Annotated in this window: 51 protein-coding genes, 1 tRNA gene and 1 pseudogene (1 of these 53 running past the window's edge); 35 read left to right on the forward strand and 18 right to left on the reverse strand. The window is 62.9% G+C overall.

Going from position 1 to position 56,240, the window contains the following annotated elements; translation table 11 throughout:
* A tRNA-Val gene (locus MSG32_RS01930) sits at nt 1–76 on the forward strand.
* Nucleotides 77–160: 84 nt separating this feature from the next.
* On the opposite strand, the gene MSG32_RS01935 is transcribed toward MSG32_RS01930, so the two are convergent.
* From MSG32_RS01935 to MSG32_RS01955, 5 genes are all read right to left on the reverse strand, one after another.
* On the reverse strand, nt 161–1,210 hold the full coding sequence (locus MSG32_RS01935) for an alpha/beta hydrolase (protein ID WP_282460118.1): 1,050 nt from the start codon (nt 1,208–1,210) through the stop codon (nt 161–163).
* Nucleotides 1,211–1,374: 164 nt separating this feature from the next.
* On the reverse strand, nt 1,375–1,863 hold the full coding sequence (locus MSG32_RS01940; protein WP_248377230.1) for a GAF domain-containing protein: 489 nt from the start codon (nt 1,861–1,863) through the stop codon (nt 1,375–1,377).
* A 218-nt stretch (nt 1,864–2,081) separates the two neighbouring features.
* Entirely contained in the window at nt 2,082–2,900 is an 819-nt protein-coding gene (locus tag MSG32_RS01945) for a MetQ/NlpA family ABC transporter substrate-binding protein (RefSeq protein ID WP_043335679.1), read from the reverse strand.
* Nucleotides 2,901–3,060: 160 nt separating this feature from the next.
* Complete coding sequence (locus MSG32_RS01950) at nt 3,061–3,714, reverse strand: methionine ABC transporter permease (RefSeq protein ID WP_107336314.1); 654 nt, start codon at nt 3,712–3,714, stop codon at nt 3,061–3,063.
* Nucleotides 3,695–4,738, reverse strand: a complete 1,044-nt coding sequence (locus tag MSG32_RS01955) for a methionine ABC transporter ATP-binding protein (RefSeq protein ID WP_192837611.1) — start codon at nt 4,736–4,738, stop codon at nt 3,695–3,697. Before MSG32_RS01955 ends, MSG32_RS01950 begins: the two co-directional genes overlap by 20 nt.
* A gap of 712 nt (nt 4,739–5,450) precedes the next feature.
* Between MSG32_RS01955 and MSG32_RS01960 the strand changes: the two genes are divergently transcribed.
* The 10 genes from MSG32_RS01960 (at nt 5,451) to MSG32_RS02005 (ending at nt 15,271) form a co-directional block, all read left to right on the forward strand.
* Nucleotides 5,451–6,062 (forward strand): riboflavin synthase, encoded by a 612-nt coding sequence (locus MSG32_RS01960; protein ID WP_054557313.1) that lies wholly within the window; start codon nt 5,451–5,453, stop codon nt 6,060–6,062.
* Nucleotides 6,063–6,362: 300 nt separating this feature from the next.
* On the forward strand, nt 6,363–7,664 hold the full coding sequence (locus tag MSG32_RS01965; protein ID WP_248377231.1) for an NCS2 family permease: 1,302 nt from the start codon (nt 6,363–6,365) through the stop codon (nt 7,662–7,664).
* Nucleotides 7,664–8,209, forward strand: a complete 546-nt coding sequence (locus MSG32_RS01970) for an adenine phosphoribosyltransferase (RefSeq protein WP_043335609.1) — start codon at nt 7,664–7,666, stop codon at nt 8,207–8,209. The genes MSG32_RS01965 and MSG32_RS01970 overlap by 1 nt, the downstream gene beginning before the upstream one ends.
* Before the next feature lie 171 nt (nt 8,210–8,380).
* Nucleotides 8,381–8,878: a xanthine phosphoribosyltransferase gene (gpt, locus tag MSG32_RS01975; protein ID WP_043335607.1), complete on the forward strand. Its 498-nt coding sequence runs from the start codon at nt 8,381–8,383 to the stop codon at nt 8,876–8,878.
* Between the two features lies 1 nt (nt 8,879).
* On the forward strand, nt 8,880–9,599 hold the full coding sequence (gene ung, locus MSG32_RS01980; protein ID WP_248377232.1) for a uracil-DNA glycosylase: 720 nt from the start codon (nt 8,880–8,882) through the stop codon (nt 9,597–9,599).
* Nucleotides 9,600–9,614: 15 nt separating this feature from the next.
* Nucleotides 9,615–10,817, forward strand: a complete 1,203-nt coding sequence (locus MSG32_RS01985) for a glycosyltransferase family 4 protein (protein WP_248377233.1) — start codon at nt 9,615–9,617, stop codon at nt 10,815–10,817.
* 194 nt (nt 10,818–11,011) lie between these two features.
* Complete coding sequence (locus tag MSG32_RS01990) at nt 11,012–11,623, forward strand: sulfotransferase family 2 domain-containing protein (RefSeq protein WP_248377235.1); 612 nt, start codon at nt 11,012–11,014, stop codon at nt 11,621–11,623.
* 196 nt (nt 11,624–11,819) lie between these two features.
* Nucleotides 11,820–12,449: a uracil phosphoribosyltransferase gene (upp, locus tag MSG32_RS01995; RefSeq protein ID WP_043335602.1), complete on the forward strand. Its 630-nt coding sequence runs from the start codon at nt 11,820–11,822 to the stop codon at nt 12,447–12,449.
* 121 nt (nt 12,450–12,570) lie between these two features.
* A complete protein-coding gene (locus MSG32_RS02000) occupies nt 12,571–13,857 on the forward strand; it encodes a uracil-xanthine permease family protein (RefSeq protein WP_282460135.1) in 1,287 nt (428 codons plus the stop codon).
* Between the two features lie 190 nt (nt 13,858–14,047).
* Nucleotides 14,048–15,271 carry a glycosyltransferase gene (locus MSG32_RS02005; RefSeq protein WP_248377237.1) on the forward strand — a complete coding sequence of 408 codons (1,224 nt, stop codon included), beginning with the start codon at nt 14,048–14,050 and terminating at the stop codon, nt 15,269–15,271.
* 79 nt (nt 15,272–15,350) lie between these two features.
* On the opposite strand, the gene MSG32_RS02010 is transcribed toward MSG32_RS02005, so the two are convergent.
* From MSG32_RS02010 to MSG32_RS02020, 3 genes are all read right to left on the reverse strand, one after another.
* Complete coding sequence (locus MSG32_RS02010; RefSeq protein ID WP_248378399.1) at nt 15,351–16,004, reverse strand: helix-turn-helix domain-containing protein; 654 nt, start codon at nt 16,002–16,004, stop codon at nt 15,351–15,353.
* Between the two features lie 198 nt (nt 16,005–16,202).
* Nucleotides 16,203–18,473, reverse strand: a complete 2,271-nt coding sequence (locus MSG32_RS02015; protein ID WP_248377239.1) for a cache domain-containing protein — start codon at nt 18,471–18,473, stop codon at nt 16,203–16,205.
* Nucleotides 18,470–20,047 (reverse strand): sigma-54 dependent transcriptional regulator, encoded by a 1,578-nt coding sequence (locus tag MSG32_RS02020; RefSeq protein ID WP_248377241.1) that lies wholly within the window; start codon nt 20,045–20,047, stop codon nt 18,470–18,472. Before MSG32_RS02020 ends, MSG32_RS02015 begins: the two co-directional genes overlap by 4 nt.
* A gap of 652 nt (nt 20,048–20,699) precedes the next feature.
* Between MSG32_RS02020 and MSG32_RS02025 the strand changes: the two genes are divergently transcribed.
* From MSG32_RS02025 to MSG32_RS02070, 10 genes and pseudogenes are all read left to right on the forward strand, one after another.
* Nucleotides 20,700–21,623, forward strand: a complete 924-nt coding sequence (locus tag MSG32_RS02025; protein ID WP_215823197.1) for a substrate-binding domain-containing protein — start codon at nt 20,700–20,702, stop codon at nt 21,621–21,623.
* Between the two features lie 26 nt (nt 21,624–21,649).
* Nucleotides 21,650–22,324 (forward strand): ABC transporter permease, encoded by a 675-nt coding sequence (locus tag MSG32_RS02030; protein WP_199852303.1) that lies wholly within the window; start codon nt 21,650–21,652, stop codon nt 22,322–22,324.
* 118 nt (nt 22,325–22,442) lie between these two features.
* The gene (locus tag MSG32_RS02035; RefSeq protein ID WP_248377243.1) at nt 22,443–23,255 is read left to right on the forward strand and encodes an ATP-binding cassette domain-containing protein; all 813 of its coding nucleotides are present in this window, start codon (nt 22,443–22,445) and stop codon (nt 23,253–23,255) included.
* Between the two features lie 153 nt (nt 23,256–23,408).
* Nucleotides 23,409–24,125: a molybdenum cofactor guanylyltransferase gene (mobA, locus tag MSG32_RS02040; RefSeq protein ID WP_248377245.1), complete on the forward strand. Its 717-nt coding sequence runs from the start codon at nt 23,409–23,411 to the stop codon at nt 24,123–24,125.
* A gap of 514 nt (nt 24,126–24,639) precedes the next feature.
* Nucleotides 24,640–25,239 carry a molybdopterin-guanine dinucleotide biosynthesis protein B gene (mobB, locus tag MSG32_RS02045; RefSeq protein ID WP_248378401.1) on the forward strand — a complete coding sequence of 200 codons (600 nt, stop codon included), beginning with the start codon at nt 24,640–24,642 and terminating at the stop codon, nt 25,237–25,239.
* Nucleotides 25,236–26,675 carry a gephyrin-like molybdotransferase Glp gene (gene glp, locus MSG32_RS02050; RefSeq protein WP_248377247.1) on the forward strand — a complete coding sequence of 480 codons (1,440 nt, stop codon included), beginning with the start codon at nt 25,236–25,238 and terminating at the stop codon, nt 26,673–26,675. The genes mobB and glp overlap by 4 nt, the downstream gene beginning before the upstream one ends.
* Nucleotides 26,676–26,838: 163 nt before the next feature.
* On the forward strand, nt 26,839–27,672 hold the full coding sequence (gene moaC, locus MSG32_RS02055) for a cyclic pyranopterin monophosphate synthase MoaC (RefSeq protein ID WP_248377249.1): 834 nt from the start codon (nt 26,839–26,841) through the stop codon (nt 27,670–27,672).
* 1 nt (nt 27,673) lies between these two features.
* A pseudogene (locus tag MSG32_RS02060) lies at nt 27,674–28,135 on the forward strand (molybdenum cofactor biosynthesis protein MoaE); the annotation flags it as partial.
* 158 nt (nt 28,136–28,293) lie between these two features.
* Nucleotides 28,294–29,280 (forward strand): GTP 3',8-cyclase MoaA, encoded by a 987-nt coding sequence (moaA, locus tag MSG32_RS02065; RefSeq protein ID WP_248377251.1) that lies wholly within the window; start codon nt 28,294–28,296, stop codon nt 29,278–29,280.
* Nucleotides 29,281–29,520: 240 nt separating this feature from the next.
* Nucleotides 29,521–29,805: a hypothetical protein gene (locus MSG32_RS02070; protein ID WP_043336782.1), complete on the forward strand. Its 285-nt coding sequence runs from the start codon at nt 29,521–29,523 to the stop codon at nt 29,803–29,805.
* Nucleotides 29,806–30,014: 209 nt separating this feature from the next.
* Here MSG32_RS02070 and MSG32_RS02075 read toward each other — a convergent pair whose 3' ends face one another.
* Nucleotides 30,015–31,595, reverse strand: a complete 1,581-nt coding sequence (locus MSG32_RS02075; protein WP_043336797.1) for a ribonuclease J — start codon at nt 31,593–31,595, stop codon at nt 30,015–30,017.
* Nucleotides 31,596–32,009: 414 nt separating this feature from the next.
* Between MSG32_RS02075 and purU the strand changes: the two genes are divergently transcribed.
* Entirely contained in the window at nt 32,010–32,864 is an 855-nt protein-coding gene (purU, locus tag MSG32_RS02080) for a formyltetrahydrofolate deformylase (RefSeq protein ID WP_054556293.1), read from the forward strand.
* 118 nt (nt 32,865–32,982) lie between these two features.
* Here purU and dinB read toward each other — a convergent pair whose 3' ends face one another.
* Both dinB and MSG32_RS02090 read right to left on the reverse strand, forming a co-directional pair.
* Nucleotides 32,983–34,041 (reverse strand): DNA polymerase IV, encoded by a 1,059-nt coding sequence (gene dinB, locus MSG32_RS02085; RefSeq protein WP_054556292.1) that lies wholly within the window; start codon nt 34,039–34,041, stop codon nt 32,983–32,985.
* A 164-nt stretch (nt 34,042–34,205) separates the two neighbouring features.
* Nucleotides 34,206–35,552, reverse strand: coding sequence for a Na+/H+ antiporter family protein (locus tag MSG32_RS02090; protein WP_043336774.1), 1,347 nt, complete (start codon nt 35,550–35,552; stop codon nt 34,206–34,208).
* A 330-nt stretch (nt 35,553–35,882) separates the two neighbouring features.
* Here MSG32_RS02090 and MSG32_RS02095 point away from each other — a divergent pair, with 330 nt between their 5' ends.
* The gene (locus MSG32_RS02095; protein ID WP_248377253.1) at nt 35,883–36,500 is read left to right on the forward strand and encodes a YrbL family protein; all 618 of its coding nucleotides are present in this window, start codon (nt 35,883–35,885) and stop codon (nt 36,498–36,500) included.
* Between the two features lie 138 nt (nt 36,501–36,638).
* On the opposite strand, the gene bioA is transcribed toward MSG32_RS02095, so the two are convergent.
* Entirely contained in the window at nt 36,639–37,949 is a 1,311-nt protein-coding gene (gene bioA, locus MSG32_RS02100; RefSeq protein ID WP_248377255.1) for an adenosylmethionine--8-amino-7-oxononanoate transaminase, read from the reverse strand.
* Nucleotides 37,950–38,024: 75 nt separating this feature from the next.
* A complete protein-coding gene (locus MSG32_RS02105; protein ID WP_152965394.1) occupies nt 38,025–38,222 on the reverse strand; it encodes a hypothetical protein in 198 nt (65 codons plus the stop codon).
* A gap of 444 nt (nt 38,223–38,666) precedes the next feature.
* Here MSG32_RS02105 and MSG32_RS02110 point away from each other — a divergent pair, with 444 nt between their 5' ends.
* Nucleotides 38,667–39,050 carry a histone-like nucleoid-structuring protein, MvaT/MvaU family gene (locus MSG32_RS02110; RefSeq protein WP_043336770.1) on the forward strand — a complete coding sequence of 128 codons (384 nt, stop codon included), beginning with the start codon at nt 38,667–38,669 and terminating at the stop codon, nt 39,048–39,050.
* Nucleotides 39,051–39,301: 251 nt separating this feature from the next.
* On the opposite strand, the gene MSG32_RS02115 is transcribed toward MSG32_RS02110, so the two are convergent.
* Both MSG32_RS02115 and MSG32_RS02120 read right to left on the reverse strand, forming a co-directional pair.
* Nucleotides 39,302–40,126, reverse strand: coding sequence for an anti-sigma factor (locus tag MSG32_RS02115; RefSeq protein ID WP_248377257.1), 825 nt, complete (start codon nt 40,124–40,126; stop codon nt 39,302–39,304).
* Entirely contained in the window at nt 40,123–40,701 is a 579-nt protein-coding gene (locus MSG32_RS02120) for a sigma-70 family RNA polymerase sigma factor (RefSeq protein WP_043334088.1), read from the reverse strand. Before MSG32_RS02120 ends, MSG32_RS02115 begins: the two co-directional genes overlap by 4 nt.
* A 323-nt stretch (nt 40,702–41,024) precedes the next feature.
* Here MSG32_RS02120 and MSG32_RS02125 point away from each other — a divergent pair, with 323 nt between their 5' ends.
* From MSG32_RS02125 to MSG32_RS02145, 5 genes are all read left to right on the forward strand, one after another.
* Complete coding sequence (locus MSG32_RS02125) at nt 41,025–41,909, forward strand: NAD(+) kinase (protein WP_043334090.1); 885 nt, start codon at nt 41,025–41,027, stop codon at nt 41,907–41,909.
* A gap of 16 nt (nt 41,910–41,925) precedes the next feature.
* Nucleotides 41,926–43,002: a metallophosphoesterase gene (locus MSG32_RS02130; protein ID WP_052384625.1), complete on the forward strand. Its 1,077-nt coding sequence runs from the start codon at nt 41,926–41,928 to the stop codon at nt 43,000–43,002.
* 340 nt (nt 43,003–43,342) lie between these two features.
* Nucleotides 43,343–44,248 (forward strand): rhomboid family intramembrane serine protease, encoded by a 906-nt coding sequence (locus MSG32_RS02135; protein WP_248377259.1) that lies wholly within the window; start codon nt 43,343–43,345, stop codon nt 44,246–44,248.
* A 138-nt stretch (nt 44,249–44,386) separates the two neighbouring features.
* Nucleotides 44,387–44,662 (forward strand): DUF1315 family protein, encoded by a 276-nt coding sequence (locus MSG32_RS02140; RefSeq protein WP_131432440.1) that lies wholly within the window; start codon nt 44,387–44,389, stop codon nt 44,660–44,662.
* A complete protein-coding gene (locus MSG32_RS02145; protein WP_248377261.1) occupies nt 44,650–45,606 on the forward strand; it encodes a DUF2797 domain-containing protein in 957 nt (318 codons plus the stop codon). The genes MSG32_RS02140 and MSG32_RS02145 overlap by 13 nt, the downstream gene beginning before the upstream one ends.
* A gap of 158 nt (nt 45,607–45,764) precedes the next feature.
* Here MSG32_RS02145 and MSG32_RS02150 read toward each other — a convergent pair whose 3' ends face one another.
* On the reverse strand, nt 45,765–47,360 hold the full coding sequence (locus tag MSG32_RS02150; protein ID WP_348983949.1) for a RimK family protein: 1,596 nt from the start codon (nt 47,358–47,360) through the stop codon (nt 45,765–45,767).
* 168 nt (nt 47,361–47,528) lie between these two features.
* On the opposite strand from MSG32_RS02150, the gene MSG32_RS02155 reads away from it, so the two are divergent.
* The 6 genes from MSG32_RS02155 (at nt 47,529) to pepN (ending at nt 54,727) form a co-directional block, all read left to right on the forward strand.
* Nucleotides 47,529–48,170 carry an N-acetyltransferase gene (locus tag MSG32_RS02155; protein ID WP_248377263.1) on the forward strand — a complete coding sequence of 214 codons (642 nt, stop codon included), beginning with the start codon at nt 47,529–47,531 and terminating at the stop codon, nt 48,168–48,170.
* A gap of 78 nt (nt 48,171–48,248) precedes the next feature.
* On the forward strand, nt 48,249–48,737 hold the full coding sequence (locus MSG32_RS02160) for a YajQ family cyclic di-GMP-binding protein (RefSeq protein WP_054556286.1): 489 nt from the start codon (nt 48,249–48,251) through the stop codon (nt 48,735–48,737).
* Between the two features lie 301 nt (nt 48,738–49,038).
* The gene (locus tag MSG32_RS02165) at nt 49,039–49,881 is read left to right on the forward strand and encodes a S1-like domain-containing RNA-binding protein (protein ID WP_175089419.1); all 843 of its coding nucleotides are present in this window, start codon (nt 49,039–49,041) and stop codon (nt 49,879–49,881) included.
* A gap of 163 nt (nt 49,882–50,044) precedes the next feature.
* Nucleotides 50,045–51,256, forward strand: a complete 1,212-nt coding sequence (locus MSG32_RS02170) for a glycerate kinase (RefSeq protein WP_248377265.1) — start codon at nt 50,045–50,047, stop codon at nt 51,254–51,256.
* Nucleotides 51,257–51,550: 294 nt separating this feature from the next.
* Nucleotides 51,551–51,976: a YbaN family protein gene (locus tag MSG32_RS02175; RefSeq protein WP_225996323.1), complete on the forward strand. Its 426-nt coding sequence runs from the start codon at nt 51,551–51,553 to the stop codon at nt 51,974–51,976.
* A gap of 99 nt (nt 51,977–52,075) precedes the next feature.
* Nucleotides 52,076–54,727, forward strand: coding sequence for an aminopeptidase N (gene pepN / locus MSG32_RS02180; RefSeq protein WP_248377267.1), 2,652 nt, complete (start codon nt 52,076–52,078; stop codon nt 54,725–54,727).
* Nucleotides 54,728–54,897: 170 nt separating this feature from the next.
* On the opposite strand, the gene MSG32_RS02185 is transcribed toward pepN, so the two are convergent.
* Together MSG32_RS02185 and MSG32_RS02190 are read right to left on the reverse strand one after the other, a co-directional pair.
* Nucleotides 54,898–55,185 carry a hypothetical protein gene (locus tag MSG32_RS02185; protein ID WP_248377269.1) on the reverse strand — a complete coding sequence of 96 codons (288 nt, stop codon included), beginning with the start codon at nt 55,183–55,185 and terminating at the stop codon, nt 54,898–54,900.
* A gap of 61 nt (nt 55,186–55,246) precedes the next feature.
* Nucleotides 55,247–56,240, reverse strand: the 3' end of a protein-coding gene (locus MSG32_RS02190; protein WP_248377271.1) for an EAL domain-containing protein. It continues 1,214 nt past the right edge of the window; the window shows 994 of its 2,208 coding nt (coding positions 1,215–2,208); its start codon lies beyond the right edge, outside the window — the gene reads right to left on this strand; it ends in the stop codon at nt 55,247–55,249.

The following is a 56,240-nucleotide window of genomic DNA, read 5'->3' on the forward strand; positions in this document are numbered from 1 at the left end:
GGACCATAGCTCAGTTGGTTAGAGCGCCACGTTGACATCGTGGAGGTCGGCGGTTCAAATCCGCCTGGTCCTACCAGATTCCAGAAAACGCCCGGCTCATCGAGTCGGGCGTTTTCGTGTGCGTGTCATGAAAATCTGCCGCGGGATTGGTGCGCGCCGCTCAGGCAAGCGTCTCGTCGAGGAATTCGCGTGCTTCCTTGAGGGCGGCATTGGCAGCGCTCAGCAGCGGGGCGAAGCCGACGAACACATGTGGCATGTCCGGCCACAGGCTCAATGTGACGGGCGAGCCGCAGTCCTGCGCCTGAGTGGCGTAGCGACGGCTGTCATCGAGCAGGATCTCCGCCTCGCCGCACTGGATCAGCGTCGGAGGCAGGTCAAACAGATTTCCCTCCAGCGGCGAGATGCGCGGATCGCTCATGTCGGTGCCGTCCTGCACATAGGCCATGCTCACGAAGGGCAGCAGATTGGGATCGAGGATCGGGTCCACCTCGGCCTTGCGCGACAGTGAGGCGCTGCCCCAGCTGAGGTCCGTGGCGGGCGAGAAGGCGATCACTGCATCCGGCAGCCGCTCGCCTGCGCTCTTGAGCGCATTCACGGCCGCCAGCGTGAGGTTGCCGCCCGCGCTGTCACCGGCCAGCAGCAGGTGGTCCTGCGGGTATTCGTCACACAGCCAGCGCCACGCGGCCAGCACGTCCTGCAGGCCGGCCGGGAAGGCGGCCTCTGGCGCGAGGCGGTAATCCAGCGTGTAGGTCTCGGCGCGTGCCGCTCGGCCCAGACGGCTTGCCAGCGGACGATGGCCGGCAGGTGAGCCTGCGATCCAGCTGCCGCCATGCACATACAGCAGGCGACGCGGGCGCGCTGGTGCATCATCGGGTGCCGGCAATACCTCACAGACACGCTCTCCCTCGCCACCCGGCACCATCGCGAGACGCGGTGTCACGCCGGTGTCGAGAATGCTGGCGTCGGCGGCGAAGTAAGCCTCAAGCAGGGTGCGCTTGGCGCCGAGGTCATTGCCGGTGCGCGCCGTGAAGGCCTTGATGCGCTCAAGATGCTTGATGACTCGCTCAAGGCCGGCATGCGCTTCGTCGTGATTGTGCAGCGAGGCCTCCGCATGTGGGGGCGGCGAATCTTGGGAGGAGGGCGAAGTAGAGGATGATGTGGAGGGCGAAGTAGAGGGCGACGAGGGATGAGATGGCGACCGGGATGACATGTTTGGCTCCTGTCGGGGGCGAGAGCTCTTAACCTGTCATCTCGCACGGGGCTGTGCAAGGCCTGACAGGCCACAACGCAAACCGCCCGCCGTGCGAGTGGCGCGGCGGGCGGCAGAGCGTGATGCTGACGTTCAGGCTGCCTGTCAGGCGGGCGCTCAGTTTGTCAGACAGGAACGCTGTCGAAGTCGCTGGAGGCGATGAAGATCTCGACCAGGCGCTCGATGCCGGCCTGATCCTCTTCGTCGAAGCGCTCGGGGCTCGGGCTGTCCAGGTCCAGCACACCCCACAGCACTTGCTGGCCGTCCTGCTCGATGAGCACCGGGATGACCAGCTCGCTGCGCGAGGCGGCGTCACAGGCGATATGGCCCGGGAAGGCGTGTACATCCGCGACACGCTGGGTGGTGCGCTCGGTGGCGGCGGCGCCACACACGCCCTTGGTGAAGGGGATCGGGTGGCAGGCCGGCTGACCCTGGAACGGCCCCAGGTGCAGGATTTGCGGCTGACGTTGCACATAGAAGCCTGCCCAGTTGAGGTTCTCCACCGTCATGTTGACGAAGGCAGCCGTCTGGGAGGCATTGGTCAGCCAGTCGCGGGTATCGAGGATGGCATCCAGCTGGCGGGCCAGCAGTGAATAGTCGGGGCGAGTGGCCATGAGGGCTCCTGAGGGATAGGTAAGGTGGCGAGATGGCGCAAGAATGCGGTCGCGGGTCGCCTGTTTCAAGCGTGTCCTGCGCGTGTGTCTTCTCGCGCTGCGTCGGCATCTGGGTGCGATGAGATGCGTGATGAGATGCGTCATCCACCGGATGCAAAAGCGCCGACCAGTGGTCGGCGCTTTGCGTTCAGGCGTCTGTCAGTGACATGGGGTGAGGCTTACTTCCAGCCCGGCACCGCCGCGCCCTTGAACAGTTCTTCTGCCTTGGCTTCGACTTCCGGCGTCTGGTAGGCCTTGACCAGCTTCTGCACCTTCTCGCTGTCTTCATCGCCCTGACGCACGACGATCAGGTTGACGTACGGAGACTCGGCGCCTTCACGGATCAGCGCGTCTTCCGGCTTCAAGCCAGCCGGCTGGGCGAAGGTGTTGTTGATGAAGGCCAGGTCGACGTCCGGCAGGATACGCGGCAGCTGGGCAGCCTCGATTTCCTTGAACTGGTAGTCATGCGGGTTCTTGGCGACATCGATCGGCGTCGCTTCGAGGTTGCCCTTGTCGGTCAGCTCGATCATGCCCAGGTCGTGCATCAGGATCAGGGAGCGGCCTTCGTTGGACGGATCGTTCGGCAGGGCGATGGTCGCGCCGTCCGGCAGTTCGCTGATATCTGCGTACTTCTCGGAGTAGGCACCGATCGGGTACACGAAGGTCTTGCCGGCGCTGGCGAACTTGTAGCCGCGCTCACGCACCATGGATTCCATGTACGGCTGGTGCTGGTAGGCGTTGGCATCCAGAGAGCCATCGGCCAGAGCGGCGTTGGGAGACACGTAGTCGGTGAACTCGGTGATCTCGACGTTCAGGTCGTACTTTTCCTTGGCGATCTCGGCCGCGACCTTCATCACTTCGGTTTCCGGACCTGCGACGGTACCCATCTTGAGGGTGTTCTCGTCGGACGCGTCGTTGCCGCAGCCTGCCAGCAGGGTGGCGCCGAGCAGGGTGGCAGCGCCGGCAAGGCGCAGCGGGGAAGAAAGCGTGGTCAGCATGTTGCGCATCGATGTTCTCCTTGTGATCCGACGTGACCGGCGGGGTCCGCGGGATGTTATGAGTGACGGCTCATTGTGATGAGCCGTCACGATACCGAAAGCCGTGTGATTTGTAGATCGAACGCCACTTCTATATCAGCCACCGCTCATGGAGCGACGCTTACTTGTGGTTCGACTTGCGCACCAGATGGTCGCCCAGGCTCTGGAAGCCCTGCACCATGACGACGAGGATGACCACGGTCACCAGCATCACCATCGGGTCGAAGCGGTTGTAGCCGTAGCGAATGCCGAGATCCCCCAGGCCGCCGCCACCGACGGTGCCGGCCATGGCGGAATAGCTGATCAGCGTCACCACGGTGATGGTCAGGCCATTGATGATGCCGCCGCGTGCTTCCGGCAGCAGTACCTTGGTGATGATCTGCATCGGCGTGGCGCCCATGGCCTGTGCGGCCTCGACCAGGCCCGGGCCGACTTCATTCAGCGCGCCTTCGATCAGACGGGCGACGAAGGGAATCGAGGCGATGGTCAGCGGTACGATGGCGGCGTTGGTACCGATGGAGCTGCCCGCGATCAGGCGCGTCAGCGGGATGATCGCCACCATCAGGATGATGAACGGCACCGAGCGACCGATGTTGGTAATGATGCTCAGCACGCTGTTGAGTGCCGGGCGCGCGAGAATCTGGCCGGGGCGCGAGGTATAGAGAGCCACGCCCAGTGGAATGCCGAGTGCCGCGGAGATCAGGCCTGCCACCGCGACCATGTACAGGGTCTCGAGGGTGGAGGACAGGACGAGTTCAAGCAGTGCGGGTGACATGACCGAGCACCTCCACTTTCAGGTCGTGGGATTCGAGATAATCGAGCGCTTGCTGGGTCTGGCGGCTATCGCCCATCAGTTCGGCGATCATCAGGCCCAGGGTGCGGTCCTGAATGGATTCCACCTTGGCCTGCAGGATGCTGACATCCACCTGGCATTCACGCGCCAGGCGCGAGATCAGCGGAGTGGAGACGGCGTCGCCGCTGAAGGCCAGGCGCACCACCGGGTGGGTGTGCGGGCCGGCGGTGGCTTCGAGGCGCTCGACCAGCGCGCGTGGCGGCTCAAGTTCCAGGAAGTCATTGAGGAACTCGCGACCCAGGCGGGTCTGCGGTGCGGTGAAGAAATCGCCTACCGAGGCCACTTCCACCAGTTCACCGCCGCTGATCAGGGCGACCTGATCACAGATGCTCTTGACCACTTCCATCTCGTGGGTGATCAGCAGGATCGTCAGGCCCAGCTTGGTGTTGATGTCCTTGAGCAGCTCAAGGATGGAGGCGGTGGTCTGCGGGTCGAGCGCCGAGGTGGCCTCGTCACACAGCAGCACCTTGGGGCGGCTGGCCAGCGCGCGGGCGATGGCCACACGCTGTTTCTGACCCCCGGACAGCTGGGCAGGATACTGGCCGGCCTTGTCGCTCAGGCCGGTCAGCTCCAGCAATGGCTCGACGCGCTTTTTGATCTCGTCTTTCGAGATGCCAGCCAGCTCCAGCGGCAATGCCACATTGGCGAAGACCGTGCGTGAGGAGAGCAGATTGAAGTGCTGGAAGATCATGCCGATCTGGTGACGAGCGCTGCGCAGGGCGGACTCGTCGAGCTCGGTCAGTTCCTGGCCATCGACGACGACGCTACCGGCGGTGGGGCGTTCGAGCAGATTGACGCAGCGAATGAGGGTCGACTTGCCGGCACCGGACAGGCCGATGACACCGGTAATGGCGCCCTGAGGAACCGTGAGGCTGGCATCCTTGAGCGCGACCACGGCCTTGTCACCACTGCCGTAAGTCTTGGAGACGTTCTTGAGTGTGATCATGGGGGTCCGAGTGGTTAAGGCACCAACCGGATTGCGGGCGAAGGTCTGTAGAGGACAGAACGTTCTGCCGGCGTCTGCGCACATGGCAGACAGCGAAGAGGGGAGCGATCCAGTGGGGAGAAAAAAGACCACCCAAGACGGGTGGCCATCAACGCTGGACACACCCTTTTAGCAGAACTTGCACCCCGTGAGACCAGCTCTCGTGGTGGGCGCCCGCAATCCGGGTACAAATCGGCGCCAAACAGATTTGAGGCGCATTCTATCAGTCACCTTGGGGGTGTCAACGACTTTGGTCTTGCGCTGGACGTTTATTCGAACTGTCGTTCGATATGGCAATTTGGCGATACGCTCTGTAAGCCATTTCTTACAAGGCTCTTGTCGTGACGCGGGTTTCAACAGGCATCGACGGCTTTCCTGTCTTGACGGTCAGTCGGGGATGAGTTGCGGCCCGCTCCGCGCTCGCCGTGACAGCCGTGCTCGCCTGTTACGGGAGTCGGGAGTCGGGAGTCGGGAGACGGGAGACGGGAGACGGGAAGCGGGTGGCGAGGGCGGCAACGCCGCGCACCCCCGCGGCAGACAACGCCAGCATGTCGACGGCTAGTCCACCATGCTAGGATTTCGGCTGGGCATGCCGGCCATCTCGCTGCTGCATGCCGTCCCTTATTCACGGCTTCTCGACAGCAAGAAGCAGCAGTGCAAGGAAAGATCACGCATGTTCACGGGTATCGTACAAGGCATGGCGGAAGTGGTGGCCATTGAAGAACGCACTGACTTTCGCACGCATCAGGTCCGGTTGCCGGCGGGACTGGAGGCGGGGCTGGAGCTGGGGGCCTCGGTGGCCCATAACGGTTGCTGTCTGACCGTGACGGCGCTTGAGGGTCAACTGGCCAGCTTTGACCTGATGCGCGAGACGCTGCGTCTGACCAATCTGGGCGAGCTCGAGGTGGGCAGCGTCGTGAACGTGGAGCGAGCAGCACGCTTCGGCGACGAGATCGGCGGGCACTCGATGTCCGGGCACGTGATGGCGATGGTGACCATCGATGCCATCGAGGCCACCGCCGACAATCGTCGTATCTGGTTCCAGGCGCCGGCCGAGCTGATGCGTTTTCTGTTCGACAAGGGCTATGTGGGACTTGACGGTGTCAGCCTGACGATCGGCGAGGTGCAGGGCACACGCTTCTGCGTCAATCTGATTCCCGAGACACTCGAGCGCACCCTGATGGGCGTGCGCGCCGTCGGTGATCAGGTAAACCTTGAAGTCGACCCGCAGACCCAGGCGATTGTCGAGACCGTCGAGCGGGTCATGGCCTCCCGTCTGGCATGAGGCTTGCAGGTCTGCAGCGGATCAACTCACTGGCAGGACGCCAGAACTCGTCTGACTGGTCAGGAAATATGCCGGGAATGCTCGATTCGCTGCAGACCTTTGGGTACCATGTTGCGCCTTTCGATGCCCTGCCGCTGGCGGGGCATCGTGGTTCAGGCAGGCTGAACAGGGGAAAAGCTTCATCCGACGCCCTGTGCGGCACACCTGTCCGAGCGAGTTCGTCTTGATCTGCTGATTCTGACAATCATCGACCACTGCGCCTTGCCGGACAGGCACTGCTCAAGGATAGGGGCTACCTCAATGCTGGAACGTCTTTTCAAGCTCTCCGAGCACGGTACCAATGTGCGTACCGAAGTCATCGCAGGATTTACCTCCTTCCTCGCGATGGCCTATATCATCTTCGTGGCTCCCTCGATGCTGGCCTCCACCGGCATGGATCACGGCGCCGTGTTCGTCGCGACCTGTCTGGCGGCAGCCATCGGCTGTCTGGTCATGGGCCTTTACGCCAACTACCCGATCGCGCTGGCGCCGGGCATGGGGCTGACGGCCTTCTTCACCTACACGGTCGCCGGTCAGATGGGCGTGCCCTGGCAGGTCGCGCTGGGCGCGGTCTTCCTGTCCGGGGTGAGCTTCTTCCTGCTCTCCGCCTTCAAGATTCGCGAGTGGATCATCAATGCCATTCCCGCCTCGCTGAAGACCGGCATCGCCGCGGGCATCGGCCTGTTCATGGCGATCATCGCCCTGCAGGGCAGCGGCATCGTCGTCGACGCCCCCGGCACGCTGGTCACGCTGGGCGATCTATCCTCGCCGGCGGCCATGTATGCACTGCTCTCGTTCTTTTTGATCGTCGCGCTGTCGTATCGGAAGGTGATCGGTGCGGTGATGATCGGCATACTGCTCGTGACTCTGCTGGCGACCCTGACCGGCAACAACGATTTCCACGGCTTTGCCTCGATGCCGCCGAGCATGCTGCCGACATTGGCAGAGCTCGATATCGCCGGCGCCTTCAATCTGGGCATGGTGTCGATCATCTTCGCCTTCCTGTTCGTCGATCTGTTCGACACCTCGGGCACGCTGATCGCTGTCTCCCAGCAGGCTGGCCTGACCAATGAGCGTGGCCACCTGCCGCGCCTGGGACGGGCCTTGATGGCAGACTCCAGCGCCACCATGGCCGGCTCTGTCATGGGCACCTCGAACGTGACCAGCTACATCGAATCCGCCACCGGCGTGGCCGCCGGCGGACGTACCGGCCTGACGGCCGTGGTCGTTGCCGGCCTGTTCCTCGTCAGCCTGTTCCTGTCGCCGCTGGCGACCTCGATTCCGGCCTTCGCCACTGCCGGTGCGCTGCTGTATGTCGCCTGCCTGATGACGGGCGGCCTGGCACGCATCGACTGGAACGACATTACTGAAGCGGCACCGGTGGTGATTGCCACCCTGGTGATGCCGCTGACCTACTCGATTGCCAACGGGATCGCGCTGGGCTTCATCAGCTACGCCGTGATCAAGCTGTTCTCCGGCCGTTATCGTGATCTGAGCCCGGGGCTGGTGATTCTCGCCATCCTGTTCGCCTGCAAATACCTGTTCCTCGACGGAGCCCTCTAATGAGCATCTACAGCGACTACATCAAGTCTGTCATCCGCACCGTGCCGGACTGGCCCCAGGAAGGCGTCAACTTCCGTGACATCACGCCGGTGCTGCAGAACTCCGCCGCGTTCCGCAAGCTGATCGACTCCTTCGTGCACCGCTATCAGGAGATGGAAATCGACGCCATCGCCGCCATCGATGCGCGTGGCTTCATCATCGGTGCTCCGCTGGCCTACGAGCTGGGCTGCAGCTTCGTGCCGGTGCGCAAGAAGGGCAAGCTGCCGTTCAAGACCATCAGCGAGACCTACTCGCTGGAATACGGTGAGTCCACCGTCGAGCTGCACTCCGATGCCTTCCGTGAAGGCGATCGCATCCTGGTGATGGATGACCTGATCGCTACTGGCGGCACCATGCTGGCGGCCTGCAAGCTGATCGAGCGCACCGGTGGTGTGGTCGTCGAGACGGCAGCCATCATCGATCTGCCGGAAATCGGCGGCTCCGCGCGCATTCGTGAAGAAGGCCACAGTGTCTTCGCGGCGTGCAGCTTCACCGAATCCGAGTAATGCCGGCGTGACGCGATGGCCCTGTCTTCTGGCAGGGCCATCGTCGTTGCAGCGGGCAGTGAATCTGAGGCCCTTGTCCGCGCTCTGGCGTGGCTGAGTGGATCTTCCCCTTGTGCGGTGGCGCGCCAGCCACCATGCTTTCCTTCTGTTTCGTCATTGCGAGTGACCCACATGTCTTCCGAACGCTACCACGACCACTTCATCGTCTCCTGGGACCAGCTCCACCGTGATGTGCGCGCGCTGTGTCACGACCTCAGCGGTCGCGATTTCAAGGGCATCATCGCCATCACCCGCGGTGGCCTGATTCCGGCCGGCCTGATCGCCCGCGAGCTGGGTATCCGCCACATCGATACCGTGTGCATCAAGAGCTATCACGACCACATGGAGCAGGGTGGTCTGGAAGTGGTCAAGGGCGTCGACCACGACGGTGACGGCTGGCTGCTGGTCGATGACCTGGTCGACACCGGCAACACCGCACGTGCGGTGCGTGACATGCTGCCCAAGGCGCACTTCGTGACCGTCTATGCCAAGCCGGAAGGTCGCCCGCTGGTCGATGGTTTCATCACCGAAGTGCCGCAGAACTGCTGGATCCAGTTCCCGTGGGATATGGGCATCGCCTACGTCGAGCCGATCGCCGAGCAGCTCAAGAAGCAAGAGAGCGATAGCTGACATGCCGTTGGAGACTGCCGCGACTGGCCGCTCCGAGGTGTTGCCTGCCGATTGGCAGGCGCATCTCGGCCAAGAGTTTCAGGCTGACTACATGCAGCGTCTGCGCGACTTTCTGCGCGCCGAGAAAGATGCCGGCAAGGTCATCTATCCGCATTCCGATGACTGGTTCCGTGCCTTCTGGCTGACGCCGCTCTCCAACGTCAAGGTCGTGATCCTCGGGCAGGACCCCTATCACGGCCCGGGCCAGGCGCATGGACTGTGCTTCTCGGTACGCCCCGGCGTACGCCCGCCGCCTTCGCTGAAGAACATCTACAAGGAACTGGCCGCCGATGTCGGCGTCGAACCCGTCGATCACGGCTTCCTTGAAAGCTGGGCGAAGCAGGGCGTCTTGCTGCTCAACAGCGTGCTGACCGTCGAGCAGGGCAAGGCCGCCTCGCATCAGAAGCAGGGGTGGGAGCAATTCACCGACCGCGCCATCGACGTGATCAATCAGCACTGTCAGGGTGTCGTCTTCCTGCTCTGGGGCAGTCATGCCCAGAAGAAGGCCCGCGCTGTGGACACCCAGAAGCACCTGGTGCTCCACGCGCCGCACCCATCCCCCCTCGCAGCGCACCGCGGTTTCTTCGGCTCTCGCCACTTCTCGCAAGCTAACGCCTGGCTGGAAGCGCGTGGGAAAAAGCCGATCGACTGGCAGTTGCCGCTGCTTAATGACCGAGTGTGAAGACGAGAAAGCACATTGATACATCCGACATTGCAAGGGCCTCGTGCGGGGCATCTCATCAGCCTCAAGAATCTGGGCGGGGCTGAGCGGACCTTTACCAACTTCTTTCGTATGGCCGCACGCGAGCGAGACCATCATGTGCTGCTGCAGACGCCTGAAATTCATCCGATGCTGCAGCCTGAATATGCGGACTTTACAGGTCGGGTGCACGACATAAAGCGTTACTGCGGCATCAAGCTCCCTCGGCAGCTGCCCTGGCTCCGCGATACCTGCCAGGCGCGCATGCTCGATGACGAAGAGGTGCAGGCAATCGTGGTGTGGAACAAGTTGCGTAACCATCCGCTGCATTTCCCCGATCACATCAGCCTCATTCACTACGAGCATGGCTCTGCCTGGTTCGTGGAGCCCACCTCTGATATCACGGACTATCTCTCGCGCCTCGATGGCATCATCTGCAACTCCTTTGCGGCCAGTCGCATGTTGCAGTTGTCGCTTGGCATCAGTGAGTCCTTGCCATGTCGGGTGGTGCGCAATTCCATCGTACTGCCGCAGGTGACCTCCGATCATCCGGACGAGCGGTTCAGGGTCGGGTTCGCAGGTCGTTTGACCGGGCTCAAGGCACCGGTGATCGCCATCGAGGCATTGCGAGAGCTCAAGGCGAGTGTCCCCCATGCGGAGCTTTGGATCGCTGGCGAGGGGATATTGGAAGATGCCTTGAAGTCACTGGTCGTGAAATGGGGGCTCGAGGAGAGTGTTCACTTCTGTGGTCTGTTGAGTGACATGAGCGACTTCTATTCCTCCCTTGATGCCTTCGTGTGCCCTTCCTGGCGTGAACCCTTCGGTAATGTGGTGCAGGAAGCGCTGGCGCATGGTGTGCCCGCCATCGTCGGTAATGTGGATGGATTGCCGGAGCAGATCTCCCCGGGAGTCAATGGTGAAATTCTGTCGCCAAGCAGGCCCCGCGAATCGCTGGCTGTCTATGGCGAGGATTTCATTACCGGTCCGGACAGAGTCTATAGCCCGGAGCAAGACGCCATCGTGGTCGCACAGGTGCTCGAACCGAGTGAAATCGCTCAGGTGCTGAAGCAATGGGCAGCAAGTCCGCAGCAGCGCAGAGAGATGGGCGCAGCTGCGCGCGCGATCATTGCGCAAGATTTCTGCCAGCAGAAATACTGTCAGGGTATAGGCGACTTCATTGCTGAAGTGGTGGCTGGGTAACCATTGCTGGCGATATTGGTCACAGGTCAGCCACCTTCATGGTCGGCCTGTCTTGCCTCGCCATTGCCCTTTGACGAGCGTACTGAAGTTTCCTTGCACTTTATTCCGGTAAGCTGGAGCCACAATGGATTTTTCGTACATTGGGGGGCTGTCATCAGTGGCAGGTGACGAACCACAAGAACAGGGTTGATATCATGTGGCGAAGCAATGACTTTCCTTATCGCAAACACTTTACACGTAACAAGTGCATCTTCATTCATATTCCCAAGGCTGCCGGAACATCGGTCCTCGCCGCCTTGGGGAAGACGAAGGAAAAAGGGCGAGATCATGTCTCCTGGCAGGTTTACAAGAAAGCCAGTTCCAGAAAATTCGCCCGTTATTACAAATTCACCTTTGTCAGAAATCCCTACGATCGTGCCCTGTCAGCGTATCGCTATATATTAAGTGGTGGCAATCAAGGCAAGCAGGATCTCGCCATTGCCAAGGAGATGGCAGAGTATTCAGATTTTGATGATTTTGTCGCACGTGGTTTGTGGCGAGGCGCTTTTCGTAGTCACCTCCTGTTTCTCTCGCAGTCCTCTTTTGTCATGGATGGTAACGAGACCTTGATGGTGGATTTTCTGGGGCATTTCGAAACCCTGGACAAGGATTTCCAGCAGGTTGCCAACAAGCTGGGTATCAGCAGTGAGATTGCACATCGCAACAAGGGAAGTGTCGAGGCGGGGGCCGGCATGACAGCGGCCACCCGCGAGAAGCTGGCCATTCTCTATGCACAGGATTTCGTCAACTTCGGTTACACGCCTTGAGCGAGTGGCAGACGGGAGGTCGCCAGTCCATTTGCGGCGCTTCCTCTGCTGTAACCTGAAGGCGAGAGCCTTAACTTGTAAGCCTGCTTCCGCTAGAATGCGCTCAATTTACCAGCCTCCCCGCTGCTATCGTCCGAGCCGGCGGGGGTAGTGCTACGTATCGTTTGCACCATCTTCTGTCCCAAGAGGTATTTCCATGAGCGTCCATGCCATCAATCATCCACTGGTCCAGCACAAGCTTGGCCTGATGCGTGCAGCAGGCATCAGCACCAAGAGCTTCCGTGAGCTGGCCAGTGAGGTCGCCAAGCTGTTGACCTATGAGGCAACCCAGGACCTGGAGCTGGAAACTACCACCATTGATGCCTGGAGCGGCAACGAGCTGGATGTCCAGACCATCAAGGGCAAGAAAGTGACCATCGTCCCGATCCTGCGCGCCGGCCTGGGCATGCTGGATGGCGTGACGGACCTGATTCCCCCGGCACGCATCAGCGTCGTGGGCCTGTACCGTGATGAAGAGACGCTGGAGCCGGTACCGTATTTCGAGAAGTTCGTGTCAGATCTCGACGAGCGTCTGGCCATCGTGATCGACCCGATGCTGGCGACCGGCGGCTCCATGATCGCCACACTGGACATGCTCAAGGCCAAGGGCTGCCAGCAGATCAAGGTCATCGTGCTGGTCGCGGCGCCTGAGGGGATCGCCAAGGTGCAGGAATCCTACCCGGACATCGAGATCTACACCGCCTCCGTCGATGACCGCCTCGACGAGAACGGTTATATCGTGCCGGGTCTCGGCGATGCCGGCGACAAGATCTTCGGCACGCGCTAAGCGCCCGCCAGAGATGACAACGCCCTGCGCATCTGCGCGGGGCGTTTTTGTATCTGTCTGACCTGTCTGAGCAGTCAGGATCAGGCGGTTGACTCCTCCGCCCGTGAAAAGAAGTGCTGCCATGTCGTCTTCATCACCGTCCTCTGATACCTCCTCTCCCCATGCGTCGTCTGCCCATGTGCCCTTGCCGGAACAGGAAGGGTTCTCACTGACGACTCTCGTCACCGGCGCGCAGATGCTGTTCGTCGCCTTTGGTGCGCTGGTGCTGGTCCCGCTGCTGACCGGGCTTGATCCCAACGTCGCCCTGTTTACGGCCGGTGTCGGCACCCTGGTCTTCCAGTGCGTGACCAAGGCCAGCGTGCCGGTCTTCCTCGCCTCATCGTTTGCCTTCATTGCGCCCATCCAGAGCTCGGTCGCGAACTTCGGCATCCCTGCCACCATGGGCGGCTTGTTCGTCGCGGGCCTGGTCTATGTGCTGCTGGCGCAATGCATTCGCCTCAAGGGTGTCGGCATCGTGCATCGCCTGCTGCCGGCCGTCGTGGTCGGTCCGGTGATCATGGTCATCGGCCTGGCACTGGCACCGACGGCGGTGCAGATGGCCACCGGCGAATTCAGCGACAACATCTCGCATGCTCAGGCGCTGACGTTGTCATTGGCCAGTCTTGGCGTGACGCTGGTGCTGTCGATCTTCGGACGCGGCATGTTGCGTCTGGTGCCCATCCTCGGCGGTATCCTGACGGGATATGTGCTGGGGTTGCTGATGGGAGTGATCGACCTCTCGCCGGTGCATGCCGCTGAGTGGCTGGCATTGCCAAGCTTCACTGCGCCGACCTTCGAATTTTCCGCCATTCTGTTCATGATTCCCGTCGCCATCGCGCCTGCCGTCGAGCACATCGGCGACATGGTGGCGATCGGCTCGGTGACACGGCGCGACTACCTGAAGAGGCCGGGGCTGCATCGCACGCTGCTCGGTGACGGCCTGGCGACGTCGGCGGCGTCAATGTTCGGTGGTCCGCCCAATACCACCTATTCCGAAGTGACCGGTGCGGTGATGCTGACCCGCAATTTCAATCCGCGCGTAATGACGGTCGCGGCCTGTGTCGCGATTTCGCTGGCCTTCATCGGCAAGGTTGGCGCCGTGCTGCAGACGATTCCCACGCCGGTGATGGGCGGCATCATGTGCCTGCTGTTCGGCTCGATCGCCGTAGTCGGCATGAACACGCTGGTGCGCGCGGGGGATTCACTGACCGCACCGCGCAATCTGGTAATCGCCTCCTTGATCCTGGTGTTCGGGATCGGTGGCATGCAGGTCGGTGGTGGTCAGTTCACGCTGCAGGGCGTGAGCCTGGCCGCCATTCTGGGCATCGTGCTCAACCTGATTCTGCCGCCGGCGAAAGAGGGAGAATGATTACCATTTGATGAGTGGTCGCAGGGAACATTTCCGCGAATGACGGTTCAGATAAATGCAACTCCCGTGTGCTGAGCGACTGGCACATGGGAGTTGCATTTTTCGTTTTCCCACCAGACGCCAGTTATCGTTTTCGCATGCCTTGCACGCGACACAAAGCGGTACTGGCGGACATTCGAAGGAGTGATGCTTGCGTACCCTGGTCGTAGTGAGAAGCCTGAAAATGGGCGGCATGGAGCGAGTGGCGGTCAATCTTGCCGACAGTCTGGCCGCGAATGACCACGAGACGCATATGGTCATCTGGCGCGGTCGTGATCAGGTGCTTGAACCGCAGGATGCCAGCGTCCAGCAGCACATCGTGCCGATTCAGCAGCGCGTCCAGCGTTCCGTCGGCGGCGCCCTGACGACACTGGCGTCACGTCTGGTGCTCAATCCCGTCATCCGCCGCTCCAATTTCGTGTGGGTCGGCAAGGCCGGTGGCGAGGAATTCGCCGCTTGGCTCAAGGAATTCGAGCAGAAACACGGCAAGGTTGACCGCATCATCTTCCGTGGCCTGGGAACCTTCGAGCAGGTGTGGGGCTTCAAGGATTCCCGTGCACGTTACGTGCTGGAAAATCGCGTCAACTTTAGCGGCCCGCAGTGGAAGCAGCGCATGTTTGCCCGTTGCCTGCTGGAAGACAAGCATCTGGTGGCGGTGTCCGAGGATGTGGCGCAAGGGGCTCGTGACATTGCTCGCCAGCATGGGGTGACGCCGGCGCATATCGAGACGATCGTCAATGCCTGTCCGATCACCCGGATCCGCGAGCAGGCCGCCATGGATGAGCCGGATATCCCCGCTGAGCCCTTCATTCTCAATGTGGCGCGTCTGGTGCCGCAGAAAGATCACGCCCTGTTGCTCGAGGCTTATGCCCTGGCCAATCCGAAGGAGCCGCTGGTGATCGTGGGGGCGGGCAATTGCCGGGAAGCCCTGGAAGCCCAGGCTGAGAGGCTTGGCATCGCCGAGCGGGTGATCTTCGCCGGTCAGCGTGACAACCCCTATGCCTGGATGCGTGCCGCTAAGCTGTTCGTGCTCAGCTCGCGTGTCGAGGGCATGGGGATCGTGCTGATGGAGGCGCTGGCCTGCGGCACACCGGTAGTCTCGGTGGATTGCCGTGGTGGAATACGCGAGATCCTCAAGGGCGAGCTGGAACACGCCATCGCGCCGCATTCCGCCGAAGGCCTTGCGCGACGCATGAACGAGTTGTTGGCAGAGGAGGGCTATCCGATTCGCGAGGAATGGTTGGCAGATTTCTGCCCGCACACCATGGTGGAGCGTTTCCTGGCCGAGCCGGCCACCAATGACCCCTGGGATGAGGTGCGCGAGCAGTCGCCTGATGCTGCAGGCCAGCCTCCCTCCCGCGCTGCAAGAGGCTAGCGACGTGCTTCACGCCAACTTGACCGAGCTTGCCAGGGTTGAGCTGGCAGGGCCGAGCAGCTCTCGAGCGAATGCCTGCCTAGCGACTCTGTGCGATGCATAGCCACTGGCAATCTGGGGCCTCGGCAGCGTCGGAGGTCTCGTGGTGGGTAACTTCACGGTTGGCGACTTCAGGAATGTCGAGCTCACCGCTGGCGGCTTGCGACGCCGCCGGCTTGCGCCAGTGCAGTTGATAGCGCTCCCCGGCATGCAGTCGCGCAGCATCACCACATTCGAGAAGTGCCTCCTGGCAGGCCGCCGTCGCGGCGAACTCGATACACAGTGCGCCATGCGTGACCAGCACCAGGCTGTCATGCGCGGCCTGCAGGTAGGCGCTGCACCCCGGTGCGAGACTGCCCAGCTCGATCTGGGGCTGTGGCGATGTCTGCCGGGATTGATCAATGCGTCGCAGCGTGAGTCCCGGTCCACAGCCCGCGATCGGCTCATGCTCGCTGTCACGCAGGATGCGTGGGGGTGCGGCGGGCACCTCATCGCTGAAGAAGTCGCTCAGCGAGATCGGAAATACCTCGAGAATCTTGTTCAGCGAGCTGACGGAAGGGCTGACCGCGTCCTGCTCGACCTGCGAGATGGTCGAATTGGTCACCTGGGCGCGCTTGGCCAGTTCACGCTGAGAGAGGCCATGACGCGTGCGCAGTTCGCGCAGCCGCTTGCCCAGCGTGCGAGACGCTGCCATTTCCTCGTCTGCCATTTTCTCGTCGTCAGTGGGCTGCGCTGCCTTGCCGGCAGTGAGAGGTTCGGGGGCAGTAGGGGAGCTATCGTGCGACATCAGTGGTGCCTGATTGAGTGAGCATGCGCGCAGGCTAGCACGCGGGTGGGAGTGCGTGGCAGTGCGCCTCGCCACGGCCAGGTGAGTTCATTTGTTGCTTGTGGCTCAAGGCGAGCGACTGCTGCCCCCGGCGCTGAGCGTCTCGAGCAGATGGCGCCCTTGATCATCCTCATGATGCCGGCGTGCGATGCACGGCAGCCACAGGCAGAAGGTGGCGCCGCCACCCGGCGTATCTTCCAGCCATAGCCTGCCTCCCAGCTGGGTGATCAACCCGGATGAGACCGACAGACCGATGCCCGAGCCATTGGCGCGGGTGGTGAAGAAGGGCGTGAAGATGCGCGACTTCAGGTGCTCGGGCACGCCAGCACCGTGATCGATGACGCGTATCTCGACTCCCGCCACGGGGGCGAGCTCCGCTGTTGGCGCTGGCACTGCTGCTGGCACTGAGGTTGATGTATCCGGACGGCTGTTTGGCTCACCATTCATTACGGCCAGCGCCGCATCACGATCACGGCTGGTGATGCACAGCGTATCCGGCGCAGGCGCCATCTCGATGGCGTTGATCAGCAGATTGACCAGCACCTGGGTCAGTTGCGCGCGATCGGCTTCGATCAAGCGGGTCGCCGCCAGCTCATGCTGCAATTGATGGCCGTGATGATCCAGCGCGTGCCTGACCAGCACCTCGACACTGTGGATCGCCTCGTCGGGATGAATCTGGCTGAGGTGAGGCGCGCCGAGTGACGGCGTCAGTGAGTTGCCGTCGCCAATGTCGTTGGAGGCAAGCGGATCGCGTGCGTACTGACGCAGGTTGTCGACCAGCGCGCGAATGCGTTCGACCTGATGGATGATGGTGGCGATTTCCTCGCGCACCGGCTCGGCCTGTTCACCGAGTATCACCTCGATCAACTCGACATGACCCAGAATCACCGCGGCGGGGTTGTTGATCTCGTGGCCGATACCCGCCGTCAGTTCGCCCAACGCCGCCAGTTTCTCGCGGGTCAGCAGTCGCGCACGCGCTTCGCGCAGCAGGCGGACGTGCTCCTCCAGCGCCTGACTGCGTTCGCGTAGCGTGGCGGTCTGGGCGCTCAGATCGCGGGTGCGATCCTCCACCTGGGCTTCCAGCGTCTGGGCCGCGAGCTGTATCTCGTGGCGGTGCGCTTCCAGTCGCGCCAGCATGGCGTCGAATTCCTCGGCCAGTTCATCCAGCTCATCACCGTGCCGCTGCGCCGGCCCCAGAGAGGACAGCGGGCCTATGCGCAAGCCCTCCTGGGACGGGGTATCACGCACCGCATGCACCACACGGCGAATCTGTCGGATCGGCTGCATCAGACGCTCGATGCTGCTCCACACCAGCAGTACCCCCAACAGACTGACCGCGATCAGTACCAGGCTGATATGCGTCAGCGTCTCGCGATAGAGTCGCGCGTAGGGCGCCTGCGGATAGCCCGCGTAGATCATGCCGATCCGCTGGCCATCCAGGGAATCCAGCGGGGCATAGGCGGCCACGAACCAGTCACGAACCACGAAGGCACGATTGATATAGCGCTCGCCATTGCCGATCACCTGACGCTTCACCTCCAGCGAGGCGCGCGTGCCCAGCGCGCGCTCGCCGCTGGCGTCGGTGACATTGGTGGCGATGCGGACATCGTCGAGAAACAGGGTGATGGTGCCGGTGCCATCTTCCGGCAGGGTGCCGGGGCCATAGAGCAGATCGCGGATCTCATCGACCAGACGCGGATCACGGTTGAGCAGGCGGCCCGCATCCAGCGCGCCCAGCAGCTTGCCCTCGCCATCGAGGATGGGCACCAGCGCCCGCAGCAGCATGCCGCGGTTTTCCTCACGGCGGGCGCTGGGTTGTGCGTAGGGCGTCTGGCGCAGCGCAAGGCGCGCGCGCTCGGCAAGGGCAGGGTCCAGCGTCGCCAGTGAGTCGCTGGACAGCATGTCGAGGCCATCCAGGCTTTCGCCGCGCGCCAGTTGCGGAATCAGCGCGGCGACGCCTGGCGTCTGGCGCAGCTGCTCGGTGGGCAGCCAGCGCAGCCAGTCGGCATTGAGGGTGTCCCGCATGGTATCCAGGCGCGGCACCAGGCGTGGCAACAGCTGCGCGGTCTGCTCATCGGGCGCCACCAGCTGGCGCAGGTTACGACGCATCGCCTCCAGGCCATCACGCAGGCGCTGATGCTGGCTCTGCAGCGTGCGGCTGGCGACATCAAGATCGCTGCGCACGTTCATGTACAGCTGGCGGTCGGTATAGGCCGTGGTCCAGTAGGCGGTCAGGCCGACCAGCGCCAGCATCAGCGCCAGCAGCGGCGCCAGTGTCAGCAGCAGCAGCCTGCGCCGCAGCGAACCGGCGAAGTAATGGCGCAGGCGCTTGATCATGCGCTGCCGTCGGCTCCGTAGGGAGCGGCAGACGCAGTGGAAGAGGCGGGTTGATCGCTCTCGGCGCCGCTCTCATTACCAACTTCAGTGCCATTCTCAGCGCCGCCGTCTCCGCCGATTTGCTGCTCGGCGCGCCAGGTGGTCAGTTTGCGATCCAGCGTCTTGCGCGAGATGCCCAGCTGTCGGGCGGCGGCTGACTTGTTGTTGGCATGTCGCTCCAGTACCGCGCACAGATGGGCCTTTTCCACCGCATCCAATGACCACTCGAGCGGATAGCCGCTGCTGGTGGCCTCTTCCGCGATGGAGGTGGTCGCGTCTCCGCTGTCATCCCATGCCGGGTGGCCTGGTGCCTGTTCGGCCTGACTGTCGACCGGCAGGGTATCGCCGGGCAGGCGGCCGAGCAGCAAGGCGCGCTCGATGACGTTCTTGAGTTCCCGCACATTGCCGGGCCAGGAATAGTGGCACAGGCGAGTGAGATCAGAGTGCTGCCAGGGCACGGCGGGGAGGTTGAGCTCACGCGACAGCTGCCGCGAGAAATGCTGCGCCAGCGCCGGGATGTCTTCCGGGCGCTCGCGCAGGGCCGGCAGTGTCAGGCTCAGCACGTTGAGGCGATAGTAGAGGTCTTCGCGGAAGCGTCCCGCGGCCACCTCCGTCTCCAGTGTGCGGTGAGTGGCGGCCACGATACGCACGTCCACCGCCTGTTCCTGCTCGCCGCCGACGGGGCGCACGCGGCGCGTCTCCAGCACTCGCAACAGCTTGGCCTGCATCGCCAGGGGCATCTCGCCGATTTCATCCAGGAATAGCGTGCCGCCATCGGCGAAGCTGAACAGGCCATCACGGCCACGGTGCGCGCCGGTGAAGGCCCCCTTGAGGTGGCCGAACAGCTCGCTCTCCAACAGCTCCGGGCTGATGGCACCGCAGTTGACCGGCACGAAGGCGCCGCGCCGACCGGACAGGCGATGCAGATCACGCGCCGCCAGCTCCTTGCCGGTGCCGGATTCCCCCAGAATCAGCACCGGCGAGGGCGCGGGAGCAACGCGCGCGATGATATGCGCCAGCTCCTGCATGGCAGGGCTCTCGCCCTTGAGGCTGGCCTCTTCCTGTTGATGGCGGGCATTGTCGCGCCGGAGCAGGAAGTTTTCCCGCGTCAGCTGGCGGCGCTCAAGGCAGCGGTCCAGCGCGGCCTGCAACTGTTCGAGACGAAACGGCTTGATGATGAAATCACAGGCTCCGGCCCGCAGCGCTCGCACAGCGGTCTCGAGATCGGCGTAGGCGGTCATGAAGATGACATCGCTGACCGAAGAGGGCGCAAGCGCTTCATCCCAGTCCAGGCCATCGCGCCCCGGCAGGCGAATGTCGAGCAGGATGAGGTCGAAGTGCAGGCGCGAGCGCAGGGCTTCGGCCTGCTCGACACTCTCGGCGCATTCGATCAGCGCGAAGCGCGAGGACAGTGCCTTCTCCAGATAGCGGCGCATGCCGGGCTCGTCATCGACGATCAGTACCGAGGCGGTGGGGAGGGGGTCGCTGCCGCTACGCCGGGTCTCACGGGGTGTGGAGGGGGCGTGGGCAGTCATGGCGTTCCTCGGGTCAACAGGGCAGTAATGGTCGCAGGGGATATCATCTCTATCATGCGGGCATTGTGGCGTGCTGCTCACTGGTAATCTAGCGCTGGATGCCACATTGCTGCCTCTTTCTGCTTGTGCTGGCCACAGGCAGGGCCTTGCAGCCTTGTCAGCACGCGGCGCTGGCGCGCAGGGTTGGCAGGCTGTCCCGTTGCGCTACGCAAGGCCCGGCGATGAATCGTCAATCGGGTCGTCATGGGTCAGTGGTGGTCATGCCTGGACTTGTTGTCAGTATTTTCTCGGCCATTCCGGCAGTGCCATTTCAGCAGCGTCATTCGCCCCACTAGGGATAGCGACGTCAGCAGGGCGAGAGGGCGAGAGGGGCGAGAGGGGCGAGAGGGGCGAGAGGGGCGTCAGGGACGACAGGGACGACAGCAGGCGGGAGCCGGCAAGTCTGCCTGCTGGAGAAGATTCCGGTATCATCGCCGGCTGTCTTGCGTGCCAGTCCATGTATCAGCGCTGTCTGGCAAAGCCTTGAAAGCCTTTATTGGGTCGTCCGTTTCGTCACCACAGCGCTTTCGGCATGTCGTTTGCAGAGTCAGCATTCACGTTAATGATGTCATCAAGACCGTCACGCCAGAAAAAATATTCAGGGAGCACCCCCATGCCGCAACGCCATACCTTGTCTTCTCGTCGCCTGCTGGCCACTCTCGCAGGCCTGTCATTCGGTGCGCTGAGCATTCTGCCGGCCCAGGCAGCCGACGACATCATCCGTCTGGCCACCACGACCAGCACCTACAATTCAGGCCTGCTCGATCACCTGCTGCCGGAGTATGAAGAAGCCCACGATGTCACCATTCAGGTCATCGCGGTCGGTACCGGCAAGGCGTTGCGCATGGGACAGGATGGCGATGTGGATCTGGTGATGACCCACGCCCCGGGCGCCGAGCGCAAGTTCGTCGATGCCGGCTACGGTGTCGAACCGCATGGCGTGATGTACAACGACTTCGTGCTGCTCGGCCCCGAGGCGGACCCGGCGGCCATCGATGGCATGCAGGATGTGGACGCGGCACTGGGCAAGATCGCCGGTGCCAATGCCGGCTTCATCTCGCGCGGCGATGATTCCGGCACCCACAAGAAGGAATTGGCCCTGTGGCAGAGTGCCGATGTCACCCCTGACTTCTCCGGCTACAAGGCCGTCGGCCAGGGCATGGGTAAGGTGCTGAGCATGGCCAGTGAGCTGCAGGATTACACCTTGAGCGATCGTGGCACCTGGCTTGCGATGGAAGACAAGCTCGAGCTTGAGATTCTGGTCGAGGGCGATGCGCGCCTCTTCAACCCCTATCAGGTGATTCTGGTCAATCCTGCCAATCATGACGGGCTCAATACCCGTGGTGCGCGTGAGCTGGCCCAATGGCTGATCTCCAGCGAAGGGCAGCAGGCAATCGATGATTACCGTCTAAAGGGCAAGGCGCTGTTCCATGCCAGCCACGGCGAGACCGGCTTCGATGCTCGCCAGACAGCCGACCGCGCCTCTGAGCGCACGCCGGTGAAGGCGCAGGGCGCACAGGCCGAGCCGCGTTCGTGAGCTTGTGGCAAACCACGCAGGAGGCCATGAGCCTCCTGCTGAGCATGGATGGCGCGCTGTGGGAGATCATCGGCGTGTCGTTTCGTGTCTCGTTGATGGCGATGTTGATCGCGGTGCCACCGGCACTGTTGATCGCCTTCGTACTGGTTCGCTGTGCCTTCCCGGGGCGCTGGCTGCTGATCTCGCTGATCAATACCCTGATGGCCGTCCCCACCGTGGTGGTGGGTCTGCTGCTGTTCATCCTGCTGTCGCGCGCTGGCCCGCTGGGCGACTGGCATCTGCTGTTCACCCAGCCGGCGATGGTGATCGGGCAGATTCTGCTCGCCCTGCCGATTCTGGTGGTGATGCTGCATGCCGCGCTGGCGGGCGTCGACAAGCGTGCTTGGGAGACGGCCTTGCAGCTGGGGGCGTCGCGCCGGGCGGCGCTGTGGCGGCTGGTGATGGAAGCCCGGTTCGGCGTGATGGCGGCGTTGGTGGCCGCGTTTGGTAGAATCATCGCTGAAGTGGGTTGCGCCATGATGGTGGGTGGTAACATTGCCGGTTTCACGCGCAATATCACCACGGCCATCGCGCTGGAAACCCTCAAGGGCGAGTATGCCCAGGGGGTTGCCCTGGGCATGGTATTGCTGGTGTTGGCACTGGCGCTCAATCTGATGCTGGGGCTGTTGCGCGGTCGCGGTCAACTGGTGGTACAGGCGTGACCCGCGGCCTCGCCGCCAGTCACGTTCTGCCCCCACAGTCTGCAAGCCGCCTGCCAGCCCGTTGAGACAAGCACACCAGCACTGATCGCGTCAGGCTGAATCGTCGTATGGAGTCATGATGTTCCCCCCTAGTTCTTCGTCCTCGTCTGTTCCCCCGGGCGACCCCTCCTGCCCGGTGACGGGGACAGGCTTCGCTCAAGCCTCGCCGTCTGCTGCCCAGGTACTCGCTGCCGACGCAAGCGTTGCCCCTCTGTTGCGTGTGCGCGGCCTTGAATATCGCTTGCCGCCTGCGGCGCAGGCATCCGGCGAGTGCGTTGAGGCGCAAGGGCGCCTGTTGTGGCATGTGGCGGCGCTGGATTGGGCGCCGACCCCGGCGTCCGGCTGGGTGCACCTCAAGGGTGACAACGGCAGCGGCAAGACCACGCTGCTGCGCGTGCTGGCCGGCATGCAGCCAGCGACAGGCGGCAAGCTTGAATGGCAGACCCGTGACGCTCATCCGGTGCGCTACCTGCACCAGCAGCCGTATCTGTTCGACACCAGCGTGGCCGGCAATCTGGTGCTGGCGGCTCGCTGGCAACCCGACAGCGGCTCTGCCGGCCAGCAGCGCGATCAGGTCGAGGAGATGCTGCGCTGGAGCGGACTGAGCGATCAGGCCCGACAGCCCGCCCGCTCATTGTCGGGTGGCGAGCGGGCGCGACTGGCATTGGCGCGCGCCTGGTTGTCGCGTCCGCCGGTGCTGTTGCTGGATGAGCCTGCCGCCAATCTGGATCAGGCCGCCGTCGAGCAGTTGGCGCTGCGACTGGAGCAGATGTGCCAGCAGGGGTGTGCGGTGATCCTGTCCTCGCATCAGGACAATGCCTTGAGTCAGGGCTCGAGTGCGCGCTGGACGCTGAGCGCTGCCAGCCTGCACACTGAGCCCACAGCGGGCTGAGTCGTCTTCATGGGCTGAGCCTTCAGTGCAAGCACCTCAAGCTTCAGGGCTGAGAAAGCCTTGTTCATCAGCCGCTTGCACTGGATGCTCTGCCAGCGGCCCTGCTGCATGACATTACCTGCGCCTTTGCGCACTCGACCGGGATACGCCTTCATGCCGAGCTCCAATCACACCTCTGACGCCACGCCACTGTCGAGCGATGCCGAGCAGCTCAAGGCCTCGCTCACGCCCGCCAATATCACCGGGGTGGTGCTGGCCGGTGGCCAGGCGCGGCGCATGGGTGGCGTCGACAAGGGACTGGTCATGCTCAATGAGGTGCCGCTGGTGGCGCATGTACTGGCGCGCCTGACCCCCCAGGTGGGTGAGCTGCTGATCAATGCCAACCGCTCGCACGCCGAATATGCCGCCTATGGGCATCCGCTGGTCGAAGACAGCGAGCAGGGCTACCACGGTCCCCTGATGGGCATGGCCAGTGCGCTGGCGGCAGCGCGGACGCCCTGGGTGATGATGGTGGCCTGCGATGTGCCGCATCTGCCCAATGAATTGGTCGAGACGCTGAGCGTGGCGCTGATCGACCATGCCAACGGCGATCATCTGGAAGGCTTCACTGTCGAAGGCGGTCACGCGGTTGATGCCGGGCCTGCGCTGCTGGCCGTGGCGGCAGACGAGTTCCGTTACCATCCGGTGATCTGTCTCATGCACCGTGGCCTGCTGCCCTCGCTGCAGGCGGCGCTGGCCGCTGGCGAGCGCAAGATCGACCGCTGGTTCGATCAGCATGTCTGGCTCAAGGTGCAGGCGGGCAGCGAGCAGGACTTCGCCAATCTCAATACCCTTGAAGAATGCCGTGAGATGGAAGCCGGCTCGCGCTGAGCGCGCTTCTTTCCTGACGTCCTATGCGTGTCATCCGTTCCCGCTTGCACGCCCAGAGTGTGTCATTGTGATGCAAATGGTCATCGATGGGGGCGTCTCTTCAGGAGTCTGGCGGGTTATTGTCTTTGCCTGCCCGGTATTGATGGCCTTGGCGTTGCACCTCAAAAGTGTCGTGTCTGGCGGTTCTGGCGGCTGTCTTGCCACTCTGCGTCGTTGCCCCCATTGAACCCTTGCTCATATCGAGCCGTTGCCCATTGAAATGAGCGCCGTGCGTGTTCACCTTCATGGCATCCGCTCAGCCCGCATTGCATCGTCATCTTTTCCCTTGCGGGCGCGGGAGCGCTGCGGTGAGCCCGTCGACAGGCCGCCATACGCCGGAATCATCAAGAGAACCTTCATGCCTGAGTCCTCCTTCACGACTGACCAGCGTGCTGATACCGCTGTCAGTGCTGAACATTCCTCCCCCCGCAGTGATGCTCCCACGCCGCGTGGTGATATTTCTCATGAAGTCGGGATGTCGCCCGCCTGGCAGGCACGGCTGGCGGCGTCAGCGTGTCCGCTGCTGGGCATCGCGGCCTGGAGCGGCACCGGCAAGACCACGCTGCTCGAGCAGTTGCTGCCCGAGTTGAGAGCGCGCGGCCTCCGCGTCGCCGTGATCAAGCATGCGCATCATGCCTTCGATGTCGATACGCCGGGCAAGGACAGCCATCGTCTGCGAACGGCCGGTGCCGTGCCGATGCTGGTGGCGTCCGCCAAGCGCTTTGCGCTGATGATGGAGACGCCGGACCAGGCGGAGGCCGATCTGGAGCAGCTGGTGGCGCAGCTCGAGGGGCTGGAGGTGGACCTGATTCTGGTCGAGGGCTTCAAGCAGTGGCCGCTGCCCAAGCTTGAGCTGTACCGCGAGGCCTTGGGCAAGCCGCTGCGAGCCCCAGAGGACCCCTGGATCCATGCGCTGGCGACACCGGCGGCGCAGCTGCCGCCTCGTGATGATGTGCCGCAGGACCTCAAGCGGCTGGATCTTGACGATCCTCAGGCGCTGGCCGCCTGGATCGCCGCCTGGCCGGTGCATTGGCGTCTGGAAGGCGGCAAGCCGCGTGGCGAGGTGGGCGCATGAGCCTGTCGTGTTTCGATCCGCGTTTCGGCGAGCGCATGCTGAGTGTCGATGAAGCCTTGAGCGTGCTGGGGGAGAGCCTGGCGGGCGTGATGCGCACGCCACGCAGCGAGCGTGTCGCTCTGGCGCAGGCGCCCGGACGTGTGCTCGCCGAGACGGTCATCTCGCCGCTGGATGTCCCGGCGCAGACCAACGCGGCGATGGACGGCATCGCGCTGGCGCGGGCTTCATTGCCGGACGCGGCGAGCGGCGAGCCCCTGAGCGATCGCGGCGAATTGAGCGATCACTGCGAGCTGAGCGTGATCGGCAGCTCGCTGGCGGGCCATCCCTGGACGGGGCGGGCGCTCGCTGCGGGGGAGGCCATGCGCATCACGACCGGTGCGGCCTTGCCCGCAGGCGCCGATACCGTCGTCATGCAGGAGCAGCTCGAGTATCGCTCCGCGCAGGGCGAGGACCGAGCTGAGGGCGAAGCAGGCGAGCGGGTGGTGATCGAGGGCGTGACCAGCATTCGCCGTGGCCAGAATGTGCGTCAGGCCGGAGAGGACATCGCGCGCGGCAGCCAGGTGATGGTGCCGGGCCAGTGGCTGACGCCCGCCGCCGTGGGCGTGCTGGCGTCGCTCGGGCTCGCCGAGGTCGCTGTCTATCGGCCGCTGACGGTGGCGATCTTCTCCACCGGTGACGAGGTCACGGCCCCCGGCGAGACACTGCCGGCCGGCGGTATCTATGACGCCAATCGCTTCAGCCTCGTGGCGCTGCTGCGCGATCAGGGCGTCGAGGTGCTGGATCTTGGCATCCTGAGCGATGACGAGGCGAGCGTGACTGCTGCCCTGCGTGATGCCGCGACGCGTGCCGACATGGTCATCACCTCCGGCGGCGTGTCGGTGGGCGAGGCCGATCATGTGCGCAGCGCCCTCGCTGCCTGTGGTGAGCTCGCGCTGTGGCGCATTGCCATGCGTCCGGGGCGCCCGCTGGCGTTCGGCATGTTGCGTGCCATTCCCGCCGACGCCGCGTCGTCATCTGGCCAGGTGCCGTTCTTCGGCTTGCCGGGCAATCCGGTGGCGACCATGGTCACCTTCCTGCAGTTCGTGCTGCCCGCGCTGCGCCTGTTGTCGGGCCAGCAGCGGTTGACGAGGGTTGAGGCGAAGACTGAGGCGAGCGCCTCCACGACGACCCTGGCGCAGTGGCAAGCCCCGCGCCTGCAGCTGATCGCCGGCGAGACGCTGCGCTCACGTGCCGAGCGTGTCGACTATCATCGCGGCCAGATCGTGCTGGATGACCAGGGGCGTCAGGTGGTGATGACCACGGGGCGGCAGGGCTCGGGTATTCTGACCTCGATGTTGCTGGCCGAATGCCTGATCGAGATTCCCGCCGGCTGCGCCACGCTTCACGCCGGCGAGCCGGTCATGGTGCAGTGGCTGGGCAGTCGCGGCATCGTCTAGGCGATTCCCTCGCAGTGGTCATGCCAGCTGATTCATGAAAAGATAGTCTGCTAATTTCTTGGCCAGTCCTGTTCATCAGGGCTTGCCTGCCTGCTTCTTCAGGCTTTGGTATTTCTGAGATTGCCGCCAGTCAGGCGCACCCGATACGGATACGAGACAGCTCATGAGCCTTACTCATCTCAACGCACGCGGCGAAGCCCATATGGTGGATGTTGCGGACAAGCAGGAAACCCGCCGCGAGGCACGAGCCAGCGCACGCGTCAGCATGCTGCCTGCCACGCTCGCCCTGCTCGCCGAAGGTGGCCTGCCCAAAGGGGATGTGCTGGCGACGGCGCGTATTGCCGGTATCCAGGCGGCCAAGCGCACTCATGAGCTGATTCCGCTCTGTCATGCCTTGATGCTCTCCAAGGTGACGGTCGACTTCACGCTGGATAGCGCCAACAGCTGCGTGGAAATTCAGGTGCTGTGCCGCCTCAATGGGCGTACCGGTGTCGAGATGGAGGCGCTGACGGCGGCCTCGGTGGCGGCCTTGACGCTCTATGACATGTGCAAGGCGGTCGACAAGGGTATCGTGATCGGCGATATCCAGCTCGAGACCAAGACCGGCGGCAAGAGTGGTGACTGGCAGCGCCCGGACGAAGCCGCCGCTGTCGAGCAGACGTCGGCTGAGCCAAGCCGTTCTGCGACAGCTGAGCCCATCGAAGCGACAGCGGGACAGGCCGCTCCGGCGGCACGCGGTGATGCCACCGTGCGGGTCCTCTTCCTGGCGGAACTGCGGGAACGCCTGGACCTCGACAGCCTGGCGCTGAATCTGACGACGCTGTCCGAAGCGACGGTCGGGGGCCTGAAGCGCACCCTGGCGCTGCGTGACCCTCAGCTTGAAGCGCTCAATGACACTCGCGTGCTTTGCGCCGTCAATCAGGACATGGTGCGCGATGACCACCCACTGAATGCCGGTGATGAAGTCGCCTTCTTCCCACCGGTGACGGGGGGCTGACATGACCCGGGTCGCAAACGAAGCCTCGCAGGCCTTTTCGGTCAGCATTCAGGCCAGCGATTTTGATCTGCGTGTCGAGCAGGACGTCCTGACGCGTGGGCGCGGCGACATCGGTGCCGTGGTGTCCTTCACGGGGCTGGTGCGTGATTTCAATCAGCGACCGGATGTCGTCGCGCTGACGCTGGAACACTATCCCGGCATGACGGAGCGCAGCCTCGAACGCTTGATCACAGAGGCGCGCGAGCGCTTCCCGCTCACCGGGGTGCGCATCATTCACCGTGTCGGACGGCTCGAGCCCGGCGACAATATCGTGCTGGTGCTGGTCGCCAGTGCGCATCGTCAGGCTGCCTTTGCCGGCTGTGACTTCCTGATGGACCACCTCAAGTCGCGGGCGCCTTTCTGGAAAAAGGAGCACACCGCCACGGGAGATTATTGGGTGCGGGAACGTTCGAGCGATCGCGAGGCACTCGAGCGCTGGCATCCAGAGTCCGCGGTGATGGCAGAGGGTGAAGCGGTATCCCCCTTTGTCGAGCAACACAAGGCTGATGACTCATTGGCCGAGGCCAGCAGCGAAGAGAGACAATCAGCGCTGGCAACACCCAAGTTTTCGGGAGAGTCGTGATGGAAACCCTGGTCGATGACTTCGGTCGTCGCATCCGCTATGTTCGCCTGTCAGTGACGGACCGCTGTGATTTTCGCTGCGTCTATTGCATGAGCGAAGAGATGACCTTTCTGCCGCGCGACGAGGTCTTGAGCCTCGAAGAGATCGCGTTGCTGGCGCGCGCCTTCGTGGAATTGGGGGTCGAGAAGATTCGCCTGACCGGCGGGGAGCCGCTGGTGCGGCGTGATATCGGCAAGCTGGTCGATGAAATCGGCGCGCTCGAGGGGCTCAAGGACTTCTCGATGACCACCAACGGCGCGGGCCTTGCCAAGCACGCCGCGCAGTTGAAGGCCGCCGGCATGTCACGGCTCAATATCAGCCTTGATTCTCTGGACCCGGAGCGCTTCAAGGCGCTGACGCGTACCGGCGACCTGAACAAGGTGATCGCCGGCATCCGTGCTGCGCGCGAGGAAGGCTTCCGCATCAAGCTCAATGCAGTGGTGCTGAAGGGGCGCAATGATCACGAAGTGGTGTCGCTGGTCGAATTCGCGCGTGAGGAAGGGTTGGACATCAGCTTCATCGAGGAGATGCCGCTGGGCCAGGTCTCGGACCACGGTCGTGACGAGACCTTCTGCTCCAGTGATGATGTCCAGGCGCGCATCGAGACGCGTTATCCGCTGATTCCCACGCTTGAAGACAGTCTGGGGCCGGCCCGCTATTTCCGCATGGCGGACAGCGAATCACGGGTGGGATTCATCTCACCGCACAGTCATAACTTCTGCTCGACCTGCAACCGCGTTCGCGTCACGGTAGAGGGGCGTCTGTTGCTGTGTCTTGGCAATGAGCACTCGCTTGACCTGCGTGACATCATGCGTCGCCACCCGGGTGACATCGAGCCGCTCAAGGCCGCGATCATCGATGCCATGCACCTCAAGCCCGAGCGTCATCACTTCACGACGGACGGTGATGTCCAGATCGTTCGCTTCATGAACATGACGGGAGGCTGAGTCCTTTTTCGTCATCAGTCGTGACGCTCATGTTGATCGAGCCAGCCCGGATAACTCACAGGCGCTCACAAAAACCCCGCTATCAAGCGGGGTTTTTGTTGGTCTATCCTATGGAAACACTGCCTTGCTTTTGACAAGGCTTGTTAGTTCATATTTAGCGCTTATACTTTGCTGCATTATCACATCCAATGCGATGACTCGCAGGGATTCCAGCTCAGTGCATATGGTGGAGGTAGCGAAATGACAGCCGATTCTCTCGAAAAGATCGCTCGTAACAAGAATGTTGCTCGTGCAGCAGCGCGTCAGCTGTCCATGGAACAACTGCACAAGCTCTCCGAGGTCATCAATGAGGTGATCGAGCAGAAAGCCGAAGAAGATGAGCAGCGCCGCGAAGAAGAAATCGCCAAGGAGCGCAAGCTTGCCGAGATTCGTGATGCGATGATCGAAGCTGGCCTTTCCGTGGATGATCTGGTCAGTGATCAGCCCAAGCGTCGTGGCCGTCCGCCGAAGAACAAGTCCGTTTGAGACCTTCGGCCTGACGCCATGGAGGTGGCTGAAGCGCTTGAGATCGAGATTGCCAGCCGGCAAGTCGGCAATCTCGCCATCACCAGTCCCTGAGCGCCTCCCAGCAGCAGAAAAGCCCGCCCGGTATTTCCCGGGCGGGCTTTTTCATGCGCTGCTTTGTGCAGGGCAGTGAGCTCAAGGCGGCCATCACTTCAATGATGGCTCGACACTCACTCCTGATTCATGGCCATGATATGCAGGAATAGCACCGGCTCATGGCGCAGATGGTTGCGCAGCCAGCGATTGATGCGGCCATCGAGTTGCTGCTTGAGTTCACGTTCATTGCTGGCATCCAGGCCTGCCAGGGTGTCATCCAGCCACTCGGCGAAGCTGTCTTCATCCAGGCTCGAGGTGCCGCTGATATCCAGCATCAAGCGGCCGATGCGAACCCAGCCGGCCTCCTGCAGCGTGACGGGCAACGCCAGTGAGACGCTGCCATGCCGGCCGAGACGCGCGCGGGCACGGCGGTCCATGGAATCCAGCGGGCGCACCTTGTCATGCTCGATGATGCGCTCGTGCAGTGTCAGGCGTTTTTCCACCGACAGCCCCTGAGCATCGAGGCGAATCACGTCACCATTGACGGGAATCAGCGGTGCCTCGATGCCCAGGGACTGTGCCACCTGGGTGTGAGCGAGCTGGTGGCGATATTCGCCATGCACCGGCAGCAGGCGTACCGGTTTCAGCCAGCCATAGAAGGTGCGCAATTCTTCCTGCGCCGGGTGCCCGGAGGCATGCAGGTCCGGGAACTGCTTCTCTTCCATGATGCCGACGCCGAGGCGTGTCAAGGCGTTGTGCAGCTTGCCGATGGCCAGCTCATTGCCGGGAATCGCCTTGGAAGAGAAGATCACGGTGTCGCCGGCAGCCAGCTCGAAGTCAGGATGGCGGGAATTGGCCAGGCGTGACAGCGCGGCGCGCGGCTCGCCCTGACTGCCGGTGGCGATCACCATGACCTCTTCCGGGGGCAGGTAGCCCAGGTCCTTCACCGGGACCAGCGGCGGGAAGTCTTCCAGATAGCCGAGACCGCGGGCGACGCGCACCATACGCTCCATCGAGCGACCCAGCAGCGTGATGCGGCGACCATTGCGTGCGGCGGCGCGCCCCAGCGCCAGGATGCGGGCCAGGTTGCTGGCAAAGCAGGTCACGACGACGCGTCCGCGACAGCCGGCCAGCGTCTTCTCCAGTGCGCGTGCTACCTCGCCTTCACTACGCGAATGACCCGCCAGCGGCGCATTGGTGGAGTCGCCGACGACCAGATCGACCGGCGCCAGTGCTTGATAGCGCTCCGGATCAGTGGGCTCGCCGATCAACGGCTCCGGGTCCAGCTTCCAGTCGCCGGTATGCATCACGCGATATTCTGGCGTGACGATCAACAACGAGCAGCTTTCCGGAATGGAGTGGGTCAGCGGCAGCAATCGCAGCGCGAAGGGGCCGGATTCAAAACCTTCATCCACCTCGATGATCTGCAGGCTGGAGGTTTCCAGCTCGCGCTCGGCAAACTTGGCGCGCAGCAGGCCAGCGGCCAAGGGCGTGGCGATGATCGGGCAGCGCCATTTTGGCCACAGCCAGGCGACCGCGCCGATGTGGTCTTCGTGGCCATGGGTGATCACCAGCATCTGCGGGCTGATGCCCAGGCTTGCCAGGGACTCGATATCCGGCACCTGCAGCGGACCTTCCGGCAGGTCCTGGCGAATCATCATGCCGCAATCCACGGCAATCCAGTGATCCTGATAACCATACAGCGTCAGATTCATGCCGATCTCGCCGCAGCCACCCAGTGGTAGCAGGTGCAGCGGCGGACGTTGTCTCTGACGGACTTGAACGCGGGGTTTCAACATGGATGTCATGCCATCTATAAAATGTGGCTCAACTATACGGGAATCCCGCGAAGCGCCACAAATGGCGCTGTTGTCCGGTCGAGTCGATTCGAGGGCGGCCCGGCCGTTCGCGTGACGCCTTGGGGTGGGCCGGCGTGATGGCCGCTGATCGCAATGTCGTATTGACCATATGGACAGAATCGGGGCGCAGCACTGTTTCAGGCCGCGTGATCAGCTACAATAGCCCACCTTTGCCGAGGGGCTGCTTACGGGCGGTGTCATGATTCCTCGCGCAGGCCGGCGCTTCGCCGGCTGAACATCATTCCCGCTATCACAATGGTTGAACTTACGATGTCTCACGCCTATCGCCTGGTGGTGTCCTGCCCTGATCAGGTCGGAATTGTTGCCCGAGTTTCCACTTTCATCGCCGAGCAGGGCGGGTGGATCACCGAAGCCAATCAGCATTCTGATCTTGGCGCCGGTCGTTTCTTCATGCGCTATGAGATCAACCCCGAAACCATCGGCCTGAGCGCCGCTGAGCTCGGCAAGCGCTTCGCCCCGATCGGTGAAGAGTTCGGCATGCAGTGGCGCGTGCATGACACCGCCGCCAAGAAGCGTGTCGTGCTGATGGTCTCCAAGGACTCCCATTGCCTGGTGGACCTGCTGCATCGCTGGCAGTCCGGTGATCTGGATTGCGAGATTCCCTGCGTCATTTCCAACCACGATGACATGCGCTCGCTGGTGGAATGGCACGGCATTCCGTTCCATCACGTGCCGGTCGACAAGAATGACAAGGCGCCGGCCTTTGCCGAGGTCGAGCGTCTGGTGGAAGAATCCCAAGCCGATTGCATCGTGCTGGCGCGCTACATGCAGATCATTCCGCCGAGTCTGTGTGAGCGCTATGCCGGTCGTCTGATCAACATCCACCACAGCTTCCTGCCTTCCTTCGTGGGCGCCAAGCCGTATCACCAGGCCTTCGGGCGTGGGGTCAAGCTGATCGGGGCGACCTGCCATTACGTGACCGAAGAACTGGATGCCGGCCCGATCATCGAGCAGGACATCCACCGCGTCACTCACTGTCATACCGCCGAGGAACTGGTGCGCATCGGCCGTGATGTCGAGCAGAAAGTGCTGGCGCGCGGCCTGCGCTGGCACCTGCAGGATCGCGTGCTGATCCACGGCAACAAGACCATCGTCTTCGCCTGAGCCCCGCTTGCTCAGCGCATGAGTCTGTCATCGACCTGAGGTCGTGACGAAGAAGCCGGTACCTGTTTCAGGTGCCGGCTTTGTTGTTTTCGGGATGGGGGGGCGCGCCTGGCGCGAGCTAGAACAATCCCAGCTGCTGGGCGTCCTCGCGGGCCTTGAGGCGCACCCCGACGCCCAGCAGGCGGACAGGGCGATGGCCGCGTTGCCAGGCTTGCTCCATCAGCAGGGCGAAGCTGTTGGCGCTCGGCAGCGTGGTGGTCGAGGCGGGGAGCAGGCTTTCCAGCGTGGTGCTCTCGAAGTTGCTGAAGCGGATCTTGACGAACTGCTTGGCCAGCACCGGCTGGTCATGGCGGGCGTGACGGCTGGTCAGGCGTTCGAGCAGGGCGGGCAGGCGCTCGAGGCAGGCCGGCAGGTCGGGCAGGTCGTGATCGAAGGTGTGCTCGACACTGATCGACTTGCGCTCGCGCTCGACACGCACCGGTCGCTCATCGATGCCGTGTGCCAGCTCGTGCAGGCGGGTGCCGAACTTGCCGAAGTGCTCGGCCAGGGTCGTCAACGGCGTGGTGCGCATGTCCTCGCAGGTGGTGATGCCCAGGCGTGTCAGACGCGCCAGCGTCGCGGGGCCGACTCCGTGCAGCTTGCCGACGGGCAGCTGGCGGATGAAGGCGTCGCTGGTCTCGGGCGTGATCACTGTCAGGCCGTCGGGCTTTTCCCAGTCACTGGCGATCTTGGCCAGAAACTTGTTGGCGGCCACGCCAAGGGAAAGCGTGATGCCGGTGCGCTTGAGCGCCTCTTCCTTCAACCAGCGCGCCATCCAGGTGGCGCTGCCCTGAAAGTCAGTCACGGCGCTGACATCCAGATAGGCCTCATCCAGCGAGAGGGGCTCCACCAGGGGCGTCAGCTCATGGAAGAGTGACTGGATCTCGGCGGAAACGGCCCGGTAACGCTCGAAGTCCGGTGGCACCAGAATCAGCTGTGGGCACAGGCGCAGCGCGCGGGCAGTCGACATCGCCGAGCGTACGCCGAAGGCGCGCGCGGGATAGTTGCAGGTGGCGATGACACCGCGTTGCTCGGTGCGGCCACCGATGGCGATGGGCACCTCGCGCCACTCGGGATGGCGGAGCATCTCGACGGCGGCATAGAAGCAATCGCAGTCGGCGTGGAGGATCTTGCGCATGCGCGCATCATGCTAAAAGACTGGATGGCTGTCCAGTAGCTGTGCCCATTCATTGCGCCTGAGCCGGCTGCGCAACGACAACGCCCGACAGTGAGGAGAGTCCTCTCTGCCGGGCGTTGGCATGTCTGGCATCTCGCTTGGGCGCGAGACTGATGCTCAGCGGATTACAGCGTCATCGCGGCCACCCAGCCGAACACGATCAGCGGGATGTTGTAGTGGATGAAGGTCGGCACCACGCTGTCCCAGATGTGGTCGTGCTGCTGATCGACATTCAGGCCGGCCGTCGGGCCGAGGGTCGAGTCAGAGGCCGGTGAACCGGCATCCCCCAGCGCGGCGGCGGTGCCGATCAGCGCGACGGTAGCCAGCGGCGAGAAGCCGAATTGCAGCGCCAGCGGCACGTAGATGGCGGCAATGATCGGAATGGTCGAGAAGCTGGAGCCGATGCCGAGGGTGATGAACAGACCGACCATCAGCATGACCAGCGCGGCCAGCGGCTTGTTGTCACCGATGATGTGGAAGGAGGCGTCGACCAGGGTCTGGATGTCGCCGGTGGCCTTCATCACGGAAGCGAAACCTGCCGCCGAGATCATGATGAAGCCGATCAGCGCCATCATGCGCATGCCGGACGTGAAGAGGTCATCCGCTTCGTTCCACTTGAACAGGCCACCCAGCGAGAGGATGGCGAAGCCGACCAGGCCGCCGAGAATCATCGAGCCGGAATACAGCTGAATGCCGAGGGCGGCGATGATGGCAACGCCTGCCATGATCAGGCCGCTCTTGGACGGCGTGTGCATGGGCGTGTGGTGCGGTACGTTGCTGGACTTGATCTCGCGGGTCGCGTAGTCACGCGGCTTGCGGTAGGAGACGAACAGCGCCGTCAGCAGGCCGAGGAACATGCCGCCGACCGGAATCGCCATCGCCATCGGCACCATGCCGCGGGTCACGTCGAGACCGAGCGACTGGCCGGCCTCATTGATGTTGGCCAGCAGGATGTCGTTGAGGAAGATGGAGCCGAAACCGACCGGCAGCAGCATGTAGGGCGCGGTCAGGCCGAAGGTCAGTGCACAGGCCACGGCACGACGATCCAGGCGCAGGCGGTTCATGGCGACCAGCAGCGGCGGAATCAGGATCGGGATGAAGGCGATGTGGACCGGAATCAGGTTCTGGGAGGAAATCGCGACCAGGGTCACGCTGCCCAGCAGGCCGTACTTGATGGCTGTCTGGCGGCGTGGCGTGCTTTCGCCATTGAGCAGGCCGATCAGGCGTGCGGCGAGCAGGTCCGGCAATCCGGAGCGAGACAGGGCGACGGCGAAGGCACCGAGGGTGGCGTAGGCCAGCGCGACCTTGGCGCCGCCACCGACACCGTCATTGAAGGCGCCGAGCGTGTCGGTCAGAGACAGACCGCTGAACAGACCGCCGACCAGGGCGCCGGCGACCAGCGCGAAGACGACCGAGACGCGAGCCAACGACAGGCCGACCATGACCAGGACGGCCAGAATTACCGCATTCATGCGAGTACCTCTATGTGGGGTTGTGCCAGCTTTGGGAGTGTTGCGGACAGAGCGGGCGAACTGTGGGTGCGTGGCCACCCGATCCCGGGGCAATGCCTCGCATGACGTGTACATTCGTGACGAATGCCTTGCTGTCGCAGTGTTCCTGCGGCTTCCTCCTGAATGCCGTCAAAAACGGCGCATTATCTTACCAGAAGGGCAACGCAAGCTGAATGGCCGATGAACGTGGGCGCTGCCAAATGGCACAAGTTGGCGTGCCATGACGGCTTTTTGTAGAATGCCACGCTGCCCGGCGGCTGCAGTCGCAGGCGTTATTCAACAGGAGTGCGCATGCTGGAGCTGGAAAATGCCCGCGTCATCGGCATGGGAAATGATCGGCGTGTCTATCAGGACCCGAACGACCCCCATCGCTGCATCAAGGTCCCGCGTTACCCTGACAAGGGCAGCCGCCAGAATGAACGCGAGCAACGCTATTTCGAGGGCCTGGTCAGACGTGGCATGCGCGACTGGTCCTATGTGCCTGCCTACCACGGCAGTGTCGCCACCGCCGAGGGGCTCGGGCTGGTCTTCGATCTGATTCTCGACAGTGACGGCTCCACGTCACGCCGACTGCGCGAGGTGCATCTCGAGACCCCCGAGCGCCTGAGCACCGAGGTGCTGGTGAGCGAGCTGGCCAATCTCTATCGCTATCTCGAGAAACGCTGGTTGATTCCGTCTGATCTCAATGATCGCAATATCGTGGTCCAGTTCAGCGACGACCAGCCGCCCAGATTGTGGCTGATCGACGGTATCTCGAATCCTGACTTCATTCCGCTGGCGACCAGTGTCGCCTGGCTGGCGCGGCGCAAGGTCGCGCGTCGTTATCGTCACTTCCTCAAGAAGCTGGTCAAGGGCGGTCAGCTCTCGCCAAAGGATTATCAGGCACTCGAAGCCCGTCTGTGGGGGTGAATGTCTCTGATGGTGATAGCTTTCGATACTGGTGGCGCTCGAGAGTGGCTGCCCCTGATGGTGCTTGTCGCTGATGGCAATCGCCTTTGATGAACATCGCCAGGGGCAGTCGTGTTGTGTATCAGTGCAATCAGTGCATCAGTGTTCCAGGGTCTCGAAGTAGCTGGTCATCGCATGGGTGATCTGGCGCAAGTCCTGCGGCGAGGTGATATAGGCCGGCATGGTATAGAGCCAGCGACCGAAGGGGCGTAACCAGACACCCAGTTCACGGGCATGGGCCTGAGCGCCTGCCAGACTGCTGGCATCGTGCACTTCTATCACCGCCGTGGCACCCAATACGCGTATATCGCGAATGGCGGGGTGGGAGAAATTCAGCAGGGTGTCGCGCAACAATTGATTGAGCTCGGCAATCTTGCCCAGATAATTCTCTTCCTCGAATACCGCGAGACTTTCCAGTGCTACCCGACAGGCTAGCGGATTGCCCATGAAGGTCGGGCCGTGCATGAAGGCGCTATTGGCATCCTCGCCATCAAATGCATGGAAGATATGACTCTGGGCCAGGGTGGCGGCATGTCCCAGATATCCCCCCGTCAGTCCCTTGGAGAGCACCATGATGTCGGGAGAGACATTGGCGTGTTCACAGGCAAACATCTTGCCGGTCCGACCGAAGCCGGTCGCGACTTCATCGAAGATCAATACGATCCCGAACTCATCACATAACTCGCGCGCCGCCTCGAGATAGTAGGGCGAGTACATGTTGAGGCCACCTGCCGCCTGTAACAGAGGCTCCATCAACAATGCCGCTATCTCATGCTGGTGTGTTTCCAGACAGGCGCGCAATGCGCTGATATCGTCTGCTACCTCTTCACGACTGGCGCTGAAACCGGCAGTCGGTGCCGGTGCGAAATGATGTCTGGGCAGGAAATCGGCGAACAGGGAATGCATGCCTTCCTCGGGGTCACACACTGCCATGCAGCCCGCCGTATCGCCGTGATAGGCCTTCATCAATGACAGCATGCGCGTTCGTCCGCGCGTGTCATCGCGGTCTTTGCGCTGTTGCTGATATTGCACTGCCATCTTCATGGCGACTTCCATGCCCACCGAGCCGCTATCCGAGAAGAAGACATGATTCAGGCCCTCGGGGGTGACGCGCACCAGCGCATCGGCAAGCTCCTTGGCCGGTCGATGGCGAATGCCGCCCAGCATCACATGGCAGAGTTCTGCCGCTTGCTGCTGAATGGCCGCGACGAGACGTGGGTGTCCGTAGCCATGGATCATGCACCACCAGGAACATGTCGCATCCAGCAGTGTCTCACCTCCCGCCAATGTCATGCGGGCTCCCGTGCCGCCGACCACCTCCAATGGCGCTGGCATGTCCTGCATCTGGGTATAAGGGTGCCAGAGAGAAAGTGAGTCCGTAGCGCGGGTCGGCATCTGGGAAAATGGCATGGAGTGTCTCTGCGAGTGGCGGGAGTGTGGAATGGCGTGATGACGGCTCAATCTTTGTCAACTTTGACCATTCTATCAGGTTGACGGTGTTTTTGAAGTGACGCTTTCTGGAGAAAGTGTTGCATTTTGCACCACTATTAGTTCGCCACCTGCTTTAGTATGGACTTCTGTTGTTCGTTCAGGTGCATGCTTTTCGAGGTGCGCAGGCAATGACAGCTCTACATCGAAAGTCTGCAATCTGACGCCGCCACGCCAACGGGAAAGTGGTTGCATAATACTTCCTTGTGGGTTGTTGTCATGAATTGTGCATATCCCGTGAATATTGGAGGTCCAGTGATGGCGGGCCCTCAAGCCTGATATCAGGTCGTGGTAAAGACTTCTTCGTGTTGTGGCAGAGATGCTTTTGGCAGGCCTGTCTTCAGTTGTGACAGGGGATAATGAAGTGCCTGGGTAGTGAGTACTGTTTTTTTGCTGGCTATTGCATTGATCGGAAAGATTGCATACTTTGGAAACATGTTATTTAAGACTTCACCTCGCAGTTGACTCGGTCTATAATCGCCCTTGATCTGGTGTGGGCGCTTAACTGTCCCGAGTGTCCTGCACAAGTCTTTATGAAAACGCGCTGTTAAACATGTACGGCAGATGAATGTCGCCGAGCCTCTTTCAGCATCGTGTTTTCGTGACTCAACTGTCTGTCCCGACATCCTGGAGATACTCATGTCCCTGTTGACTGATTTCATGCAGAAAGAGCAAGAGCTCAAGAAACTTCAAGAGCAGCTGGAAAGCCTGCGCAATGATGACCGTCTGAAGAACGAACTCGAATTCAAGGACAAGCTGGACGCGCTGATGGGCGAGTATGGCAAGTCCACTCGTGACGTCATCACCCTGCTGGACCCGAAAGCGTCCCAGGCGCCGGCTGCTGCCGCACCGGAAAGCAAGACCGGTGGCGTGCGTCGCAAGCGCAAGCTGAAGGTCTACAAGAACCCGCACACCGGTGAAGTCATCGAGACGCGTGGTGGCAACCACAAGCAGCTGAAAGAGTGGAAGGAAGAGCACGGTGCGGAAACCGTCGAATCCTGGCTCGAGCGCACTGAAAGCTGAGCACTGGCTTGCCAGCCAGCTAGCTGACGCTGCCAGACATGAAAAAGCCCCGCGATTGCGGGGCTTTTTCATGTCTGGCGTTTGGCTGACGCTAGACGACGGACTCCCTCTTTTGAGGAGACCTTGAGCAGGTCTTGAGAAGGCCTTGAGCAGATCGATAGGGCGCTTCCCGTGAGACTCGCTGTGAATTTACAGCGTCAGAAAGCGCCACTATCGGCAGCCGTCATGTCAGAGGGCTGTTATGAGGGCTATCAGCTGTCACGCTGATTGAGGTCCACCAGGCGACCGATGGCGAGAATCTTGCCCGTCGGTTTGCCGGTCGGCGAACCGCCTTCTGGCTCTAGTGTCATCTCCAGCAGCTGGCCCGGGCTCATGCTGCCGATCTGCTCGGCGCTGAGTTCGATGCCGGCAATCGGGTCGACCAGCCCCAGTGAGCGCGGCCCTTCTTGCGGGTCGGTCAGGGTCCACAGTTCGATGGCGCGATCCGTCGGGCGCTCGATGGAGACCTTCGGTGTCAGCTGCAGGCCACCGCTGGGCGTGACATTGGCCACCCAGGTCGGCGTGCCCGGGTCTTCCAGTGTCTGCAGGATAGCGACCATACGTTGCGCGTCGCCGTCAGGTGTCTGGGTAGCCACCTCCGGTGATGTGCCCTCAAGCGACGCGCTGGGAGAGAAGGGCCCCATCTGCATGACCAGTGCCAGGGCGAGACCTGCCCCCAGACCCAGTCCGAGGCCACCGCCGAGCCAGCGCAGCAGCCAGGGCGCCTTGGTTGAGGCGCTTGCCTGATCTGCGTCATGTCGAGCGGCGTCATCGCGGGTGGCGGAGGACTGCTTGAGGCGCACCAGGCTGGCATCGATGCGCTTCCATAATGAGTCGGAAGGGGGCTCCGGCGGCAGGCGATCACTCACGCTCAGCCAATGTTGCTGCCAGCGCAGGGCCATGCGTGCGGCATTGTCATCGCGCTCGATCCAGGCGCGCACTTCGGCCTCGCGCTCAGGGTCCAGCAGCCCGAGGGCATGCTCACCCAGCAGCAGGTTCTGTTCTTCGGGAGTTTCGGGAATCAGGGGGCTATTCATCGTGACAGGCACTCCTGCAGTAGCTTGAGACCGGCGCGGATGCGTCCCTTGATGGTGCCAAGCGGTGCGCTCAGCTTCTCGGCGATCTGTTCGTGTGTCAGTCCCTTGAAGAAGGCCAGCAGAATGGGCTCGCGACGCGGCACTTCCAGTTCACCCAGGCAGTCGCTCAACTGATGGGCCGTCTGGCTGTCATCGGCCGCGGTTTCCGGGTTGGCGAGCAGATCGGCCAGCGTGTCGAGCGCATCGCTGTCGCCGCGTGGCGTCCGCCCCTGGGCGCGCAGCTGGTCCAGAGCGCGATAGCGCAGGATGGTAAACAGCCAGGCGCGGCCATTGCCGAGTTCACGGCGATACTGGCCCGCGTTGGACCACAGCTTGATGAAGGCGTCATGGACGGCATCTTCCGCCTGGTCGCGGCTGTTCAACAGGCGCATGGCGAGCGCCAGCATGCGGCCCGATTCAAGATCATAGAGGCTGCGGAACGCGGCCTCGTCTCCGCGTGCACAGGCTTCTATCGCACTGGCGTGGTCAAAGCTTTCCGCATCTGGCGGACTGACTGACGGCTTCTGTGCTGGCATGGGGCGGCCGGCTCCTTTGGCAGGGGGTCCATTGATCAGCTGACGGTATGTGCACCGCCGGGGAATGGCAAGTTGCATGATAGAGGCCTTCGTTCGGGAAAGAATCAACGCCCGTGACGGTCGGGATGGCGGTGCGTCAACTGCGGGGGATAGACAGGTAACGTCCCGCTTCCCGCCTTGGATGTTCGTGGCCGGTTTTCAGGCGTGTCTGGGCGTGGCGTCAGCCGGTCACCTCACATCCGATGGGGAAAGCGCGGCGCGGCTGCATTGCTGCTCGCGCGGTGAGTCCGCATAATGGCCGACATGACAGCCTGGGAGGCGTGATGAAGCAGCAATTCAATACGATCGGCGTGATTGGCCGACTGGGCAGTGCCCAGGTGGTGGATACGCTCAAGCGCTTGATTCGCTTTCTGGATTCCCGTGGCCTGGCCATGGTGATCGAGGAACGTACTGCCACGCTGCTGCTGGACCACGGTCTGCAGGTGGCCAGTCGCCGTCAGATGGGCGAGCAGTGTGATCTGGTGATCGTGGTCGGCGGCGATGGCAGCCTGCTGGGCGCCGCGCGCGCGTTGTGCCGCAGCGGCACGCCCGTGCTCGGCGTCAATCGTGGGCGACTCGGCTTTCTGACCGACATTCGCCCCGATGAGCTCGAGGAGAAGGTGGCCGAGGTGCTGGGCGGTGACTATCTCAGCGAGCAACGCTTCCTGCTCGAGGCCGAGGTTTACCGCGAAGGCGAGCGCATCGGGGCGGCCGATGGCCTCAATGATGTGGTGCTGCACCCCGGCAAGGCGGCGCGCATGATCGAGTTCGAGCTGTTCATCGATGGCCAGTTCGTCTACTCCCAGCGCTCGGATGGCTTGATCGTCGCCACGCCGACCGGCTCGACCGCCTATGCGCTGTCCGGTGGCGGCCCCATCGTGCATCCGCGTCTCGAGGCGATCACCCTGGTGCCGATGTTCCCGCATACCCTTTCCAGTCGTCCGATCGTGATCGATGCGGCCAGCGAGATCATCCTGCATATCAGTGCCAGCAACTCGACCTACCCGCATATCAGCTGCGATGGCCAGACCCAGGTGGTGGCCAAGCCCGGGGATGTGCTCAAGATCCGGCGCAAGAGTGAGCGTCTGACGCTGATTCATCCGCTGGAGCACAACTATTTCGAGATCTGTCGCACCAAGCTCGGTTGGAGCAATCGCCTCGGCGAATGACCTCAAGGCTCACAGCATGCAAGCATTCGTGGCGCCACAGGATGGCTATGACCTTATCGGCGATGTACACGGCTGCGGCGCCACTCTGGCGACGTTGCTGGAGACGCTCGGCTATCACATCGTCGATGGCGTCTATCGCCACCCGACCCGCAAGGTCATCTTCCTCGGCGATATCATCGATCGTGGTCCGCGCATCCGCCTGGCGGTGCAGCTGGCCAGCAGCATGGTCAATGCCGGCGAAGCGCTGATCGTGATGGGCAATCACGAATACAACGCCCTGGCGTATTGTCGGCGCGCCCGCCCGCGTGCAGGCGGCGAGCATCGTGATTTCCTGCGCTCGCATACCTCACGTCACAATCGCATCATCCGCGAGACGCTTGACCAATATCAGCATCATCCCGATGAGTGGGACGAGGCGCTGCGCTGGTTCATGCGCATGCCGCTGTGTCTGGAGCTGCCGCCGCTGGCCCCCGGCCAGAGCGGGTTGCGCGTGGTGCACGCCTGCTGGGACGAGCCACTGGTGCGTACCTTCCTGGAGCGCTACCCCGATGGCTGCATCGATGAAGACTTCCTGCATGAGTCCATCGAGCACGACAGCTTCGCCTATCGCGTGCTGGACCGCATGACGCGCGGCGCGAATCTGCGCTTGCCGGAAGGGGTCGAGATCCATTCCGGCGATGGTTTCACGCGCCGAAGCTTCCGCACGCACTTCTGGGCACGTGAGCCCCGCACCTACGGCGATGTGGTCTTCCAGCCCGACAACCTGCCCGGCGAGCTGGAATCGCGCTGGCTGAGCGAGCAGGAGCTGGCCAATCTGCCTTACTACGGGCCAGAGCAGCCGCCGCTGTTCCTCGGGCACTACTGGTGCGAGGGCTTGCCGGCGCTGCCGGCCCCCAACATTGCCTGCCTGGATTACAGTGCGGTCAAGTTCGGACGCCTGGTGGCATATCGCTTCAGTGGTGAAGCCACGCTGGATGCCGCCAACTTCGTGTGGGTGCCGGTACCGCGTGAGCCTTCCCGACGCCCCGTGCCGGAAGAGCTTTCCCGCGACACCCTGTCGAACCAGTCATTCGCCAATGGCGCCAGTCAATAGGACTGGCCATTAGTACCGGTCAATTGCACTGGCCATTGGCACTGCTCAATAGCACTGGTCATGGGTACGCCCCAATAGCGTCAGTGATGCTGGCGGCGAATGGCGATTGTTTTTTACAATCACATGTCAGTGAACCAAAGCTCGATTGCGCACTCTGAGTAAGTGTTCCCTTGAATGATCCTTGCTCAGTCCGGTGCCCCCCACCGGGCTTTTTTTATGTCTGTCATAAAGGCCAGACGCCTGCGGCGCTGTGGTAGATTTTCACAGGCTGGTCTGACTTCTCCTTGTTTATCAACGTGTACTGAGTCTGTTCAGTCGCGTGTCATCTTCAGAGGCATACATGTTCAAGGTTCTGACGCTGCCCGAATCCTTCGACAGCCGCCCCCTGCGTGAAGCCCTGTGGGCCGAGAAGATCGGTCACCAGATCACCCTGAGCCAGGCTCGCCCGACAGAGGCTGCGTCTGGCGAGGATGCCGAGAGCCACGAGGGCGGCCAGGAGCTGTGGCTGGCCGACCCCGAGCAACTGCCGCGCGTCATCGCGATGCTCGAGCGCCAGTCACGCGGTGAACCGTTGCGGGACTCCTCTGCGGGCGCCGCGACGCGTGGCACCGCCAGTTCTCAATCTCTCATCGCCCTGATGCGCCAGACGCCCTTGACCTGGCTGGTCGGACTGGCCTGCTGTGTCACGGTGCTGTTCCAGTATGCGCTGGGTCAGGCGGCGGTATTCGAGTGGCTGGCCATCGTGCCCTTCGAGCTTGTCGGCAGTCAGTACATCGCGCCTGAGCCACTGTCCGTGACGCTGGCGGGGGAGTGGTGGCGGCTCTGGTCGCCGTCATTGATGCACTTCGGGGTACTGCACCTGGTGTTCAACCTGCTGTGGCTGTGGGTGTTCGGGCGCCAGATCGAGGCCATCGATGGCGGTTGGCGCTTCGCGCTGGTCGTGGTGCTGAGCGGCGTGGCGGCCAATCTGGCCCAATACGCCACCGGCAGCGTGCTGTTCGGAGGGCTGTCGGGGATCGACTTCGCCGTGATCGGCTATGTCTTCATCGCCGCACGCCGCCGCCCCGCGCTGGGCTATCAGATGCAGCGCTCGCTGATGATCTTCATGCTGATCTATCTGGTGTTGTGCATGACGCCGCTCGCGAGCGCCATCGGTCTGGGCGCCATCGCCAACGAGGCGCATCTTGGCGGCCTGCTGACCGGTCTGCTGCTGGGCTGGCTGCTCCCCAGGCGCAGCGCGGCCTGAGCCTTGGCGCTTCGGTCCAGGGGATGCCACCTCTGGAAATGACACTGCGCGAAACGACAATGCTAGAATGGCGGCCATCCCCAGTGACTCCGATGGTCCGCCTTCGGCAGTCGTGGACCCGTATCAGGAGAGTATGTGATGAGCAACATGTCCTTTGACGGCATGGTCGAGCAGATGACGCCGACCATCTACGAGAGCCTCAAGCAGTCCATGCAGCTGCGCAAATGGCCGGATGGCCGCGTGCTGACCCAGGAGCAGGTCGAGCTGTGCATGGAAGCCGTCATCAAGTACGAAGCGCACAACAACGTGCCGGCCGAGTCGCGTGTCGGCTTCATCGACAACGGCACCTGTGGGCCGCGTGATGACGACAGCACTGCAAGCGATGAGCCGGAGCAGATCAAGTGGGTCAACTGACGCTGGATGATGCCCTGAGTGCGGATGAAACCTCTGGTAAGGCTCAGGATGCGGCGCCCATCACGCTGAGTGGCAACCTCCACAAGATGTCCATCGTGCCCGCCGGTGAGGCGCTTGCGATCGATACCTCGTTTGATGCGCCGTCGGTCACGCGCGAGCCGCTGGCGGCCAACTATGGCCTGCGTCTGGGCGAGGTCACCCAGCCGCTGAATGCCTATATCGGTCACAAGGTGCGATTGAGCTTCACCGGTCAGATCCACTGCAGCCATTGCGGTCGCAAGACCAAGAAGAGCTTCGCGCAGGGGCATTGCTATCCGTGTTTTCGCAAGCTGCCGCAGTGCGATGGCTGCATCATGAAGCCGGAGACCTGCCACTACGCCGAAGGCACCTGCCGTGATCCGCAGTGGGGCGAGGAGCACTGCTTTCAGCCGCATATCGTTTATCTGGCCAATTCCTCCGGCCTCAAGGTCGGCATCACGCGCAAGACCCAGATGCCGACGCGCTGGTTCGATCAGGGTGCCATCCAGGCACTGCCCATCGTCGAGGTGTCCAATCGCCTGCAGTCGGGGCTGGTCGAGGTGCTGTTCAAGCAGGCGCTGAACGACCGCACCAACTGGCGGGCGATGCTCAAGGGCGATGTGGCCGAGCTGGACCTGGAAGCCGAGCGGGATGCCTTGCTGGCCCAGATGTCAGAGGGCCTGGCGGCGCTGCAGGTGCATTGCGGCGAAGGCGCCATCCGGGTGCTGGACACCACGGCGCTGGCCTTCGAGTTTCCGGTGCGCACCGCGCCGACCAAGGTCACCTCGTTCAACTTCGACAAGACGCCAGTGGTGGAAGGCGTACTCGAAGGGCTCAAGGGTCAGTATCTGATTCTCGACAGTGGCGTGATCAATCTGCGCAAGTTCACCGGCTATGAGATCGAGGCCCAGCTCGGCGAGCAATGAGCCGCGGCTGAGCCATAGCCAAGAGCACAGCACCGCACATACGACAGCGCCCACGCTCCGTCACGGAGGGTGGGCGCTGTCGTTTCAGTGCCTCTAGTTTCTAGTTTCTGGTTTCTGGTTTCTCGCTGCTTGCCACAGGCTTGCAGAGTCGGGGTGTGTCAGCCCAGCACGGGCTGGCGGCGCGCCTGCATGCGGGCCAGAAACACCTGCATCACGCGCCGGTAGAGCTCGCGTCCCAGCACCACATCCTCGACGCCGGCATCCAGATTCGGGTTGTCGTTGACCTCGATGACCACCACGCGCTCCTCCAGCTGCTTCAAGTCGACGCCGTAGAGGCCGTCACCGATCAGACGCGTCGCCTTCAGGGCCGTCTTGATCACGGCCGCAGGCACCTCGCTCGGGTCGACCGTCGCGAAGCCGCCGGAGCGGGTACGCGCGCCGCTGTGGTCGTAGATCTGCCAATGGCCGCGCGCCATGTAGTAACGGCTGGCGAACAGCAGCTTGCCGTCGAGCACGCCGATGCGCCAGTCGAACTCGGTCGGCAGCCACTCCTGCAACAGCAGCAGGGCGGAATCATGGAACAGTCGCTCGGCTTCGCGCACCAGTGTCTCGGGGCCATCGATCTTGACGATGCCGCGGGAGAAGGCGCCATCCGGCACCTTCATCACCAGCGGGTAGCGCATGTGCTGACCGCGCTCGGCCAGCTGGCGCAGTTCGCCCCGATGGATCAGGCGACCCTGCGGGGCACTCAGGCCGCGTGCCTTGAGAAGCTCATGCAGGAAGACCTTGTTGGTGCAGCGCAGGATCGACTGACTGTCATCGATCACCACCAGCCCTTCGTGCTCGGCACGCTTGGCCATGCGATAGGTGTGGTGATCCAGACTGGTCGTCTCGCGGATGAACAGGCCATCGAACTCGGCCAGACGGCCTTCATCGCGCCGGGTGATCAGGCTGACATCGATGCCCAGGCGCCGTCCTTCGCGGATGAAATGCTTGAGCGCGGTACGGTTGGACGGCGGCAGCGCCTCGTCCGGGTCGACCAGCATGGCGAGATCGAAGCGGTAATGGCGGCGTGCCTTGGGCGTGCGCCACACCTTGCGCGAGTGGCGATTGAGCGCCTGGGCGAAGCGGTCTTCATCCGCCGCTGCCAGGTGGCTCAGGGATTGCGGGCGCACCCGCTTGAGCACCCAATGATCGCCACGGCCTTCAAGACGCACCTCCAGCAGCGGGCAGGACAGGCGCTCGAACAGCTTGCGTGCGAGGCGCGCAAGCGCCGGGTCTTCGCTCTCGCCGAAGGTCAGCAGCAGGTCGAGTCGTGGCGGCTTGCCAGCCCCATGCGTCGCGTCTTGCGGGACGGGCAGGGCGCCCTTGCGTGTCAGTTCCTCGAGCAGCACGCGGATGCCGCCCAGCTCCATGTCGATCAGCGACTTGCGTGACAGCTGATTGAGGGTCTCCACCGACGGCAACGCCTTCTGGCCGCGCGCCTGGGCCAGCAGCGAGACGTAATAGCCGATGCCCAGATAATCCAGTCCGCCGCACAGATTGATGACGTGGGTGGCGGGCTGCGGCGCATCGTCGGCGCGCTGGGCTGGCGCATCGCTTGAGAGTTCGGAAAGAAAGTCATGGGCGCTGATGACATCATCACTGGGATAGAAGGCGCGCCAGTCAGAAACACGGTCAACCACGATACGCAGGCGGGACATTGCGAAGCCTCGCAAGGCGGGCACCGAAGCGGTGCCGAATGCGCGCATCATGAGAAACAATCCCCGTCATCGCAATAGGCTGGAAAGTGAAATAATTTCATGCAAAGAGACCAAGACAAGACGCGCCTGCATGCCCAGAATGCAGCGCATTGCTACCGCCCCGCGACACGCTGATCCTCGGACGGCGTCAGGGCGCTGACAGGCGGGAGAGCCTGCACCATGACCCCCATTCTGCGCCCGGCCATCCGGGCCGATCTCGACGCTCTGGTAGAGCTCGAGGAAGTCAGTTTCGACAGCGACTGGTTCAGTCGTCGTCAGCTGTCCCATCTGATTCTGCGTGCCCATGCCCGTACCCTGGTGATCATCCAGCCCGATGACGATGTCATCCCGACCGCAGCGGCGGTGGACGATGTCATGGCCGCGCTATGGCCGGCCGGTAGCGTCGAGCGCGATGACGCCACGCCGCTGCGCAGCGTGCTCGGCTATGGCACCGTGCTGTTTCGTCGCAATTCACGCCGGGCGCGACTCTACTCCTTCTGCCTGCATCCGGAATCGCGTGGCCGCGGCCTTGCCCAGCGCATGCTGACATCGCTTGAGCAGCTGGCCATCGCGCAGGGCTGTACACAGTTCGATCTTGAGGTGCACACCGGCAATGGCGCGGCGATCGCGCTCTACGAGCGTCACGGCTTCGAGAAGTGTGGTCGCCTGCGCGATTACTATGCCGACGGGGCCGCCGCCTGGAAGATGCGCAAGGCATTGACGCTGGATTCGCCGGCGCCGGTGGCTGAGGAACTCGCGGCCGGTGATGCCGGTGAAGCGCGCCCGGGGGCGCCCTCGACGGTGAATGCCGGCGCCGCCTGAGCCAGGGGCATGGCGCGCGTGGCCCCCATGGGCTAGGATGCGCTGTTTATTCTTCATGGCTTCAAAGGAATCGCTCCCATGCCGTCATTCGATATTGTCTCCGAACTCGACAAGCACGAAGTTCAGAATGCCGTCGATCAGGCCAATCGCGAACTCGCGACGCGCTTCGATTTCAAGGGCGTGACTGCCAGCTTCGAACTCGAGAAGGAAGAGAACGTCAATCTGGAAGCCGATGCCGACTTCCAGCTGCGTCAGATGATCGAGCTGCTCAAGGGTCGTCTGATCGCGCGCGGCATCGACGTGCGATGCCTGGAAGAGAAGGACGCCGACACCGCTGGCGTGCGTGCCCGTCAGCAGCTGGTGCTGCGTCAGGGGCTGGACCAGCCGACCGCCAAGAAGATCGTCAAGGCGCTCAAGGATGCCAAGCTCAAGGTCCAGGCACAGATCCAGGGCGAGAAGGTCCGCGTCACCGGCAAGAAGCGTGATGACCTCCAGGGCGCCATGGCGCTGCTCAAGGGCGATGAGAGCCTCGAGCTGCCACTGCAGTTCAACAACTTCCGCGATTGATCCAGCGCGCAAGTGACTGGCGATCGCCATTTTCAGCACCGTTCGCTATCGGCGTGCGGTGCTGTCTTCGTTTGATTCGCTGATTTGCGGTGTCGTGAGAGTCACTGATTCGCATGTTTTCTGGATCAACAGATTCGCTTTGAAAGCGTCATGTCTCGTCGCTGGCGCTACGCTTGTCCAGCCCGGTGCTTCACGCGAGACGACCGGACGCGTCGCTTTCAAAGCGTTTCACCCTATTCGTACGTGATATCTGCGCCATGCGGGCCGCTTCGGCACCCGACAACGCGCAAAGAGAGGTTATATGTCTGCTCCGCTCGCTATCGGCCAGCGCAACACCCTGACGATCACCAAGCGGGTCGGCTTCGGCGTCTTCCTCGATGGTGGGGATCGCGGGGAAATCCTGCTGCCGACACCCTTCATTCCGGCGGGGGCCGACATCGGTGACGAAGTCGAAGTCTTCGTCAGCCTGGATGATGAAGACCGCCTGCTGGCCACCACGCGCTATCCGCGTGCCATGGTCGGCGAATTCGCCGCGCTCAAGGTGGTCGAGGTCAATGACATCGGCACCTTCCTCGACAATGGCCTGGGCAAGGACCTGCTGCTGCCCTACGGCGAGCGCAAGCGTGAGCTCAAGGCCGGCCAGTTCGCCATGGTGCACGTCGGTCTCGACAAGCACAGCGACCGCATGGTCGCCTCGATGCGTCTGGATCGCTGGCTCGACAAGACTCCGGCCACCTACGCGGTGGGCCAGGAAGTCTCCGGTCTGGTCGCTGCGCGCACTGACCTAGGCATGAAGATCATCATCGACAACGCCCATTGGGGCTTGGTGCACCACGACCGTATCTTCACGCGTCTGCGCATCGGCAACCGTCTGCGTCTGTGGGTGTTGAAGAATGACGGCAACGGCAATGTCGATCTCACGCCGCAGGCGCCGGGTCCGGCCGGCCATCAGCAGCTGGCGGACCGCATTCTGGCAGCGCTGGAAGCCAGTCAGGGCGTGCTGCCGCTGGGTGACAAGAGCGAGCCGGAAGCCATCAGTGAGGCCTTCGGTGCCAGCAAGGCCAACTTCAAGCGCGCCATCGGTCACCTGAAGCGCGAAGGCAAGGTCACGCTGGCGCCCACCGAGACGCGTCTGGTCAAGTAAGTCACTGCTGTCAGCCTGTACTGCCACTGCCACCCTCGGGAGACCGACGGGTGGCAGTTTGCGTTTCAGGGTCCCGCATGGCACCAATGACAGCGTATCATGGGGGTATCTTGTGCTGAGTTGCCCCCCATTCGCTCCTTCACCTTCGACAAGGAATGTCTGCATGACTGTCTCCGCTTCTGCTGCCTCCGCTTCTTCTGGTCCCTCAGCGTCTGCTGGTTCGCCGCGTCTGTTGATTGCTCCTGACAGCTTCAAGGAAGCGCTGGCAGCCAGTGATGCCGCCGAGGCCATGGCGCGGGGTGTTCGCCGGGTACTGCCCGAGGCACAGATCGATCTCTGCCCGCTGGGGGATGGCGGTGAGGGCACGCTGGCGGCGTTGTTGGCGGCGTCCAGTGAAGCAGACCCCATCGAGGCGCGCAGCGCTCAGGTGCGTGATCCGCTCGGGCGTGACGTCACCGCCCAGTGGGGCTGGCAACCGGGTAGCCGCACGGCCATCGTCGAGCTGGCCGAAGCCAGTGGTCTGCATCTGGTCAGCCCTGATGAGCGCGACGCGCGGGTCGCCGATACGCATGGCGTGGGCGAGCTGATCCTGGCGGCGCTGGACGCCGGTGCCGAGCGGCTGATCGTCACCCTGGGCGGCAGCGCCACCAACGATGGCGGCAGCGGCATGCTGCGCGCGCTCGGGCTGCGTCTGCTCGACGCTGACGGCAATGAGCTGCCCGCAGGTGGCGCGGCCCTCGCGCGTCTGGCGAGCCTGGACGTCACTGCGCTGGACCCACGCCTGGCCGATCTCAAGGTGTCTGCCGCAGTCGATGTCGACAACCCCCTGTGTGGCCCGCGCGGCGCGAGCGCCGTGTTCGGCCCTCAGAAGGGCGCCGATGCCGCGGTGGTCGAGGAGCTGGATGCGGCGCTGGGCCACTTCGCGCGCCTGAGCGCTGAAGTGCTGGGCACAGATCAGCAGCAGTTGGCCGGTGCAGGGGCCGCAGGCGGCATGGGCTACGCGGTGGCGGCCTGGTTGAACGGCGAGTTGCGCCCGGGCATCGAGCTGGTGATGGAGCGCCTCAACGTGAGCGAGCGTCTGGCGGGCTGTGATCTGCTGATCACCGGGGAAGGCGGCCTGGATGGCCAGAGCCTGGGCGGCAAGACCCCCATCGGTGCGGCGCGAGCCGCGCGTGCCGCCGGGGTGCCCGCCATCGTGTTGGCCGGACGACTGGCCGAGGGCTGGCAAGCCGCCCATGATGAGGGGGTCAGTGCCGTCTTCACGCTGTGTGACAGTGCCATGCCGCTTGAGCAGGCGCTGGCACGCACCTCGGAGCTGCTGGCTGACCGCTGCGAGGCCATCATGCGTCTCTGGCAGTTGGCGCAACGTAGCTGACCGCAGCCCGGCTGACCGCAGCCCGGCTGATCGCAGCCCGGCTGAACGCAGCCCGGCTGACCGCCACTAAGCCACGCCCGGCTCGACGGATTGCGGCATCGGGTCCGGCCGCAGACAGCGGCCCACGGCGCCCATGGCGGGGGGCGTGGCCTTTCGCGATATCGGCAAGCCCGTTACCATGCACGCAGTTGCTATCAGGCGGATAGTCAGAAAGTACTTTTCCCATGAACGACTTGGCGTTTGACTGATAGCAGGAAGCACACGGTGTGTGACCGCAGGTGGTGAGGAACCGACATGATGATCTTTCGGCGCATGAAGCGTATCTGCTGGCTTGGCCTGGCCTGGTTGTTCTTCGGCATCGGCTTCGCTGGCATGTTTCTGCCGCTGCTGCCCACCACCGTCTTCATGCTGCTGGCGCTGGCCTGTGCCAGCCGAGGCTCACCGCGCTTTGCGCGCTATATCCGGGAACATCCCCAGATCGGGCCGACGCTGGTGGCCTGGGAGCGCGAACGCGCCATTCCGCTGCGCGCGCGCATCATGGCGGTCAGCATGCTGGCCGTCTCGATGCTGATCATCCTGTTCACCGTCTCAGTGCTGGCCGTCAAGGTCTCGCTGCTGGTCTTCCTGTCGCTGCTGGCACTCTGGCTGGCCACGCGCCCGGAGCCCAAGGGCGAGGGGGCGAACCTTGCCGTCAGTGGCGAATCCCTTCCGCGCGAATGAGCGCTTCATCGCGGGCAGGTGAGGTGTCTGCTCCCTCGCTGTCCGCTGTCTTCCTGCCGTGAGGAGTCCTCTCCCGCGGCGCTGATTGCGGAGTCTTTGATGTCACAACCTGCAGCGATTCATCTTGCCGATTATCAGGCACCCGCCTGGCGTGTGCTGGACACCCGTCTGACGTTTGATCTGGCACCGTCCGCGACCCGTGTGACGACCGTGCTGACCCTCGAGGCCAATCCCGATGCCGCCGTGGGCAGTGATGCCACGCCGCCGCTGGTGCTCAATGGCGAGCATCTGATGCTTGAGTCCGTGCGTGTCGATGGGCGAGCGCTGGCCAGTGATGAATACAAGCTCGACGAGACTCACCTGACGCTGGCCGGCCTGCCGGCCAACTGTGAGCTCGAGACGGTGGTGGTGATCGATCCGGCCGCGAATACCGCGCTGGAAGGGCTTTATGTGTCCTCGGGCATGTTCTGCACCCAGTGCGAGGCCGAAGGCTTCCGTCGCATCACCTACTACCCGGACCGTCCGGACGTGATGTCGGTGTTCACCACCACCATCATCGCCGACAAGGACAGCTACCCGATCCTGCTCTCCAACGGCAATCCCGTCGAGCGTGGCGAGCGCGAGGGCGGTCGTCACTTCGTCACCTGGCAGGACCCGCATCCCAAGCCGTGCTATCTGTTCGCGCTGGTGGCGGGGGACCTGGTCAAGCATGACGACAGCTTCACCACCATGAGTGGCCGTGACGTCGCTCTGGAAATCTGGGTCGAGCCGGAAAATCTCGACAAGACCCAGCACGCCATGAACTCCCTCAAGGCCTCCATGAAGTGGGACGAGGAAGTCTACGGTCGCGAATATGACCTCGACATCTTCATGATCGTCGCGGTCAACGACTTCAACATGGGCGCGATGGAGAACAAGGGCCTCAACATCTTCAACAGCGCCTGCGTGCTGGCCAACCCCGATACCACCACCGACGCCGCCTTCCAGCGGGTCGAAGGGGTGGTCGCGCATGAGTACTTTCACAACTGGTCGGGCAACCGCGTCACCTGCCGGGACTGGTTCCAGCTGTCCCTGAAGGAAGGCTTCACCGTCTATCGTGATCAGACCTTCTCCGCCGACATGAACTCGGCGCCGGTCAAGCGTATCGAAGACGTCGCCATGCTGCGTACCGCGCAGTTCGCCGAAGATGCCGGTCCCACCGCGCATCCGGTACGCCCGGCGTCCTATATCGAGATTTCCAACTTCTACACCCTGACCATCTACGAGAAGGGTTCCGAAGTGGTGCGCATGGTCGCCAATCTGCTCGGGGAAGAGGCCTTCCGTCGTGGCAGTGACCTCTACTTCGCGCGCAACGATGGCAGCGCCGCCACCATCGAGGACTTCATCAGCGCGATGAGCGAAGCCTCCGGTCGTGACTTCAGCCAGTTCATGCGCTGGTACTCCCAGGCCGGAACGCCGAACATCGCTGCCAGTGGCACCTTCGATGGCCAGGCAGGCACCTATTCCCTCACGCTGCGTCAGTCCACGCCGCCTTCACCGGGGCAGGCGGAGAAGCTGCCGCTGGTGATTCCGGTGCGCATGGGGCTGGTCGGCGCCGACGGCAGCGATCTGACGCTGACCCTCGACGGCGAAGCGCTGGGCACGGAAACCGTGCTGGAGTTGACCAAAGCCGAGCAGACCTTCGTCTTCACCGGCCTCGCCGGCGATGCCAAGCCGGTGCCGTCGCTGCTGCGTGGCTTCTCCGCGCCGGTCAAGCTGGCCTTTGACTACAGCCGTGAGCAGCTGGCCTTCCTGATGCAGCACGACAGCGATGGCTTCAACCGCTGGGATGCCGGTCAGCGTCTGGCCATGGCAGCGCTTGAAGACCTGATGGCGGCCTGGCAGCGTGGCGAGCAGGAGGCCCAGCTGGATGAGCGCCTGCTGGCCGCCTATCGCTTCCTGCTCCAGAGCGAGGCTTCCGATCGTGCGGTGCTGGCCGAGATGCTGACGCTGCCCTCGGAGGCCTACATCGCCGAGCAGCAGAGTGTCGTCGATGTCGATGCCATCCACTGGGCGCGCAAGACCGCCAAGGCACAGCTGGCCAGTGCGCTGCGCGATGATTTCGTGGCGCTCTATCACGCCAATGCGCAGCAGGGTGACTACGCGCCGACCTTCGAGCAGATGGCGCGTCGCAGTCTCAAGAATGCCGCGCTCAGCTATCTGATGAGCATCGAAGACGAGGAGGGCGTGCGCCTGGCCCAGGCCCAGCTGGCGGCGGCCCACAACATGACTGACGTGCGTGCCGCGCTGACGATGCTGGTGCACTCCTCACGCACCGATCTGGGTGACCCGGCGCTCAAGTCCTTCGCCGAGCGCTGGTCGCATGATCCGCTGGTGATGGACCAGTGGTTCTCGATCCAGGTCACGCGTCCGCAGGCCGATGTGCTGGACCGCGTGCGCTTCCTGATGGAGCACCCGGCCTTCTCGTTGACCAACCCCAACAAGGTGCGTGCCTTGATCGGCGCCTTCGCCGGCCAGAACCGCGTCAACTTCCACCGTCTCGATGGCGAAGGCTATCGTCTGCTGGCGGATGTGGTCATCGAGCTCAATCGTCTGAATCCGGAAATCGCGGCGCGCATCATCACGCCGCTGACGCGTTACAAGCGTTTCGATGCCAAGCGTCAGGACTTGATGAAGGCAGAGCTTGAGCGTATCCGTGGCGAGAAGCTCTCGAACAACCTGTATGAAGTCGTGGAGAAGGCACTGGCCTGATCCTCTGATCTGACCCTTGAAGACAGACGGCAGTCATCGCGCGATGCGGTGACTGCCTCCGACATGAAAAAGCCCCTGCCGAATGGCAGGGGCTTTTTCATGTCACGAGCCTGGCGCAAGTCCCGTCAGGGCATCGCCTGCACGGTCATTGCGTACACGGTCATCGCGCGTCAGGCAATCATCCAGCCCAGGAAGGTCAAGCCGATGAAGGTCAACAATAACCCGCCGATGATGGAGCCTCTCAACAGCGTCGTGATGCCCTTGAAGAGCAGATAGAGCCCGAATACCAGTCCCAGCAGGCTGAACAGCGATGTGCCGAGCCCCAGCTCACCGGTCAAGCCATTGAAGAAGCCAGCCAGCGCATCATCAAAGTGTGCGAAGAAATTGCCCAGGCCTTCGACGATGAAGCGAATGGCGGCACCCAGTTGCGTGCCGATCCAGTTGAAGAAGTCTTCCATAACGCATGATGTCCAGACAGAAAAGAGGCCCCAGTGTGCCATGAAAGACGCGGATGCGCTGTCATCCGAGCTGATACTTGGCGGTGAATGCCTCGATCGCCATCGGCTTGTCCATCAGATAGCCCTGCAGGGCATCACAGCCCATCTCCAGCAGCAGTTCGCGCTGTCTGGGGGTCTCGACGCCTTCCGCCACCACGCACATGCCCAGCTCACGCCCCAGCTGTACCATGAAGTTCACCATGCGGCGGTTCATCTCGTCGTTCTCGAGATCATTGACGAAGCTGCGGTCGACCTTGAGCTCATCGAAGGGCAGGTGCTTGATGTAGGTCAGGGAGGAGAAGCCGGTGCCGAAATCATCCAGTGACAGGCGCAGGCCCAGCGAGCGCAGTTCGTGCATGCGTGCCACCGTGGCGGGCATGTCGGTGGCGAAGACGTTTTCGGTCAGCTCCAGCTGCAGATATTGCGGGTCAAGCGTGTGCTGACTGAGTGCCTTGGCGACATTGCCGACGTAGTGAGGGGAGTCCAGCTGCTTGACGCTGACATTGACCGACAGATAGATCTTCGCGAAGGCGGTGCCTTTCTGCCAGTCCTCCAGCAGCTTGCAGGCCTGCTCCAGTACCCAGTCGCCGAGGCTGTCGATCAGCTGGCTCTTCTCGGCCAGCGGAATGAATTCATAGGGCGAGATATTGCCGAGCTTGGCGTGTCGCCAGCGCAACAGGCACTCGGCGCCGACCAGCTTGAGCCCCCGATCGAATTGCGGCTGCAGTTCCACGTAAAGCTCTTCATTCTCGATGGCGCGGCGCAGGTCATTTTCCAGTTGAACGGCGCGCTCAAGCTCCACGCGCATGCTGGGATCAAAGCGGACGGTCTGATTGCGCCCGGCCTCCTTGGCGCGATACATCGCGATATCCGCGCGCCGGATGAGCTCCTCCGCACTCAGATGGCGATCATGGAACATGATGCTGCCCAGGCTCGCCGAGCTGTGATGTTGCAGCGGCTGCGACTGTGGGCCCAAGAGCGAATACGGCTGGTTGAGCGCCTGCTGCAGGCGCTCC

The organism is Cobetia sp. 1CM21F, from assembly GCF_023161745.1.
GTDB lineage: Bacteria > Pseudomonadota > Gammaproteobacteria > Pseudomonadales > Halomonadaceae > Cobetia > Cobetia amphilecti.

What these genes read in the sequence shown, in the direction of transcription:
- MSG32_RS01935 (WP_282460118.1), bottom strand. Translation starts at nt 1,210, where the DNA reads ATGTCATCCCGGTCGCCATCTCATCCCTCGTCGCCCTCTACTTCGCCC.
- MSG32_RS02165 (WP_175089419.1), top strand. Translation starts at nt 49,039, where the DNA reads ATGTCTGCTCCGCTCGCTATCGGCCAGCGCAACACCCTGACGATCACC.
- MSG32_RS01965 (WP_248377231.1), top strand. Translation starts at nt 6,363, where the DNA reads ATGCTGGAACGTCTTTTCAAGCTCTCCGAGCACGGTACCAATGTGCGT.
- MSG32_RS02070 (WP_043336782.1), top strand. Translation starts at nt 29,521, where the DNA reads ATGACAGCCGATTCTCTCGAAAAGATCGCTCGTAACAAGAATGTTGCT.
- ung (WP_248377232.1), top strand. Translation starts at nt 8,880, where the DNA reads ATGCCGTTGGAGACTGCCGCGACTGGCCGCTCCGAGGTGTTGCCTGCC.
- MSG32_RS01955 (WP_192837611.1), bottom strand. Translation starts at nt 4,738, where the DNA reads ATGATCACACTCAAGAACGTCTCCAAGACTTACGGCAGTGGTGACAAG.
- MSG32_RS02125 (WP_043334090.1), top strand. Translation starts at nt 41,025, where the DNA reads ATGAAGCAGCAATTCAATACGATCGGCGTGATTGGCCGACTGGGCAGT.
- MSG32_RS02030 (WP_199852303.1), top strand. Translation starts at nt 21,650, where the DNA reads ATGAGCCTCCTGCTGAGCATGGATGGCGCGCTGTGGGAGATCATCGGC.
- MSG32_RS02095 (WP_248377253.1), top strand. Translation starts at nt 35,883, where the DNA reads ATGCTGGAGCTGGAAAATGCCCGCGTCATCGGCATGGGAAATGATCGG.
- MSG32_RS02015 (WP_248377239.1), bottom strand. Translation starts at nt 18,473, where the DNA reads ATGATCAAGCGCCTGCGCCATTACTTCGCCGGTTCGCTGCGGCGCAGG.
- purU (WP_054556293.1), top strand. Translation starts at nt 32,010, where the DNA reads ATGTCTCACGCCTATCGCCTGGTGGTGTCCTGCCCTGATCAGGTCGGA.
- MSG32_RS02155 (WP_248377263.1), top strand. Translation starts at nt 47,529, where the DNA reads ATGACCCCCATTCTGCGCCCGGCCATCCGGGCCGATCTCGACGCTCTG.
- MSG32_RS02090 (WP_043336774.1), bottom strand. Translation starts at nt 35,552, where the DNA reads ATGAATGCGGTAATTCTGGCCGTCCTGGTCATGGTCGGCCTGTCGTTG.
- moaA (WP_248377251.1), top strand. Translation starts at nt 28,294, where the DNA reads ATGGAAACCCTGGTCGATGACTTCGGTCGTCGCATCCGCTATGTTCGC.
- MSG32_RS01990 (WP_248377235.1), top strand. Translation starts at nt 11,012, where the DNA reads ATGTGGCGAAGCAATGACTTTCCTTATCGCAAACACTTTACACGTAAC.
- MSG32_RS02110 (WP_043336770.1), top strand. Translation starts at nt 38,667, where the DNA reads ATGTCCCTGTTGACTGATTTCATGCAGAAAGAGCAAGAGCTCAAGAAA.
- MSG32_RS02010 (WP_248378399.1), bottom strand. Translation starts at nt 16,004, where the DNA reads ATGGCAGCGTCTCGCACGCTGGGCAAGCGGCTGCGCGAACTGCGCACG.
- MSG32_RS02175 (WP_225996323.1), top strand. Translation starts at nt 51,551, where the DNA reads ATGATGATCTTTCGGCGCATGAAGCGTATCTGCTGGCTTGGCCTGGCC.
- MSG32_RS02075 (WP_043336797.1), bottom strand. Translation starts at nt 31,595, where the DNA reads ATGAATCTGACGCTGTATGGTTATCAGGATCACTGGATTGCCGTGGAT.
- MSG32_RS02035 (WP_248377243.1), top strand. Translation starts at nt 22,443, where the DNA reads ATGTTCCCCCCTAGTTCTTCGTCCTCGTCTGTTCCCCCGGGCGACCCC.
- MSG32_RS02170 (WP_248377265.1), top strand. Translation starts at nt 50,045, where the DNA reads ATGACTGTCTCCGCTTCTGCTGCCTCCGCTTCTTCTGGTCCCTCAGCG.
- MSG32_RS02160 (WP_054556286.1), top strand. Translation starts at nt 48,249, where the DNA reads ATGCCGTCATTCGATATTGTCTCCGAACTCGACAAGCACGAAGTTCAG.
- MSG32_RS02150 (WP_348983949.1), bottom strand. Translation starts at nt 47,360, where the DNA reads ATGATGCGCGCATTCGGCACCGCTTCGGTGCCCGCCTTGCGAGGCTTC.
- MSG32_RS02025 (WP_215823197.1), top strand. Translation starts at nt 20,700, where the DNA reads ATGCCGCAACGCCATACCTTGTCTTCTCGTCGCCTGCTGGCCACTCTC.
- pepN (WP_248377267.1), top strand. Translation starts at nt 52,076, where the DNA reads ATGTCACAACCTGCAGCGATTCATCTTGCCGATTATCAGGCACCCGCC.
- MSG32_RS02120 (WP_043334088.1), bottom strand. Translation starts at nt 40,701, where the DNA reads ATGCCAGCACAGAAGCCGTCAGTCAGTCCGCCAGATGCGGAAAGCTTT.
- MSG32_RS02130 (WP_052384625.1), top strand. Translation starts at nt 41,926, where the DNA reads ATGCAAGCATTCGTGGCGCCACAGGATGGCTATGACCTTATCGGCGAT.
- mobB (WP_248378401.1), top strand. Translation starts at nt 24,640, where the DNA reads ATGTCGCCCGCCTGGCAGGCACGGCTGGCGGCGTCAGCGTGTCCGCTG.
- MSG32_RS02115 (WP_248377257.1), bottom strand. Translation starts at nt 40,126, where the DNA reads ATGAATAGCCCCCTGATTCCCGAAACTCCCGAAGAACAGAACCTGCTG.
- MSG32_RS01960 (WP_054557313.1), top strand. Translation starts at nt 5,451, where the DNA reads ATGTTCACGGGTATCGTACAAGGCATGGCGGAAGTGGTGGCCATTGAA.
- gpt (WP_043335607.1), top strand. Translation starts at nt 8,381, where the DNA reads ATGTCTTCCGAACGCTACCACGACCACTTCATCGTCTCCTGGGACCAG.
- MSG32_RS02000 (WP_282460135.1), top strand. Translation starts at nt 12,571, where the DNA reads ATGTCGTCTTCATCACCGTCCTCTGATACCTCCTCTCCCCATGCGTCG.
- upp (WP_043335602.1), top strand. Translation starts at nt 11,820, where the DNA reads ATGAGCGTCCATGCCATCAATCATCCACTGGTCCAGCACAAGCTTGGC.
- bioA (WP_248377255.1), bottom strand. Translation starts at nt 37,949, where the DNA reads ATGCCATTTTCCCAGATGCCGACCCGCGCTACGGACTCACTTTCTCTC.
- MSG32_RS01945 (WP_043335679.1), bottom strand. Translation starts at nt 2,900, where the DNA reads ATGCTGACCACGCTTTCTTCCCCGCTGCGCCTTGCCGGCGCTGCCACC.
- MSG32_RS01950 (WP_107336314.1), bottom strand. Translation starts at nt 3,714, where the DNA reads ATGTCACCCGCACTGCTTGAACTCGTCCTGTCCTCCACCCTCGAGACC.
- MSG32_RS01940 (WP_248377230.1), bottom strand. Translation starts at nt 1,863, where the DNA reads ATGGCCACTCGCCCCGACTATTCACTGCTGGCCCGCCAGCTGGATGCC.
- MSG32_RS02105 (WP_152965394.1), bottom strand. Translation starts at nt 38,222, where the DNA reads ATGCAACCACTTTCCCGTTGGCGTGGCGGCGTCAGATTGCAGACTTTC.
- glp (WP_248377247.1), top strand. Translation starts at nt 25,236, where the DNA reads ATGAGCCTGTCGTGTTTCGATCCGCGTTTCGGCGAGCGCATGCTGAGT.
- MSG32_RS02135 (WP_248377259.1), top strand. Translation starts at nt 43,343, where the DNA reads ATGTTCAAGGTTCTGACGCTGCCCGAATCCTTCGACAGCCGCCCCCTG.
- mobA (WP_248377245.1), top strand. Translation starts at nt 23,409, where the DNA reads ATGCCGAGCTCCAATCACACCTCTGACGCCACGCCACTGTCGAGCGAT.
- moaC (WP_248377249.1), top strand. Translation starts at nt 26,839, where the DNA reads ATGAGCCTTACTCATCTCAACGCACGCGGCGAAGCCCATATGGTGGAT.
- MSG32_RS02020 (WP_248377241.1), bottom strand. Translation starts at nt 20,047, where the DNA reads ATGACTGCCCACGCCCCCTCCACACCCCGTGAGACCCGGCGTAGCGGC.
- MSG32_RS02140 (WP_131432440.1), top strand. Translation starts at nt 44,387, where the DNA reads ATGAGCAACATGTCCTTTGACGGCATGGTCGAGCAGATGACGCCGACC.
- MSG32_RS02185 (WP_248377269.1), bottom strand. Translation starts at nt 55,185, where the DNA reads ATGGAAGACTTCTTCAACTGGATCGGCACGCAACTGGGTGCCGCCATT.
- dinB (WP_054556292.1), bottom strand. Translation starts at nt 34,041, where the DNA reads ATGCGCAAGATCCTCCACGCCGACTGCGATTGCTTCTATGCCGCCGTC.
- MSG32_RS01970 (WP_043335609.1), top strand. Translation starts at nt 7,664, where the DNA reads ATGAGCATCTACAGCGACTACATCAAGTCTGTCATCCGCACCGTGCCG.